The sequence below is a fragment of the Nonomuraea sp. ATR24 genome, assembly GCF_041950485.1.
Classification (GTDB): Bacteria; Actinomycetota; Actinomycetes; order Streptosporangiales; family Streptosporangiaceae; genus Nonomuraea; species Nonomuraea ceibae.
Genome location: NZ_JBGNUU010000038.1, coordinates 1 through 42937 on the forward strand (window position 1 = coordinate 1; position 42937 = coordinate 42937).

A 42937-nucleotide genomic window follows, 5' to 3' on the forward strand; every position below is an offset into this window, starting at 1 on the left:
GGGTGGGGCTACCAGGACTTGAACCTGGGACCTCTTCCTTATCAGAGAAGTCAGCCAAACTCTCCTACCTGCGCGATCACTAAAGGCGCTGGTAGACGCCAATTCTGAAGAATTCTCACCTATTCTCAGCGATTTTCAGTGTCTCCCAATCAAGATCGCGTCTCCCATAAATCTCCCAAGGGAGATCGCGTACTCCGCCGGCGCCCGACATGCGTCTATCCCTCGTCCGTCCGTACGTCCCTGGAGCCCTCATGCGCCCCCAGCACCTCATCGCGGCCACGGCCGCCGCCCTCCTCGCCACGGCATGCAGCGCCGCCCCGGCGGCGCCGGTGGCCGCTGGCTCGCCGACGATCGCTTCGTCGACCGTTGCCCCGGCTCCGTCCCCCAGTGCTGCCTCCGCCGGCATCGACCCGGCGTGCTCCGACACGAACATCGACGACGTGCTCTACGGAGTCAACCGTGCCAGCGACGACGGCGCCTTCGACATCCCGCCCCGGGCCGAGCTCAAGCAGGACAAGGTCGAGTTCTGGCACTACCTGCTCCGCGAGATGGAAGCGGAGGCTGGGCCCAAGCTAGCGAAGGCCTCGGCCGACGCCCGGGGCATGATGGCCAAGTGGATGGCGGCTGAGCCCGGCAGCGAAGAACGCGATCTCTACCGAATGGGAATCGAGATCTCGTCCGGCACGCTGGCGCTCGTCTGCCGTCTGCACAAGAAGTATCCGTTCGCCAGCGACGGTGTCTGAGCGTCGGCGGAATACCTAGCAGGCCAGCTCCGTCACGGCACCGGCTCGTCCCACCTCGACACGCCATACACCAACTGGTAGCGGTCGACCGGAACAACGATGTCGGCCGTCTCGACAGGCCGCGTGTCGGCATAGTGCGTGCGCTCGACCAGGAGCACGATATCCCCGGGCGCCACGCCGAGCTGCCGCGCTTCTTCGCTGGTCGCCTGCCTGGCCGAGACGACCTCGGGTACGTGTGTCACCTCCACACCGATCTGCCGCATGCGCTCGACGACGCCCTTACCTCCGTGCGGGCCGTCCTCTGGAAACGCGATCACGGTGGATCGGGTGAGCTCCAGCGGCTCCCACGAGATCTCGATGAAGACCGGCTCGTCGTTCGCCTCCCGCAGGTACGTGGTCTGCATGAGGTCCGGCCGCTGCCCTTCAGGGAGCGGATCCAGGCCGAGGCGCTCCCGTACGGCTGCAGGGCCGGCGACCGTTCTGGACTCGTAGCCCACCGAGCCGATCACCCGGCCGTCTGCGTCCAGGCGCGGCAGGCCGCCCCGGCCGGCGTTGCTGTGCCACTGGCGAACGATGCGCTGGATCGCCGGACGTCTCCTCACATACGTGCCAGCGCCCGCCTTGGCCGTGGCCAGCCCTTCGGAGACCAGCGTGCGCAGGACCTTGCGCGCAACGCCGTTCGAGATCCCGTGCACCTTCATGAGGTCGGGGATGGACGGCAGTTGATCGCCTTCTTTCAACTGCCCGGCGCGGATCCGCCCCGCCAGCTCGTCAGCGATCGGACGGTATCGGCTGCTTTCAGAATCCACGCCGACAGCTTGACAGTTGGATATCTAGGTTTCAAGCTAGGGGGACCTGATAACAGCCTGGACATCCAGCCTTAGGCGGTCCCCCGATGTATCAGCAATCGCTGCCCGGCGCTCCGGCGTCGATCGAAAGCGCCCAGGCGTGGGTGCGAGCCATCACGCCCGGGCACCTTGCCCCCATCGCCGACCAGGCGTCGCGTACCGTCGCCGCGCTGACGGCGAACGCCGTGGCGACGATCACCTCGAACGGCGTCATCACCTTCACCGCCACACCCAGCAGGACGGGACTGCTCGTCACCCTCGCTTACCCCTGGGACCCCAGCCGGGCCGACACGACCCCATCCCTGATCGACGCATCCGACGTCGAGTCGGTCGTGATCCGGCGTTCCAAGGGCAGTTGGCAGGTCGATGCAGAGGTTGAGTTTCGCCTGCCGCAGCTGGTGGCTGCGTCATGACTGCGCAGGGAGAGCCCGGGCCCAGCGATGTCGCCGGCGATGTGGATCCGGGCCCTGTCGACCTGGCCGATCCGGGCGTCACCTGCAAGTGGTGCGATGCGGAGATCGTCCGTATCTCGCGCGGCGTCTGGCGAACGACGGATCATCCCATGTCCAAGGTCGACCGGGTCCGATGCGAGAAGTCGCCCGACCGCCGCCACCGTCCGCCGCTCGGGCGGCCGCTCTCGCACGAGGTGGCCGTCTGGGTAGTTCCGGGCCGTGGCGGCGTGTCGATGCCGGCCCCCGACCTGGGCTGGTGCTCCAGAGCGCTGCCCGCTCCCGGCGGGGCCGCGCACTCCTGAGCAGCTCGGCCGCCGCAGAGCAGTCCGGGCAGCGTCGGCCGAGCCTGAACGTCCGGCACCCCCTCCGCCGGACACGGCCCCGCCCCAACCCAACCACCGGACCCGGGGGGCGGGGCCGCCCATCCCCGATCGAGAGGACAGACCGTGTCGCCCTGGGACACCATGACCGCCACGGTGACCGCGCGCATCCTGGAGGCCAGCATGGTGCTGCGCCTGGAGATCCCTGACCGGGTCACGCTCACCGACGACCAGGCAGCCGCGTGCGAGGAGATCCGCTACTTCCTGGTCCGTGCGCTGGACGCCGTCATCCAGGCACGTATCCAGTCCGGGGGCGCGAGCATGGTCGTCGAGCAGGCCCGCGCCCAGCTGATCGGCATGATGCAGGAGGCACGCAGCATCATCGCGAGCTCCCCGATGCCGATCCCCAAGGCTCTCGCCGCCCGGATGCAGGAAGCCTCCGACCTGCTGGAGGTAGCCACAGACCTGCTCTCCGACCCCAGCTCTCCCACCCACTGGTGCGTCCGCTGCAAGGCCACCGATCAGCCGATGACGATCGTCGGCCGCGACCAGGCCGGCGCACGAATCTGGGCCTGCAACCCCTGCCTCATCTCCGTGCTGCAGGAGCCGCACGCCAGCGACTTCGACTGAGACTTCGGCCGCCGGCGCTGCGGCGGCCGAACCACACGGGGTGATCATGGAGAGGAGGGCTCTCCGTGGTCTCCCGAGGCGGGCGGGTGGCACCGCGGGGCCCCACATCCACCCAGCCCCGACGCCATCCGCCCGCCACCACCCCCTTCAACGACTCTGGAGTCCCCCATGTACGACGACGCTCTGCCGTTCACCGGAGCTGGCCTCACCATCGCCGGCGTCTCGCTGGGCTTACCGACGGTCCTGGCCGTCGCCGCCGGCCTGGTGCTCACCGCCATCTGGGTCTACCGGCTGGCCACCCGGAGTCGGCGCCGTGCACGGCAGTAGGTCCGGCCTGGGCAGGTGGCTCGTCGCCGGCATCGGCGCGGTGGCGGCGGCGGCCAGCTGGATCGCCTTCTACCGGCTGACGTTCGGCCAGGCCGACGTCGACCCCGCGCTGCTCGTCTACATGCTGACCACCGGCGTGCTCGTCGTCGTGCTCGTGATCACGGCGGTGCCGCGGCGCTTCACGCACCTGCCGATCGCGTCCGGCCGCGTGGTCGCGATCGTGCCCTCGTACAACGAGGACCCCGCCGCCCTCCGCGCGACGATCGAGGCGCTACTGGCCGGCACCGTGGTGCCCGACGAGATCCGCGTCGTCGACGACGGCAGCGATCAACGGGTCGAGTGGTGGTCGCACCGGCGGATCCGCTGGCACTACCAGCGCAACGCGGGCAAAAGGGAAGCGCAGGCCCGCGTGCTCTACGAGCTCCGCCACCAGCGCGACCAGGGCGCACCGGCCGCCGACTTCATCCTCACCGTGGACTCCGACAGCGTGGTCGACCGGCGCGCCCTGCAGCACCTGCTGCGCGCGATGTCGGACCCGCGCGTCCAGGCCGCGACCGGACTGCCGCTCGTGCGCAACCGCGGCCGGTCGTGGCTGACCGCGCTGACCGACCTGGAGATGACCAGCGCATGCCTGACCCTGCGCGCGGCCCGCTCCCGGATGGGCGTCGTCGCGCCGTGCTCCGGCGCCCTGTCCCTCTACCGCGCCGACCTCGTGCTCGACAACCTCGACGACTACGTCACGTCGGGCACCGCTGGCGACGACCGCCGGCTCACCCACTACGCGCTGCAGCGCGGCCAGGCCGTCGCCGTCGACGAGGCCCTCGTGCACACCGACATGCCGCACACCCTGCGCGGCATGTACCGGCAGCGCGTCCGCTGGTATCGCTCCTACTGGCTGTACGCCCTCTGGGAGGTCGCCAACCTGCCGCGCCTGCCGATGCTGTGGCGCGCCTACGCGCTCGTCATGTCGGCGCTCACCCCGATCGCACTCGCGTGGATCACGATCGTCGCGCCCCTCGCCGGCCAGGGCCTGCAGTGGCACGGCCTGGTCTACTGGCTCGGCCTCACCTACTCGATCGGCCTGCGCTACGCGATCAGCCGGCCCGGCATGCCCGCCTGGCAGCGCGTCGCGGTGTGGCTGCTGCTCACCCCGCCCTGGATGCTCGTGCAGCTGCTGCTGATGCGGCCGGCGATGTGGCAGGCGCTCTTCCAGGCGCGCACCACCGCCTGGTCGACGCGCGGCCCGGCAGCCACCGCGACCCCCTCGGCCCCCGCGCCGTCGGCCGCCGCCGCCTGACGCGCCCCCTCACGAAACAGGGCCCTCCCCGGCACAGTCATGCCCTGGGAGAGCCCTGCCTGCCCGACCCCCCTTCCCCAGAGGATCGAACGTATGTCCGACTCTAGCGTGGCCACCGCCGACCAGGCGCGCGGGCTCTGGTGGTCCATCATCCTGATCACGGGTGCCGCCAGCTTGGGCCTGAACATCACGCACGCCGTCGTCTACGAAGGCTCGCACGGCGCGGCGATCACGCTGTCCACCACGGGCCGCGTGGTCCTGGCCGTGATAGCCAGCATCATGCCGGTCCTGATGGCCGCGCTCCTGTGCCACGCCTTCGTCGTGGACGCGCCCGGGCCCGTCCGCCTCGCGGTAGGAGTGATCTTCCTGCTGGGCATGGCCATGTCGCTGACCGCTCAGGTCGAGCTCCTCACGCCGATCATCGGAGGGGCGCGCGCGCTCGGCACAGCCGTCGTGATCGACGCGCCGGCGCTCATCTCACTGATCATGATCGAGCGCGGCAATCGCGCCCGTAAGGAAGCGCGGCGGCGCGCGGAAGCGCGCGCGCAAGCCAAGCGGCAAGCGGACGAGCAAGCGCGCCGCGAGCGCCTGGCGGCCGAGAGGCAAGCGGCCGAGCAAGCGGCAGCCGAGCGGCTGGCGCGCGCGCAGCAAGCGGCGGAGCAAGCGGCGGCCGAGCGGGCCGAGATCGAGCGGCAAGCGGCGGCCGAGCTCGCAGACGCCGAACGGCAAGCGGCCGCGCGCGCAGAGTCTGAGCACCTGACGGCGGCCGAGCTGGCCGAGGCCGAGCGCCTGGCGCTGGCGCGCGCCGACGCAGAACGCGCGGCGGCCCAGCAGACGGCGGAGGCCGAACGGGAGCGCGCGGAGCGGTTGAGGGCGGCGCAGCAGCTGGCGGCCGAGCAGCGCGCCGCCGAGCGCGAGCGGGCACAGCGCGAGGAGGCGGAGCGCGCGGCCGAGGCCAGGCGCTTGCAGGCCGAGCAGGCCGCGCGCGCGGAGGCCCAGCGCGCGCGCAGGGAGCGCGCCGAGCTGGCAGCGCGCGGCGACCTGTCCCCCGACCGCAAGCGGGAGATCATCCGAGCCGCGTGGGAGGCTAACCCCGGCATCACGGGAACGGACGCGGCCGCCGCGGTGGTGGCCGAGGGCGGCTCGATGTCGGACGCGCGGGCGCGCGCGGTGCTCGCCGACATCCGCCGGCAGGCATCCGCCGATCTTGCGAAGGTTCACCCACTGCGCTCGGGTGCTGCAGTCTGATCGCGGGGTATACGACTGTTCCCCTGACACGCACCCGTCCCCGTCGTAACGTCGAAGCATGGCCAAGGACGACGACGACGAGGAGCTGCCGCCCGTCTGCGGCACCTGCATGGGTGCTCAAGGCGAATGGATGGAGCTGAACGGCAAGAAGAACCAGGAGCGCAAGTGGGTGCCGTGCTCCACCTGCCGTGGGTCCGGCCGCGCGTGACCGACCCGATCACCTGCCCGGAGTGCGGAGGGCAGCGCGGCGAGCGGCTCGGCACGCTGTTCCTGGCCTGCCGGTTCTGCGGCGGCCGCGGGGTCGTCGGCGGCGCGCACGAGCCCGCCGAGCAGTCCGCCGAGCCACCGCCTGGCGGGCCGCCGCCGGCGTGGCAGCACCGGGTCTGGCAGGATCCGTGGATCGCCGCGGCGATCGGCTGCCGCTACTGCCTCGGCTCCCGGCAGGTCACGCACGTGGATGACGAGAAGGGCACGCTCGTCACCGTTCCCTGCAGCTGTGCCACCACGGAGCCATAGCCCAACGCGAAACGGCCCCCGCCCGGTCCCGAGGGACCGAGCGGGGGCTTTCGTGCGTGGCGGCGCCACTTGTCCTCGAACGAGCGAGGAGTCAGGCCTGCACGCTGGCCAGCTTGTGGGGCCCTGGCGCCCAGCCGTGGTACGGCGCCAGGGGTGGTGCCATCAGGTGGCGGGGGAACAGGGACCCGCTTACGGTTGCGGGGACCGGCCAGCACTGCGGCCACGGGCCGGGGCTGATCTACCCATCCCTGAACGTCCCCCCTGTGTGGGAGTCCTTCGGCGTACGCCTGATCCGGATCTTACACAGTGGTGCTGCAGGACGCTGCCGGCGCTGACACTGTGTCGGATCTACCGCTGCCCGATGGGCAGGTCGGGGCGGGGCTCGTGCTTGGCCACGTACCCGGACACGTACGTGACGAGGCCGGGCAGCAGCGGGATCGCGAGGGTCTCCAGCCAGTCGGGCAGGAACTCGATCAGGTCCAGGTTGCCGTTGACGGCCTGGAGCGGGGCCAGGATCGCGAGCAGGCCGAGGTAGGCGCCGACCGTGCTGGCCTTCACCTTGGCCTCGACCTTGGGCCGGCCGTACTCGATGGGCATGTTGTGCTGCATGGCTCCTCCTCCGAGGACACCGCCCTCATCTGAGGGCGAAGATTTGGAACCGCCGCAGGTAGCGGTGGCCGCCGCCTGCGGCGGGTGATGGGTGGCCCGTGCCGTCCGGGTCAGGTACAGGCGGGCCAAGTCGTCGACCACGTCAGGCGGTCCAGTAGTAGATGAGGCCGAGGCCGTGCCGGACACCGCCGCCGTACTGCTCGTTGGCGTCGCTGGTTCGCTGGATCTGGAAGTCGATCGGCAGCCCCGTACGGGCGCGTCCCAGCTCGGAGATCGCAGCGCACATCATCGACCACCGCGCATGCGTCCGCCCCGGCGTACGGAACTCGGGGAACATGGCGTCGAACTCGTCGTCGGGCAGCATGAGACGGACGTCCACGTCCCGCCACGTCTTGCCGCGTGCCGCCGACCCCACCAGGTAGGGAGTGTGGCCGAAGGCCTCCGTGAGCTGCCGTCCGAAGGCGTCAAGGTGCAGCAGGGCGGGCATGCCCACGCCAGCGGCGCTCATGAGACCCGCAGCAGCGCGGCCCAGGTGCGGTCGTCGACCCGGCCGGTCACCGGCAGGCCGGCGCTCTTCTGCAGGCGGCGCACGCCGGCGGCGTGGATCGGCGCGAACTCGGTGTCGGCGACGCCCACCAGGTCGACGGCCTCCACCATGTCGCGGGCCATGAGCAGGTAGTGCAGCGTCTTGACGTCCCAACGGATCGGGTCGCCCTCGCGGCGGCCGTCGCCGAGCGTCAGGGCGGGCAGCTTCTTCACGATCTCCTCCGTCGCAGTCAGCGCGGGCTTGGCAGGGGCGGGCGGCTTGGCCGGCGCCGGGTCGGAATAGTCGGGGTAGCCGTAGCCGGCGATGTTGCTCCGCCGTATCAGCCGCTGGACGCGGTTGCCCACGTTGCCGCCGATGGTGACGATCGAGCCGTCCTTGCGCACGGCCTCGACGATCTCGACGTGGTCCACCGCATCGCCGCCGGGGAAGTTGAAGTACACCAGCGCGCCCACCTTCGGCCGGGTGCCCCAGCGGCCGCGGTCCTTGAACCAGGCCACGGCGTACGGGGTGTAGGCCATGCGCGGGAACGCCGACTCTGGGATGCCGGCGCGGTCGGCGCACCAGCCGGTGAACATCTGGCACCACGGCGCGAGGTCGAAGCCGGGCGCGTGCTTGACACGCTGGTACCAGGTGCCGTACTTCGACGAGCCGTCGGCCCGCTCGCGGGTGCCGAGCTCGTGGCGGGCGATGGCCAGCAGCCGGTCACGCGTCCTGGTCATCGTCCACCTCGCTCTCGTACGTGACGGCGGGGTCCTGGGACACGTCCTGGTCCCCGTCGCCCGGGGTGGGCTCGGCGCCGCCCTGCGGGGCTGGCTGCATCGGCTCGGACATGAGGGGTCCTCCCTACTTGATGAGTGCGATGACGACGGTGGCGATCAGCGCCAGGATCGCGACGACCACGCTGACGATGCCGATGATCTGCCGTGACCGCTCAGCCAGCTGCGGCCGCGTCACCGCCTCGCGGTCGAGTGTGTCCAGCCGGGTCTCCAGCGCGGCGTAGCGCGCTTCGCTGGCCGAGCTGATCTCGCTGATGCGCGCGGCGAGCTCGTCGACGCGCCGCTCGGCGTGGTCGGCCCGCTGCACGAGCAGCGCGAGCTGGCCCTTGATGTCGGCGATGCCGACGGCCGTGATCTCGCTGAGCTTGGCGAGTGCCAGGTGGAGATCCGCAGGCGTATGGTCGGTCACGCGCACCTCCCTGGTGTACGGTCGCCGGGAAGTGGTGGCCGCCCGCGCATCCCTAGGGGCGCATCCTCAGACCCCGCCCGGGCGGCCACCGGCTCAGGTGAGGGCGTTGTACAGCGCCGTGTACGACGCCTGCAGCGACTCCAGCGTGTTGATGATCGTCTGGATGTGGGCCTGGTCATAGGTGGCGGGCGGGTTGAACAGCGACCAGGTCACCGCCGGGATGCCGGACAGGCCGCCCACCGCGCCCTCACCGGACGGGCCCCGCCAGCGGACGGTGCCCGCGAAGTCGGCGTACAGGTAGGCGCCGTTGTCCGGGGCGGCCGGGGTGGTCGTGGCCGGCAGCAGGAACGCCCCGGACGCCTGGCCGACGGTCAAGCCCGGCCCGCCACGCTGGCCCGCCTCCAGCTTCTGCACCCGCCTGATCAGGTCCTGCAGCATGTGCTCCAGACCGGAGCCGTACACGTCTGCCACAGCTACACCCCCACGCTTTCGAGCACGAGCGTTGCCTCTTCCTTGCCGCGGCCCTTCTGCGGCGGCCGGATGCTGATGCCGATGATGCGTTCGCCGATGTCGAGGCCCGCGCCGCCGTCCTCGTGCTCGTACCACACGTTCGACATCACCTGGCGGGCCATGTCGCCGAGGCTGTTCATGGACAGTGACGGGCTTTTGCCGAGGAACACGGTCAGGGTGCGCACCCACAGGGCGCCGCCGGAGCGGGCCGCCCAGTAGGCGGCGTATGCGTCGAGCGTGCCCGCGTCGGTGGACTGGTGCGGGTGGTCCACCAAGGCGTCGATGCGCGGCCAGCCGGCCGCCCGGTGCGGGGTGGTGACCATCGCCGAGTAGACGGGGGTGCGGGTCTCGGTGGCGTCGGTTTCGGGGGTGCCGCCGCGCACCTCGAAGTCGGTGCCGCCCTGGAGGGCGTCGATGTCGAGGGACCATTCGGCGGTCTCGCCGCCGTTGGGCGACTGCGAGAACAGGTGCACCGTGTCGGAGCCGAGCTTGGGGTAGGCCCACGTCCACGTGGATTGGACGCCGGCGCCGCCGATCGTCTCGGTCAGCGTGTATTCGAAGCCGCCGTCGGTGCGGGCGTATTCGGCGGCGGCTCGACCGTAGCTGGTGCCGTTGTCCTTGGTCGCGGTCAGCGGCCGGTCCACGCCGGAGGCGCCCGGCTGGAACAGGATGCCGGAGAACGCGCCCGGCCGGGACTGGGCGTGCTGGAGCAGGCCGCGCACGTTGATGACCTGGTCGCCGGCGAGTTCGAGGGTGTCGCGGACGCGGACGCTGTACCAGTAGGCGTCCAGCGTGGACCCCCGCAGTTCGACGCTGATCTTGCCGTCGCGTCCGCAGGTGAGGCGGGCGCCGGTCAGCCAGTAGCGGCCCCACAGCTCGCCGTCGCGCCATATGCGGATCTCGACCCGGCCCGGCCCCGTCGTCAGGTCGGATTTGAGGCGGGGGATGACGCGGCGCACCGCGGCGGCGACGCGCCGATTCGGGATCGGCAGCCTGCCGGAGAAGCGGCCCGGCTCCAGAATCCGCTTGTCGTAGGTGACGTCGTCGGGGTAGATGTCGTCGATGTAGGTGCCGGTCATAAAGTCGTGGGCGGTGTACCGGTAGAGCGCGATCCCCTTACCCTGCGTGAAGCTCGGGGTGGGGGGCGGCGGCGGCACATAGTCGCCGGGGGTGACGACGAGCGTCCACGCCTGCCAGTCGAAGACGTGGCTGCTGCTGGTCATGTTGAGGACGGGCAGGTCGGCGTCCGTCAGGCTGGTGCGGGCGCCGATGTACATGGACAGGTCGCCGAGCAGGTCCTGGCCCTCGACCGGGAACAGTCCGTCGTCCCAGACGAGGTCGATCGCGCTGTCACGGCCGAGCGCGACCCGCACTTCGACGCCGCCGGCCACGCCGGGGCTCGCGTCGGGGCACGGAACCTCGTCCGGCGTGACCTCGCCCGCGTCGGTGGCGAGCAGCAGTTGGGAGAGGGTGGCGCCGCGCAGGTGCAGGACGCCGACGAGCGCGGCCTGGCTGCCGTCGTAGTCGATCGCGTACGTGGTCGGGTTGTCCGGGCCGGCCTGGGTGGCGAAGACCGTGGTGTTGATCTGGTTGAACGGGGCGCTGCTGGCGCCGACCTGCGTCCACGGGTTGCCGCCGCTGATTTGCAGGTCGGTGAGGGCGGCGGTGGAGGTGACGAACGCGATCAGGGTGTCGCCGGCGGCGACGCCGGGCGGGGCCGGGAACTGGTCGTGGCCAGGGGTGACAGCGTGGAAGCGGACGCGGCGCGGGCTCGCCGACATGGCCACCTCCCTTCAGGTTGGTGGCCGGTGACCTGTCGTCGAGTGGCCGGGCGTCTAACTGAGGGCGTGCCGCCAGAGCGCTTCCATGACCGTCCCGCCCGCCTCGGCCGTGAAGTAGAGCCGGTTGCTTCCGGCGCCGAGAACGAAGTCCTTCACGCTGGTGGAGCCGTCGATGAGGGTGGACAGCTTGTTGGCGTCGCCGATGGTGACGTTGCCGTTCTTCACGTCGATGACCAGCGTCTCCCCGGCGGCCACGGTCAGGTTGAAGCCGATCACGCGGTCGGTGGTCAGGTTCTCGATCTGCGGTGTGGTGACGGGGCCGGGGATACGGAACTCGGCCGGCGAGCTGTCGTTGCCGTCGTTGAGAATCGCCGTCTCGACGTTGATCGGGATCGTCGCCGAATGCCGGATCACCGAGTACAGGCGCGGATCGGAGGCGGTCCATTGGAGGGCGCCGCGCATCAGGCCGAGCCGGGCCTGACGGTTGACGGGGCCGGGCTGCCGGTTGGTGAGATGGGCCTGGACGAGGTAGGGCTGGTCGTCGTCGAAGTCCCAGATGACCAGGTAGCCCTCCTCTTCCGACTGGGGGACGCCGGTCGCCATGATCAGGTCGCGGACGAGCTGGCCGACTTGGTCGCGCGGCGCCTTCAACAGGGTGGCCCAGTTGATGATGCGTTCCCCGGCGTACGGCTGGCCCGGGTAGGAGCCGTGCCCGAGCGGCTGGTCGACGTTCCCGGAGATGATCGGCGGGCTGTCGCGCCACCCTTGCAGCTCCTGCCACGAGTACGGGGTGCCGGAACCGAGCAGGGTGCCGCGCCATTCGACCTGTCCCGGCCGGGTGATCTGGTCTCCAGGCAGCACCGGCACGGTGACGGCCGGGGCGGGCATGGCGGTGTCGACGGCGACCGTGGGCAGGGTGACGCTGACGCTCGCCGACACCGACGGCGGCGGCATGGCCACGGTCGCGGCGACGGCGGCCAGGGTGCGGGCCGCCGCCACGCTGGCGGCCGGGGCCGGGAGGGCGACGACGACCGTGACCGTGGGCGGGACTACCGTCTCGGTCTCCTCGGTGGTGACCGTCGGCGGCGGCAGCGCCGCAGCGACGGCGATGGTGGACGGGTGCGCGTGCACCCCCGCCGACACGGCCGGGCCCGGGACCGTCGCCGCCGCGGTGACGGTGGCAGGGGTGCGTGAGGCTGACGCGGTGGCGGCCGGGGCCGGGACCGCCGCGGCGACCGCGACGGTTTCGGCGGTGACTTCGGCGCCGAGGCTGGTGGGCAGGATCTCCAGCGCCGCCCACGCCCAGTCCGCCCCCCCGGTGCCGGGCGCGTCGGCGGAGAACGTCACATTGGTGCCGGCGGTGGGCGTGTTGGTCGCCTTGCGGATGGCGATGCCGGACGTGCCGAAGCTGGTGATATTCCACGGGAATCCGGTGTCGCCGTCCTGGACGGTCGGGTTGCCGAGCCCGTTGCCGTCGATCGCGCCGAAGAACCCTCGGCTGCCGTCGTCGGAGCTGACGTAGCCGGTGACGTTGATCGGGTTGGTGGTGGCGGTGCCGGTGTTTGTCTGGCCGATGTAGGCGGTCGGGTGCTGGCCGGTGGCGGCGTCGACCTTGATGGCCATCGTCTCCCACTCGCCGCTCGCGTTGGCGGTGACGGTCATGCTGCCGGAGCCGGTGACGGGGGCGGTCCAGATTTCGACCCGCTGGACGATGTTGTCGACGATCTGGGCCCGCCGCGTCCACGTGAGGCCACCGCCGGAGACGGTGAACGCGGTGTCGGACAGTCCCATCACGGTGGCGACGAGTACCGCCCCGGCTGGGCGGGTGAACGATGCGGTGGTGACGGTGTCGGACTGCTGGGTTGCGAGCGCCGGGCTGCTGGCGTCGATGTCGATGGCCACCGCCCACCCCCTTCAGAACGCGGTACGGGAACAGGCAGGGACGGGGGGCGCGCGGCGGTTACGGGGTCAAGTCGAAGGTGACCAGCCCGTTGCTGTGCGGGGTGATGAGCAGGGTGCCGTCGGCGGTGTTGACCGGCGTGACCAGGTCGATGCCGAACATGAGCGGATCACCGGCGACGGCGGCGGCGTACTGCTTGACCATCCGCACCCCCGACAGGGTGGAGCCGTCCCACTGCACCGCGTTCGAGGAGTACTTCATGACGCCGGCGCCCGGCCGGGAGAACGCCGTCCCCAGCACCAGCTTGCCGCCCGCCGTGTAGCCGGTGCCGGCGATCTCGTTCGTGGTCGTGTAGACGGTGTCGGCGTTGTAGTCGGCGGCGGCGGCGCCGGTCGCGTCGTACAGCGCCCACTGATGGTCTTCGGCATCCCACGCGAGGGCGAGCCCGGTCGCGTCGAGGATGTCCTCCAGCGAGGGCAGGAACACACCAGAAGCCATGGTCCTACTTCTCCTTCCGGCGGTTGACGGTCGTCTTGGCGGCGATCGGCGCCACGGTCACATCGGCGCTGCCCGGCGGCAGATCAGGCGGCACCGGATGGCCGGACACGACGGCGCCGAGCGCCTCCAGCCCGGCCCGGAAGGCGGTCGCCTCCCGACCCAGCGCCTCCAGCTCGGCGCGGGCGGCGGCGAGCGCACCCTCCAGGCGGGCCCGCTCCTCAAGGTCCTCGCCCGCGTCCTTGCCATCGGCCAGGATCGGGGCGGCCAGCCGCTGCTCCAGGCGCGGGATGGTGATGGTCTGGAGTTTGACGATGGCCGCCTCACGGCGCAGCCAGGTGCGCACGTCCTCCAGCCGGTTGGCCGCCTCCACCTTGGCCTGCTTGGCGGCCACGATGCGGGCCCGGTCCCCGGAGGCGACCGCCTCGCTGAAACGCTCCTTGGCGTCCTGGTGGTTGTCCTCGAACGGCTTCAGCGCCTCCAGCAGGCCCAGTTCGGCCTGGAGCGCGGCGATGCCGCGCCGGATGATTCTCTTGGCCATCTCTACTCTCGCTCCTCGGTGATGCCGACCCACGGGTTGACGCGGAGGTGGGGCAGGATGACGTGCGCGTCCTGCCCCGACCACCGCATCCGCACCCGCTGGTATTCGTCTCGGATGACCTTGACCCAGTGGCCGGTCACCACATCCCGGTACTCGGTGACCTGCGGTTTGACCCGGTGCGACCAGCCCTGAGGCCGGGCCGCGACCGACCGCAGCCGGGCCAGGTCCGCCTCGCTGTATCCCTGCACGGCCACGGCTGTGCCGCCTTCCTGTCGTAGAACTGGGGGCTAGAAGGGGCGGGCCATCACGTTGAACGCCACGTTCTTGCCGATCTTGGGGATGTCGGCGTCCTCGCGGATCACCGCGGTGCCGATGTGGACCGTCACTCCGCCGTTGCCTCGGGTGGCGTTGCTATTGCTGAGGTCGAGCGGCGGAGGCTCTTGCGACATCGGCGGGCCGCCGATCTTCGCGCCCTGACTGCCCAGGCCGGTGTCGCCCTTGGACCCTGGCGGGGGCGGGAGCTTCGAGCCCTGGCTGGCCAGGCCGGTGCCGCCCTTGGGCGACTTCTTCCCCCCAGGCTTCGACGATCCGCCCGACAGGGCCGCATCGGCCGCTTGGGCCAGCACAGCGGTCAGATCATTCACCGACAGCGACAGGTCACCGATGCTGCCCGTCATCGACTCCGACATGTCGGAGACGGACACGGACACGACCGATCCCCAGGACTCCATGCTGCCGCCAAGCTCACCGCTGACCGCCCGCACCGTGTCGGCCACCAGGTGGGAGCCGGTCGTCCACCCTTCGACCAGCTGCCCGCCCACCTCCCCGACCTGGCCGATGGTGGAGGTGAGGCTGCCAGTGTGGCCGAGCGTGGATTCGAGGCCGCGCAGCACGCCGTCCATGCCGCTCACCAGCTCGGTGCTGGCGGCATCAACCGTCTCGCCCACGCGGGTGATGCGCGTAGCGGCCTCGCGCGAATACAGCTCCATGCCGAAGTCGTCGGCGACCCGGCCGAGGATGTCGACCGCCCGCGAGCGGTAGCGGCTCGCGTACGGGATGAACGCCTCGCGCCCCGCCTCGCCGTACACGGTGTTGGAGTGGGGCAGGAACGTCGCCTCGCTGGCGACATCCGGTGGCGGCGCCATCGACGAGCCGCCCATGACACCGCCGGCCGCCATGTACTTGACGCGGCCGTCGCCCGATTGGATGCCGCCGCGCGCGTACTTGGAGGCCTTCGCCAGTGCAGCCGCTTTGCCGGTCTTCGACGAGTAGATCGTCGTCACGTGGACGGTCTTGTCCTGGAGCGAGTCCAGCGCCGCCTTGGCCCGCTTCACGCTCTCCTGGAGCTGGGCTATCTCCGCCTTCAGCGCGGACTTGCGCTCCTTGGTCAGCTCCGGGTCCTTGAGCTCCTTGCGCGCATCGGCCAGCCGGGACTGCAGGGCGGTGATGTCCGTGACGACGTTCGACTTGTACTCGGCGATGAGGGCGGGGTCGCCGAGCTGTCGCAGCGCCTCGCCCTTGGCCGCCACCAGCTTGTCGATCTCGGCGTTGATCTGTGCCCGGCGTTCCTTGGTCAGGTTCGGGTCGTCGAGCAGCGTCATCGCCACGTCGAGTTTCTGCTGGATGTCGACGATGTCGGCCTTCAGCCGGACGACGCGGGCCGCCTCGTCAGCGGCCTGTTTGAACTCCCGCAGCTTGGCGATCCCAGCGTCGGCACCTGCGACGATCTTCTTGCCGAGGCCTTCCATGCCGGGGACGTGCGTCAACGCCTGGCCGATGTTGCGCACCACGGTCAGCACGCCGGTGCCGACATCGGTGACGACGCCGACCACGCCGGCCATGCGCTCGGTGATGACCGCTCCCGAGGTGACGACCGCGTTTCCCAGCGTCCCGAAGAACTCGATCACTCGGCCGAGCCCGTCGACCGCGAGGGGGATCACGTCCAGCAGCCCGTTGAGCACGGCGCCGATGGTGGATCGGTTCTCGCTGACGATCCGGCCGAGGTCGGTGAACTCTTCTCCGAGGTCGGACAGCAGGCCCTTGATGTCGAGGCCCTGGAGCACGTCTCCGAAGCCGCCCATCAGCGATGGGATCGAATCGCCAAGATTTTTTAGCCCGTCTCCGGCGTCGCGGAGGAACTGCTCCAGCGGTACGCGCGCTTCCTCGAAGCCTTCGCGCAGGTTGGGACCGATGTCCTTGCCGACCTCGCGGGCCTGGACTCGCGCCTCGTCCAGCACCGACAGCAGCGGCTGGGAGGCGTCCTGCATCTCCAGGGTCAGATCGCGGGCGAGCTCCTGGAACTGCGACTGCAGCTCTTTGGCCTGCTTGTTCGCGGCCTCGACGCGCTTCTTCTCGGCCGCCGACCACGACTTGTCGATCTCCTGGACGTAGAACAGGGACTGCACGCCGAGGGTGGTGAGCTTGGCACCGATCCCGGCGACGATCGCGCCGCCCATCGCGGCGCCGACCGCCGGCCCCACCACCGCCGCGACGCCGCCGAGTGCGCCGATCAGGACAGGCCCGCCGGTTGTCCGGACCGCCGCCGCGAGAGCACCGCCGACCGATTCGGCGAACCCTCCCAGCTTGGAGGCCATGCCGCGCGTGTCGAGATCCACGTCCACGCTGGGCGCGACCCGCCGGCCGTCGATCTGGTCCAGCTCGCTGTCGATCGTCTGCAGCGCGGCGAGCGCGCCGGCGATCTCGGCGTCCACCTCGATGTCGATCTCGCCGTACTTCAGCAGCTCGGCGGCCTGATCTCCGACGTCGGACAGGGCGTCCGACGCGCTGCGGGCCATGCTGGTGAAGGCCTTGGAGACGGTGGATTCCATGCGCGCCGTCGACTTGGCGGCCGATGATTCGAGCCGGTTCAGGCCCTTCTCGGTCTGGTCGACGCCGCGTTGGAATCCCTTGTCGTCGGCGTCGATGAGAGCGACCAGCTGGCCCACTGTGAGCGGCATGACATCACCGCCCTTCGGGAGCTAGGCCGTGCTGATGAAGTCGGCGGCTCGTTCGCCGCTCAGATCCAGCGGTTCGCGTGCGACCACGGTTCGGTACAGGGAGCCGGTGGACAGGCCTTCGAGGAGGGTCCAGAACTCACGCCAGGTCAGGCTCGCGATCGCTTTCGGCTTGAGCTTGTACTCGCGGCGGAAGTCCGCCTCGATGAGCGGCCAGTACCGGCGGATTCTTCGCTCGTCGGCGTCGAGCTCTCCGAGTCCTCCGGACCCTCCGGGGCTTTTCCCAGGGCCGTCGCCTCCCGGTCCGCCGCTTCTCGAGCCTCGATCCGCTCATACGCTTCGCGGAAGCTGATCGGCCGGCCGCGGCCGCACGCGACCCCCCACGTCAGCACGGTCTTGAACTCGCGGCTGCCCATCCCGGCCGCCACCCACGTGTCGAGCACGTCGGTGCCGAACAGTTCCCCGAGCAGCATCCGGAAGGTCTGCTCGTCGTTGCCGTTGCTGGCCCGGGCCAGCCTCTCGTCGAACGAGATCGGCAGATCGGCCGGCCGGCGCACCCGCGTGCCGCGGATCGTGACCGTCGGGGACACGCGCAGGACCTCGTCCCAGAACGCGTCCCACGATTCGCCCTCGGCCTCCTGGGGGTCGTCGACGTCGTCGTGCACGTCGGCATGGGCATCGTCGGCGACGTCGTCGTGCGCCTCGTCGTGCACGTCGTCGTTCGGGGTCTCCTGCATCAGGTCACCGGGGCGGTGCTCGACAGGCCGCTCTTGGTGATCGTGGCTGCCCAGCCGCTCTTGGCGTTGGTGTCGCCGCCGTTCTCGCCGAGGGAGAAGGTGCACTTCCAGATCCGCCACACGGTCTGCGTGGGGTGGCGGAACCGGATCCGGCCGAGGCTGGCCGCCCCGACCTTGTCCTCGCCGGCCATCTCCTCCACGCGGGCGCGGCCCGGCTGCAGTTCGCCGGTCGTGTCGTCGCGCAGCTCCTGGCCGGCCAGGCTCATCGAGGCGCCGCGCTGCATGACCTCCTGCTCGTAGGCGCCCTCGCTCTCGAAGTCGGTGGTGTCGGCCGTCTCCTCGTTCTCGCCCCGGTTGAAGGTGGCGCTCGCGAGGTTCTCGATGGCCAGCCAGCTGTCCGGGGTGGAGTCTTCGACCTGGACGATGATGTCGCGCGCGTTGATCCGCCGCTGGGTCATGGTGGGCGCCTCCTCAGTTAGACGCGGTGTGGGGTTGGGCGCTGCAGGTCGCAGCGGAAGTTCACCGACCAGTTCGGCCGGTCGTTGCCGTCGCGGTCCATCCAGATCGGGCCGGCCTGGGCGCCGACCATCAGCTCCAGCCAGGTGCCGCCCGGCAGCGTGCGGTTGCTCAGGCCGTGCAGATGGTCGTAGACGGCCTGGGCGTCGTTCTCGACGGTGGTGAGGTCGTCGGTGGGGCCGCGCAGCCGGAACTGCAGCCGGATCTCGTCCCAGGGGTTCTTGGAGTCGGACGGGGGCCCGGGGTAGCGGGCGATCGCCATGCACCTGTCGGGTGCTGCCGGCAGCGTGTTGAGGTAGATGGTGCCGTCCAGGCCGTAGGTGCCCAGGCCGAGCTCGGCCGCCAGGAGGCCGAACTCCTCCAGCAGCGTCACCCCAGCTCCTGGTTGATCGCGGCGCCGATGATGCGCAGCAGCTCGTCCTGCTCCGCCAGGAAGGGGCCCTCCAGGTACTTGGCGCTCTTGCCCGGGTCGTGGCCGAGGTCGAGGTTCTCGTGCTGCCAGATGGCGTACGGGCCGTCGAAGCTGACGGCGCCCTGCAGCGTGGCCGGGTCCGAGACGGCCAGGCCGCTCTCCACCAGGTCGTAGTACTCGATCGGGGTGTAGACCAGCGCCTCGTCCAGCAGATGCTCGACCGCCCGCTGCAGGCCTCGGCCGGCGGCCTCGTGCGCGCGCGCCTTGATCGCGGCGCCGTTGAAGGTCATCTTCGCCCCGCTCATGTCAGCGTCACCTCCAGGTGGTCCCGGCCGCTGCGGATCGCGCTGTCGCGCCGGTTGGCGGTTATGACCAGCGCGGTGCGCCCCGACGGCAGTGTGATCTTCGACTTGGGCGGGATCTCCTCCGGCCCCTGGTCGCAGTAGAAGGTGGCCTCCGAGACGACCTCGTCGCCGGCGGCGTCGCGGACCAGCTGCCGTTTGTCCTCGGCGTAGCCGCGGCGGGAGAACGGTGCCCCGTAGACGCTGCCGGTCGGGCCCGCGCCGAGGTACGGCTGGACGGTGACGGTGTGGCGCTTCAGGTGTTCCGGCAGCGCCATCGGCTACTCCGGGGTGCCGCCCGGCTCGGCCGAGCCGGGCGGTTCGGCCACGCGCCAGCCGCCGGTCTCCTCGAGGGCGGCCACGCCGAGGCGGGTGTCCTCGTAGGTGCCGTTGAGAACGTGGACCCGCTCGACGACCTGGCCGTGCTCGTCGACGCGCTCGTAGCGGCCCATCAGTCGAGCACCGCCGTGGTGACCGCGCTCGGCGTGGTGCCGGCGTAGTCGATGTGGACGGTGCCGTCGGCCTGCCGGAACTCCGGCCCGAACGGCCCGTACAGCCGGTGCTCGCCGGCGGGGATGGAGCCGCCGCCGTCGGCCACGGCGCGCTGGCCGCGCCCGACCGTCGCGGGGGTGGGGAAGGTGACGGTGAGCGCGGCGTCGTCTCCGTTCAGGATCCACACCTTGCGGGTGGCGGTCCACACGAAGCTGTTGCCGTCGGTGAGCTCGGCCGGGCTGTCCACGGCGGCCAGGTTGATGCCGTCCTCGCTGGAGGCGACAGCGGTCAAGGCAGTGCGTGCCATCGTCAGATCTCCTCGATGTTGGACTGCTGCAGCATGGCCTTCGCCTGGTCGACCGCTCGGCCCAGCGACTCGGGGTCGACGTGCGACTCCAGGCGGACCCTGACGGTCAGCGCCGGAGCGTCCTCGATGTCGGCGGCCAGCTGAATGTCTTCGACGAGAGACGGCGCGGCGGCCGCCACCAGGTGCACCACATCGGCCGGAAAGAACTTCGCCTCCAGCAGCTCGTCGCGGTAGGCGGCCAGGCGCTGTGCCGTGGTCAGTTCGGGCATGGGGTTCCTCGGGTGTCAGGTACGGGCTCGGTAGAAGCCGAGCGTGGCCAGGTCGCTGGTCGAGAGGTTCATGCCGGGCACGTGCCACTTCACCGACCAGTCGCCGAGCCGCTCGGACTCCGCGCCGGCGAAGTTGGACCAGCCGGCCTGGGCCAGCCGCAGGCACATCCCCTTGATGTCGTCCGGGATCGGGTCCCAGCCGGCGGTGTAGGTGACCTCGACCGCGCGTTCGATGCACGGCCAGCACGAGCGCAGGCGGCGCAGCTTGCCGTAGCGCGACCACCGGTAGTCGGTGTCGGCCACCAGGTCCTCGGCCGCCTCGTCGAGGTCGTCGATCACGCTCACCGACGCGACCGCGGTGACCGGCCAGCGGGGCAGCAGCAGCACGGGGGTGCCGGTGCCGTCCAGCTCGGCCGTGGACTCGCTCAGCGTCAGCGACTGGCCGAGCTCGCGGTCCATGTCGCCGGTGGCGATCGCCAGCAGCAGGTTGGCCTTCGTGGTCTCGGCCTCGCTGAACGGGTCGTCGCCGCGCCCCAGGAGCACGGCGAGCTCGTCCGCGGTCGCGTAGGCCATCAGCTGGCCGGCGGCGTCTCGGTCTTGCCCTTGCCGTCAGGGCCAGGCGGCTGCTCTTCCTTCTTCTCGGTCTTGCCCTTGTCGTCAGGGCCGGGCGGCGGCTGCTCTTCCTTCTTCTCCGTCTTGGCCCCGGCGCGGCCGCGGGTCCTGGCGGGGGCCGCCGGCCGGGTGGCCACGCCGTCCTCGTCGACCGCCCGCGCCACGCCGGCGGCGATCAGCGCCTTGGCCTTGTCCGGCGGGAAGTTGGCCCGCTGGCCCGGCGCCACGCTGAGCTCGCTGTCGGCGTACAGCTTGATCATCTCGACTTTCACCACGGTCTCCTCAGGTGGTGCCGGGCCTGGACGGAGTGGGGTTCGGTGCCGCCCAGGCCCGGGGCTTCGGTTAGGACAGCGGCTTCTTGCGGCCGCGGGAGCGCAGCACGGTGGCCGCGCACGGCAGGGTCGGCGTGGTGCCGGCCTTCGCGGTGATCGACACCCGGATGTAGCGCTTGATGCCCTTGTAGCCGATCTTGTGGATCTGGTCGTCGTTGGCGGCGGTGATGACAGGCTCGGTGCCGTCGAGGTCGTCGGCCGCCACGGCGGTGAACGTGCTGTTGTCGTCGGACTCCTGCACCTTGAACGTCAGCGACGCACCGGCGCCGGTGATGGCGCCGGCCTCGATGACGACCACCGCGGCGTCGTAGCCCGCCAGGTCGACACCGGCCCCGTTGACGGGGACGGCGGGGTCGGCCTGGCTGGCGGCCGCCAGCGTGCGGACGACGCCGATGTTGTTCTTCAGGTCCAGCCTGGACATGATCGATCAGCCTTCCTTCTGGCTCGGATGGGAGAGATGGCCGATCACGCGCCCACTTCGGCCTGCAGACGGATGAACGGCTCCTCCAGGACCGGCATGGCGTCGATCTCCTGCCGGCCGATGAAGCCGATCTGGTTCTTCTCGGCGTACAGCTCGACCAGCCGCTGCACCTCGAACGCGAGGGTGTCGACGATCCAGTAGTAGCTGAAGTCGCCGAGCATGCCGATGTACGCCTCGTCGGTGATGGCGTTGGGCACCCACTCCGACAGCACGTAGGGGATGTCGAGGATGGTGTCGGGCCGGTCGCCTGCCAGGCCGGCCTGCCAGATGTAGACGTTGTTGGCGTCCTTCAGCTTGCGCACCTCGGCCAGCACTTCGCGGTGGAACAGCCAGCGCGCCCGGGCGTGATAGCCCGCCTTGAGTGCGTACTTCGCGTCGATCAGGCCGTCGGCGGCCGCGCCGGCGGTGTTGTCCAGCCCACCGGAGCCGTTGATCTTGATGTCGCGGTCACGGTCGGTGGAGATGCCCTGGGCCGAGGCGGTGAACAGGCCGAGCGGCTTCTGGTTGCCGTCGCCGGTCATGAACGCCTTCTCCGTGGTGACGCCGAACTTGTAGGTGAGGCGGTCGCGAACGATCGTCTCGGGGTTCAGCGTGGCCCGGCGCAGCAGCGTGCGGGAGATCTTGACGCGCTTGGCCAGCGGGTGCGGCCGCAGCTCGCGGCCGCCGAACCGGAGCGCGTCGTCCTGGCTGCCGGTGCCGATCTCGGACGTCCAGTCGGCGTCGTTGAGGTCGGTGTCCAGCGTGGGCACGCCGAGGGACTCGCCCTGGGTCAGAGTCATGACGGTGGCCAGACCGCGCAGCGGCACCGCGTCGTCCAGGCCCTTGATGAGCTGCTCGACCCACTGCTGCGGGGCGACGAGGTAGCCGCCCTCGGGGTCGGTCCCCATGCCGAGGGCGCGGGCCTGGTCGCCGTTGAGGCCGGCCCGGCCGTCGCGCAGGAAGGTGCGCCAGGCGGTAGCGGCCCGCTCGGCCTGGTCGCCGCCGGCGCCGGGCGCCGGGTCGGGCTTGGGCGGGTTGCCGTCGGCGACGCGCTTCTCCAGCGCGCGGGCCTGCTCCTCCCGCTCGATGGTGGTCTCCAGCCGGTCGGCCTGCTCCATGAGCCGGTCGAACTCGGCCTCCTCCTCGCCGGTCATGGACCGGGACGCCGCCTGGGCGACGTCGAGGATGCCGCGCGCCTGCTTGGCCAGCTTGGCGCGCTCCTGCTTCATGGCGTTGATGTCCACGCCTGCCTCCTGGTTCGTGATGCGGACAGCCGCCAGCGCAGGACCGGCCGGGCCCCGGGGGCGGAGATCGTGACGTCTTACAGGGATGCTTCGAGCGCGCGCAGCCGGCGCGCTCTCTCGGCCGCCGACGCCGGCGGCGCGGGCGGGACGCGCGGCGCGGCCGGTGCCGGCAGCAGCGCCTCCAGCGAGGTGATGGCCTGCCGCACGGCGCGCTCGTCGACGGGCTCGGTGCGGCCGCCGAGCGTCAGCGCCCGGGCCAGCGCCAGCGACCGGTCAGGGTCGGCGACCGCACCCGGATCCATCGGGAGCGGAACCACCGAGATCTCGTACAGCTCCCACCGCTCCGGCACGCCGGTGTCCCAGTCGATGCCGTAGGCACCGAACCCGATGGAGACGGCGTTGAGGAAGCGGCCGCGTATCTTCCGGTCGACGGACCGGGCGAAGTCGTCCTCCAGGTCGAACAGGATGTCGGCGCGCAGCGCGTCTCCGTCGACGCGCACGTTGTCCGCACGGCCGATCGGCAGCGACTCGCGCCCCCAGTAGTCGTGCCCGTACATGACGACCGGGTTGGCCTGATAGCGCTCCAGGTCGGCGCCGGACATCTGCAGGTCCAGGCCGTCCGCCTTCAGTCCGGCGGTCGCCGCGACGAACGGGATCGGCCCGTCGCCGGCCGCGCGCTCGAGGTCGGCGTAGCCGCGCAGGTGCAGCCGCTTCATGGAGCTTCCCCCTTCTCGCCCTGCTTCTCGTCGGAGACCGATGTGTGCACGTGGATGGACAGGGCCACCACGTGCTTGGTGGCGCCGTGGTGGCAGGAGACCGCCGCCTTGTCGTCGACGCCTTCAGCGTCCAGGGTGCGGACGAAGGCCCTCAGCGCCCCTGCGCTCATGCTCCCCTGATGCGGGGGATCGCTCCGGATGTACAGCGACGTCGTCTGGGAGCGTCTGACCTCAGCCATCGTGGAGCACCTCCTCGATCGGGACGGTCTCCATTCGCGTGGCCGCGTCGCGCAGGGCCTGGGCGATGCCGCGGCGAAGGGCCTCCATATCCAAGGAGAGCCCGAGAACGCCCTCACCCGGCGTAGCAGTGACGGGCACTTCCGCCTCGCCGATCTCCATCTCGGGACCGTCCCCGGCCCGCAGGTAGAGCGGCACTTTGGCGACGGTGAAGGTCATACGGGACTCACCTGGCAATCACATCCGGGGTGCAGCGGCGGGTGGTGGATGGCCCGGCCGGGCTTCATCTTCGAGTCCCCCTCGGTGAGGGTGCTGCCGGCGGGGATGAACGGGGTGTCGATCGGGACGGTGGCGCCGTCCAGCGATGCGCAGAACGGGCAGTCCTCCGCCCCGAACGTGGTCCATCGGAGCTCGGCCACGCCGGCCTCGCGCCACACCTCGCGGGCGGCCGCGCTGGGCAGTTGGACCGCCTGCCAGCGGGCGATCCGTTCGGGCCGGGTGGCCACCCAGTCGGCCAGCCGGCCGCGCACGGCGGCCGCCGTGTCGCCGCCGAGCTGCACCAGCGCGGTCAGCTGGCCGAGCTGTGAGGCCATCCGGTAGCCGACGTGCGCGGCGACGTAGGCCGCCACCCACGTGCTGAGGTCGACGGGCTCCTCGTGGGCGACCTCGGCGGCGGCCTCCTCGGCGATCGCGGCGGCGAGCTCGGCCAGGATCGGCATCCAGGCGTCGATCGTCTCCTGCCGGATCTCGCCCTCGTACAGCGCCTCCAGCTCGGCGAGGAAGGTCGACGTCGACCCGCCGGCGTCGAGCGCGTCGGCGAGCCGGCCCACCGTGACCTGCTCGCGCTCGGCGAGCTCGCGGTCGGCGGCCAGCAGCTGCTCGGCGTACACCGCGGCGATCGCGCGCCGGGCCTCGATGCTGCGACTGCCTCGCCGGCGCAGCCCTCGCGGGTCGTCGTCCGGGTCGTCGTCGGGCGGGTCGTCGTCGGGCGGGTCGTCGTCGGGCGGCGGCGCCGGCGGCTCCGGGGCGGGCGGCGGCATCGCCGCCTCCTTCGGGGTCGGCGCGGGCTTCATGTTGAGCGGCACCAGGTACACCTCACCACGCCCGTCCGGGAGCGGGTTCATGTTCTCCATCTCGGCGACGTCGTCGGCCGACAGCCAGCCCCAGTTACGGCCGAGCGCGTACGCCTCGTACCTGGTCTTGATGTCGCCGCGCAGGAGCGCGTCGACCAGGTGCTCGGCGAAGAACGTGCCGCGCTCCGCCGAGGTGAGCAGCCGGGTGAAGATGGCCTGCTCCCAGCGCACGAGCCAGATGCGCAGCGCCGATGCGACGTAGTCGATCTGCTGGTGCTCGATGTTGGAGAACGTCGCGCGCTCCAGGTCGCCGATCTTGTGCGGCGGCAGCCGCAGCCAGCGCGCCATCTCGGTCACCTGGAACTTGCGGGTCTCCAGGAACTGCGCGTCCTCCGGCGGAATGCCGATCGCTTCCCACTCCAGGCCCTCTTCCAGGATGGCCACCCGGTGCGCCTGGTCGAGGCCCTGGTGCATGTTCTCCCAGTCGATCTTCAGCCGCTTGTTCGCGTCCGGCGAGAGCCTGCCCGGGGTCTTGAGCACACCGCCCGGGCGCGCATTGTTGGAGAACAACTTGCTGCCGTAGGTCTCGGCCGCCACGCCCAGGCCGAGGGACTGCCGTGCCATGCCAACCACCGAGTAACCGGTGATGCCGTCGCCGCCGAGGCCCTTGACGTGCAGGACCTCGTCGGGGTGCAGCATGGCGCGGATGCCGTTGACCTCGTCGGTGTAGCGGTACATGAGCGTCATCCGGCCGGGCCCGGTGCGGGTGATCTCCGGCTTGCACCGATCCGGGCGCAGCGGCCAGAGCTCGGTCACCTCGCCGGCGCCGTTGCGCACGATGTAGCCGTAGCCGTCGCCCCAGGTGAGCGCGTGTCCCTGCAGCGTCTCGCGCAGCCCGACCGAGGTCATGTACGGGTTGGGCTGGTCGTGCAGCAGCGGGTAGAGCGGGTGCTCGCTGGCGCGGCGCTTGCCCCGGGCCAGCCGTTCGTAGGTGATGAGCGGCAGCGAGGCGACGTCCTCGGCGATCACGCGGACGCCGGCGAAGAACGGCGCGTAGTGCAGCGCCGTCTCCTCCGAGACCCACACGCCGGCGCTGGTGGCCGAACCGCCGGCGAACCATTCCTCGACCCACTTCTCCGGGGTCGCGATGCCCGACGGGGCCATGAGCGCGGCGCGCACGTGGGAGCGGATGAGCCCCATGTCAGCGGCTCCTCTGCTCGGCGGCCGCGGTGCGGCGGACGGCGGCGACCTCGACGGCGACGACGAGCGCCAGGAGCAGGCCGCCGTGCGCGACCAGCGCGACGCCGATGCCGTACACCAGGGCCAGGCCGACGGTGATGGCCAGGATGGCCCACCCGACCAGGACGTCGACCGCATCGACCGCGCCGAGGACTCGGCGGAGCTGCTGCACCACGGTGCACCCCCTCACAGCACGGTCAGGCCGCGCGTCTCGTACACCGATTCGGTCTCGCCGCCGCGGCGGCGGCCGTCGATCCCGTACAGCAGCGTGACCATGCCGTCGATGCGCTTGCCCACCTTGTCGCGGTTGGGCTTGACCGGCCGCAGCCGCTCCGGGTCGTCGGCCGGGCTCTTGGCTTCCAGCGAGTCGGCCATCCAGCGGGCGACCGGGTTGGCGCCGTGCAGCAGCTCGCCGTCGTGCCGCTTCAGCAGCCGGGCCAGCTCCTTCATCGGGTCGGTCATCCGCTCGTAGGTGGTGTTCGACTCGAACATGGTCAGGTTGGTGCGCTTGACGATCTCCTGCCGGACCGGCTCGCCGCACCACTTGTCGTAGGTGACGTCGATGATCCGGAACAGCTGGTGGTCGGCCTCGACGTCGTCGTAGATGCGGTCGTAGTCGATCGTGTCGCCGTCGGTCAGGGTCACCCAGCCGTCGCTCACCCACTCCGAGAACAGGCCGCCGGTGTGCTCGTCGAGCACCGGCGCGACCGACTCGGGGCACCAGAACCGCCACCAGGTCCAGCCGTTGTCGAAGTGCAGACACCAGCTCGACAGGTCCAGCTTCGAGCTGAGGTCGAGGCCGCCCCAGCACTTGCGCCCCTCGATCTTCGGCAGGATCCACTCGGGGGTAGGGGCGACCTCGCCGATGCAGGCATCCCACAGGTCCATCGAGATGTAGCGGGTGACCTGCTGCACGCGCACATTCAGCTGGAACTGCAGGAAAGCGTTCTCCTTGAGCGAGCTCTCCCGCGCCTCGAGGGCCTGGCGCCGCATCGCCTCGCGGCTCTTGAAGTCGTCCAGCGCCGGGTTCGGCCACTTCCAGTTGCGCTCGTCGTACAGGTCCAGGCTGACCGGCAGGTCAGGGTGGCCGGCGAACAGGCGCTGCAGCCGCTCCAGCGCCTCCCGGGTCCGCGGGAACTTGCGCACGAACGCGAAGGTGTGCGGGCTACGGGCCGGGTCCTCCTGGACGCGCTCGGCGTCGTCGATCATCACCGCGCCGAACGAGGCCGAGTCGTTCGTCTCGGTCGTGATCGAGAACATCAGCTCCTGCTCGCGGGCGCCCGCCGCGGTGGTCATCGCCTGCCACAGCGACGCGTCCGGCTGGCTGAGGACCTCGTCCAGGCCGAAGCTGTGCGGGTTGTGGCCGAGCTCCTTGACGGCGTCGGCCGTGATGACCTCGTAGTGGCTGTTGCTCTTCTCGTCGACCAGGCGCTGCTGGTCCTTGAGGAACTTCAGCCGCCTGGACAGCGCCGGCGACAGCTGCACCATGCGCACGGCCGGCTCGAACACCTTGCGCGCCTGGATCTTGTCGGCGGCCGCCGAGTACACCTCGGCGAACTCCTCGTCGTCGCCGACGAGCATGTAGAGCTGAATCGCCGCGGCGATCTCGCTCTTGCCGTTCTTGCGGGCGACAACGATGTGCGCGACGCGGTAGCGGCGGACGTAGCGTTCCCACTCGGCCGACCAGACGACCTCGCCGAACAGCGGCCGGGCGATCTCGTGCTCCTGCCAGAACTTCAGCAGGAAGGGCTTGCGCCGGTGCGGGCCCTTGGTGAAGACGAGCAGCTGGGCGCAGAAGAACACGAACCGGTCGGCGCGCGGCTCGCAGTAGTGCGCGCCGCGCTTCGAGCAGGTCTTGCCGCGCAGCGTGTACCCGCACACCGGGCCCCGGCGGTCGGCCGGCCGCCACCTGCGGTCGTGGTTCGGCGGCCGCCGCTCAGGTGAGGAGGTCCTCCGTCGGGTCACGGTGACCGCCCCCTCCGATGCGCAGCTGCGAGCGGTCCGACGGCGTCAGCCCGAACCTCGCGCCGTACCGCTGGACCTGGGCGTCGGCCTCGTTGAGCACGAGCGTCCAGGGGTTCTTCTGCAGCCGGTGGCCGAGCACGTTGCCGAGCGGGTCCACGATCGGCACCCGGTGCACCTCGCCGTGGGCCGCCAGCTCCTTGACGGCCCGGCGCCGGCGGTCGGCGGCGTCGCAGAAGATGGCGAACGCCTCGACGTCCCACGGCGTCAGGACGCCCTTGGCCTGGAGGTCGGGGGCCAGCTGGCGCCAGAGCGCGCGGGCCTTGGCGGGCAGCCAGGTCGGGATCTTGATGTCGGCGGCCGCCGGCACCGGCTCGGCGTCGTTGATCCTGTCCTTGCGGTCGCCGTGCAGCAGCCGAAGATTCGTCGGTTTCGGCGCAGGGCCACGCTTACCCACAGTAACCACCCCCCAAGATCATCTCCGGAAAACGCCTCCCGAAACCTGTCACGCTCTCTCCGGGCTCCCCCCCGCGCGTTCGGCGGTCCCCCGGCCAGGGATTCGACCCGCCCCTCCCCCGCAAGATCATCCGCGATCGTCACGCTGGGTGACGTCTGGCGAGGCCTGATCAGGCTGGTCATCATGGGGTGATGGACACCGTGACGACCATCGACGTGCCCGACTACCAGGGGCCGGCCACTCTGCGGTGCAGCGCCGAGGGCAACGACTACGACGTGAGCGTGAGCATCGTGCACTGGCGCGAGCTGTCCTACCTTGACCACTGCCTCGACGAGACGCCCTCGGTCATGCACTGCTGGCGTGCGGACGTCGAGGGTGGCGTGCCGTGGCCACCGTACGGTGAGTGCGTGCTAAGCCTGCCTGGTGGCGGCCAGGGGCGGGGCGTGCTCGGCAACGTGGCGTGGACGAGCGAGCAGCCCAAGACGTGGCGGGCCAAGCTCACGGGCGCCGGCCCGTGCCCGATCGCTGGCTAGCTCAGCGGGACCGCCACTCCTCGCGGTACTCGCGATGATCGGCATACGGCAGGGTCAGGTCGGCGAGGATCCGGCGGGCGAGATTCGACGCCTGCCACATCAACTTGTCCCCCTGACCAGCCAAGAACTTCTCGCACTGGGAGATCATCCGGCGCTTGACCTCGATGTCACCCAGCACATGAGCAGGGTCATGGCGGGCGATGTGCTCTGCCGCCTCAGCTGTGTGGGCGTCGATGTCGTTGGACGTACCGAGCACCCAGTGGTTCTTGCCACCAAGGTCCGCGCCCGTGTCCCAGTGCGCGGGCGGGGCGCAGCCCTTCACCACGGGGACGGCACGCGCGATGCGCTCGTCCTCGTCGAGGCGAGCACGCAGGAACGCGACGAGGTCATCCATGCCCGTCATGGTCCCATCAACGTGGTGTGCGCGGGTTGCCGAAGCCACCGTCGTGCCGGGCGGTCTTGCGCGAGTGGCACGGGCGGCACAGGGCCTGGAGGTTCCACTCCTCGTTGTTGGTGTTGTCCCCGTCGATGTGGTCGACGTGCTCGGACGGTGCGCTGCACGCCAGCGTCTCGCACACCGGGCGCTGCAGGCGGATGCGCTTGGACAGCTCGCGCCAGTCCTGGGTGTAGCCGAGCTGGACGGAGGAGGGGCGCGGGCCCTGGGTGCTGCGGCGTGGCGGGTGCGGGTGCTCGGCGCATCGGCCGTCGTGCACGGCCCGCTGGCCACAGCCTGCCGCTGTGCAGCGCCGTGGTGCTCGCTGGGGCATGGCCGGCCTCTCCGTGGGCAAGGGCGGCAGAGGAACTTCGCCCTGGACCTCTGCCGCCCTCTGGACCCCCATGCTCCCCGTGGGCCTCGCCAGTCCCTCGGGGTCCTGTGCATGCGAAAGCCCGGCCGCTGGGGCCGGGCTTGGGCACACGTCTCCTGGCGCACAATTAGGCCAGGTAAAGCTGGGGGCGTCAAGAGGCCGAGGGAAAGCGCTTGCCGCGTGTTGCCGGGGAGCGGCCCCGGCGAGGTCGCCAGCCCTGCGGGGAGGGCCCCGTCTCCGGGGCCCGGTGGCTATCGGCGGGGCCTGTCGCAGCCGTTGTTCTCGACGGCGAACTCGACCGCGTCTTCGGTGATCTCCTTGGCGTCCCAGAGGTCGATCAGGAGGTCGTTCTTGCCCTCCTGGCGGCCGGCCTCAAGCAGGGCCTCGACCAGGTCTTCCACTCGGTCCCGGCTGCCCTGGGCGGCGGCCTTCATGATCCGGTCGGTGATCTGGGCCATCTGCTTGTCGGTCATCTCGTCTCCCTAGTGACTGTTCCCCTTGCCGATGACCAAAGACTATCGTATCTGGCTCATCCGTCAAGCCATATATGGCTTGACGGCTACCTTGTAACCCAGTCGTGACTAAGCCGCTTGCGGCTCGATCGGGCCGCCATATCCGGTACTCTCGTGTGCGTGACTGAGAGACATGACATCGTGGGCTACGCCGAGATCATCGAGCGCGCACAGGAGGACTTCGGCGCCGGCTTCCCGGTCAGCACCGTCCGCAACTGGGAGAAGTACCGGCGCGCCTGGGTAGCCAAGGGCTCGCCGGCGCGGAGCGGGTTGCGCCCCAGGGAGATCCCCATGCCGGGCCCTGAGACGACCGTGAACGGGACGCCGGCCTGGTCCTGGACGAAGGTTCGGGAGTGGCTCATCGCCAGCGAGCGGGTCACCCCGCCCGCGGGCGAGTAGCAGCCCGGACAGCGCTTTCCTACCCGGCCGCCGGGCGCGGGCCGAGCATGGCGTGCAGCAGCCCGCGGCGGTGGGCGATCACTGCTGCGTGCGCGCGCAGTATGGCGGGCTGGTCGTACTCGGGGACGGGGCGGCCGGGGCCTTGCCCGCGGCGCTGGCCCTGGACCGGGATCTGGAAGAGCAGCAGCAGCGCGCGCACCTCGGCCTCGTCCATCTCCGGGGCGAGCTGGTCGACGGCCTCGCGGACCGTCCAGCCGGCGCTCATGCCAGGTCCCTGCGGTAGGTGGTGCGGCCGTCGGCCCACGTGATCATGCCGTCCCCCGTGAGGTTGGAGCTATCGAGTCGGCCGCGCGGGCGGCGGCCGTCATGGTCCCTGCAGTCCCTATTGATGCACCAAATGTCGGCATTGTCCTGGATGACACGCAGGCCGAAGGTGGCGCAGTACGGGCACAGGGTACGCAGCGGCCGGGGCCGCTCCTCCAGGTCGACGCCGGCCACCTGACGCGCCGAGCGCACCCACCGGGCGACGATCCTCGCGGCCTCGCGGCCGGCGGCCTCGGGGACGGCGTGCACGAGCTCGGTGATGGCGTGCAGCGCGCGGATGGTGTTGGCGTCGCTGCCGCCGCGGCGGCGGCCGGGGTGGCCGGCCACCGCCAGGCGGAGGCTGGCCTCCAGGCGGCGGGCCTCCTCGCTGATGGTGTAGAGCGCGGGGCCGGCCTCGGCGTGCCACGGTGCGGGCGAGCCGTGCGCCTTGTGGTGGGACATGGTGCCCGTGGCCGGGTCGGCCACGGGCTCCGGGAGGAGGTCGTAGAGCGTCTCCAGGAGCGGCATGAGCTCCTCGATGAGGACGGCGACCTCCAGTGCTGCAGCGGTCAAGTACTGCTCCTGGGGGCACGGCGGAGAATGTCGAGCTCGGCACGCTGACGGGCGAGTTTCCGGACGGCGCCCGCGTAGAGCCAGGCGCTGACGGCCGCCACCCATGCCCACGTGGCCAGGTCTCCGTCGCCGAACACCCAGTGCCAGGCGGCGTTGACGCCCGCGTACACGGCAACCGTGGTCGGCAGGAGCCCGACCAGGCAGCCGGGCGCGAGAGTGGCGTTGGGGGTCATGGCTGCCCCGCGTAGTAGGCCCGCGAGCGTGCGTGAGCCTCGTCGGCACCAGGCAGCCAGGAGTCGAAGGTGTGCCCGCACGCGTACCTGACCGTCAGCCGCTTGGGCGCCGGCGCGAAGCCCCGCCAGGCGACATTCTCGGCCAGGGTTCCGTCCAGCGGGCACATACGCCAGCACTCCTCCGACTGGGTGTGCTGGCGGCCGCAGGACGCGCAGCTCGGTTCCGCCTCGCTCTCGGCGAGCACGGCGATCACGGCGTCCGCGACGGCCTGGCGGACGATGAGCGGCAGCCAGTGGCCATGCTCGTCGAGCGTGCTGGCGACGGCGTTGTGGGCCAGGCCCCGGAGTCGCTGCTCAGGAGCCACGGCGCGGTCCCCTCTTCCTCTTCGGCTTCTTCTGGACGCGCGGCGCGGGCGGCGGGATGGGCCCGTCGCAACCCCGCTCCCACCGGTCCCCGATCCGCCGCCACCAGCAGGTGCCGGCCGCCCGGGCCTGATCGGCCGTCCAGCGTCGGCCCTCCATCAGGTGGCCGTCGACGTAAGCCGCGGGGGCCTGGTCGGACAGGGCCACGGTGCGGTGGCAGTGCTGGCACTGGCCGCCCTGCAAGAGCCGGCGGGCGAGCGCCTCGGCCGCCTCGGCCGGGCCGGGGTGGTCGGACTCGGTGATGCGGGCGCCCCGGTACTGCGCCTGCGCGTACCAGCCGGCGTGCTCGACCGGGACGTTGTCGTGCAGGTAGCCGATCTCCAGGCGCCGCGCGCCGGTCCGCTGGACGAGGTCGGCCGCGGCTCGTACGGCGTCGCCGTCGAACAGGTCGCGGTGGCTCAACATCCCTCCCTGTCGGTCATGGCGGTGTCGGGCACGTACTCGCCCCGGCGGGCCGCCCCCTCGATGTGGCGGTCGCAGACGCGCTCCCAACGCCGGAGCCCGCTGAACCAGCGCCAGCCGGTCGACAGGTCGATCCCGTACGTGCACAGCCGGGCCGGCTGCGGCATCGGCGGCAGAGGACGCTCACGCCGAGCCATGACGGCCTCCGATCCCGAGCTCGCGCTCCAGCAGAGCGATGCGCAGGTCACGCTCCCGGATCTGGGCCGGGCTCAGCTGCCGGACCAGCCCCTCGTTCGCCTCGACCAGCTTGATGTTCACGCCCGCCATAGCCCGGTTTGCCATGCACAGGCCCGCCAGGCCCGCGTTCGCGATCAGCGGCAGCCACTGGCCGGCCGCGATGTTGATCACCATCAGGATCATCACGACGATCGTCAGGCCGAGCATGATGGCCCGTGCCTTCCGGAGGCCAGCAGCGTGCCTCGCGGCCTCACTCATCGGAGCTCCCTGCGTACGCGAGCAGCCGCTCCTCGAACCCGTCGTCGTCCTCGGCGTCGCGGTAGTAGCCGTGGTTGAGGGTCGCCTGCGAGTGGTCACCCGCTATGCACAGCTGGACGGCGGCCACGACTTCGGCCGGTGAGGGCAGCAGGTCGTCGCAGATCCACCAGATGCTGCGGATCCCGCCCCCGTCGTCCTCGGCGCTGGTGCCGTAGAACCAGCCCTGCTCCTCGTGCCACGCAACATGGCGCTGGTCGCCGTCGGCCTCGCGTTCGGCGAGGGTGATGCAGCCGTCGCGTGGGTCGTTGGCGTCAGCGAACCAGTCCCCGACGGTGAGGCCGGCGGCGTTGAACGCGTCGGCGACGGCCTTGAGGTACGGCTCGTGCGCCCGGTGGAAGCTGAGCTCAGCCATGCTGGTTTACCGCCTTGTCGAGTTCGCTGATGATCCGGCCGTACAGGTCGGCGTACGCGCTGGCGAGTGCGGCACTCGCGCCGTCGGCGCTCTCTCGGGTCTGGAGCTCGTACTGCCGGCGGCGCTCCCACTCGCGGCGGAGTGCGGCGATGGGCTCGGGGCGGATGCCGTAGCGGGCCTGCTCGTGCGCGGCGGCGAGCTGCAGCATGGTGCCGACGTCGGCGTGGGTCTGGAAGTCGTGGAGGAGGTTGGTGGCGCACGCGCCGTTCTCGTAGGAGGCGCCGGGGCAGCGTGTGCCGAGGTAGGGGCAGGCCAGGACCAGGAAGGGGTGCTCATCCTCGTCGGCATACAGCTGGTAGACAGCGAGCTGGCCCAATTGCCGAGGCAGGTCGCTGACGCGGCGCGTGCGTTCGAGGCTCGGGATGGGGTCGTCGTGCATGACGGCCAGGCGCACGATGGTCTCCAGCTTGATGCTGCTGGACCTGGGCGGATGGGGCCCGGAGGTCAGCAGGTTGGTGGCGCACGCGCTTTCAGGGCGGGCGTCGGTGTGCTGGCCGGGGCACTCCAGCACCAGGTGCGGCTCGGCACCGGCGTCCAGCCGGGTGGCGTACAGGCGGTAGGCGGACAGGGCCTCGCCGAGCTGCAGCAGCTCAGCGGTCGGTGTGGTCATGTGATCTTCCGGGGGTAGCGGCGCCGGGCGGGCCGGCGCCGGGTTCGGGGCGGGGAGCCGCCGCTCCTGGGCAGGCCGGGGATGGCCTGCTGGATGTGGCGGCGGGGGCAGGTGGCGATGTGGGGGCGGTAGCGGTGCTCCCACGGGTCCGGCGGCCGCGCGTCGGCGCCGTCCAGGCTGCGCGAGCGCCAGGTGCCCGGGCCGGTCCGGTAGACCGCCTGGTTGCCGAGCTCGTGCGGCTCGGCGTCGACGGCCATCCTTCGACCGTGTTCGGTCACGGTCCACAGCACGGCGGCGCCGCAGTCGGCGGGGCAGGGCTCCAGGTCGTTGCGGTTCGGGATCACCGGGCCTCCAGGGCTCATCCCGTGGGCGGACTGGTCAATGTCGTTGTCGGTTCCCTTCCATGATCGCTGCCCGGTGTGGCATGCGGTACGTCATTTGCGCCGATCAAGCCCGGTGTGCGGGCCTCGGCGATCGCCTCGGCCACCCGCACCAGCAGCCCCCGGCTCGGCGGCACCCCGAGATGGGCCGCGTTCCACAGAGCGATCGCGTCCTCCACGGTCATCGCGAGGTAGCCGACCCTGCCCAGCACGCGCTGCAGGTCCTCCGACAGCAGCCGCGCATGGTCGACCTGGCCGGGCGCGATCTCCCGGCCGGGGGCGACGGAGTCGGCGAGCGCGGCCGCCAGCTCGGTGACGGGCGGCGGCATGGGCCGCCCGGTCAGCCGCTCCCGCCGGCACTCCAGGCACATGCCCGGGTCGGCCCGGCCGTGGCTGCACCGGGGCACGACGGCAGTCACGCGGATCTCCTGGTGGTGAGCAGCTGGTGGGCGCGGATGACGAGCTGGCTGCGGGGCACGTGCTCGCCGAGCTCGCGCCGGGCGGCCGTGATCCAGACCTGGCCGAGGTCGGGGAGCGCGAACAGCGCCGCCGACGCCGCGGCGTAGGCCTCGGCCGGTTCGATGTGACGCAGCGACGCGAGCGGCAGCACCCTCGGCGGCGATGAATCACTCTCGGCCGAAGGCTCGCGGCGGCCGGGCGGCTCACCTTCCACCTCAGCGCCGTACGGAGGGTCATGTGCGTCTGGGAGGTCTATGGGAGGTGCATGTGTAGGTGGCCGGGTGCTGCACCCGGTGATCTGAGGGGCAGCACCCGGTGATCCGGGGGGCAGCACCCGGTGATCCGGCCCCTCGGGCTCCGCTTCGGAGTCCTCCGCCTCCTCGGAATCGGAGTTATCCACAGGCTCATCAGCGGGTGCAGCACCCGGTGATCCGGCGGCGTCAGCGTCGGCCTTCTTCGCGCGGGGAGCCTTGACCGGTGGCGGCTCGACGCCCTCCGGGACGATCAGCTCCCGCTCGTCCGGGTCCAGCATGGCCACCCGCTCGGCCAGATCGTCGGGGATCTCCAGCCGGTACTCGTCGGCCTTCCTGGCCCCGCGGCCGGCCTTGGAGCCCTCGAAGACACGGCGGAACAGGCCGACCTCACGCAGCCGCTTGAGGCACCGGCGGATGGTGTAGACGTCCTTACGGCAGACGCGCGCCAGCCGCTCCTCGCCGGGGCGGATCCTGGTGCCGTCCGGGTTGCTGTAGGTGCACGCCATCATCGCGACGTGCTGCACGGTGTCGGTGGCGACTCGCTTCTTGCCGGTGCCGAACCCGAGCTCGCACCGGCGCAGGATGCGCACCCAGCTCCAGAAGATGGGCTCTCCCGCTGCGACCGCTGTCATGTCCTCTCCTCTCCAGATGTGTCGGGGGCGGCCTCGTGCGGGGCCGTATGTCGGTCGAGCCAGGCGGCGGCCGCCTGGCGGGTGCGCACGCTCGCACGCCCGTGAGCCATCTGCTGCAAGGTCCACTCGGCGACGTCCATCTCGACGGCCACCTGCCAGCTCGGCATGCCGAGCTGGCGCCGCCGCTCCTTGATGAGGGCGTGCAGCGCCTGGATCTCGGCCGGGGTCATGTCATCAGGGCCAGGGCGGCCGACCACAGCGCGATGACCATGAGGCCGAGCGCGAACGCGAACGCGATCATCGCGGCGACGTGCTCGTCTTCCAGCCACCGGCGCTCGCCCCAGGCACCGAAGACGCCGGCCGTGAGGAAGATCAGGACGGGCACGAGGGCGGCCAGCACGTCAGCCACTCTCGGCCGACCGTGCGCCCTGGGCGACGAGGTCGGCGTGCAGTCGGCGCAGCGCGTCGAGGCCGCCCGGCGACTGGGCGATCCCCACGCACACGACGTAGGCGGGGAAGCCGCGGCCGAGCAGGCGCCGGTGCTCCTCGTCGGCGCCCTCGATCTGGACGATCAGCGACAAGATCCAGTCCGACGGCCGGTCGTGGTCGGCGTTGTACTCCCGGTCGACCACGTGCCGGACGTGGGCGACGACCTCGGCGTTGAGGATGGACAGGCCGGGCGGGGTGTCGGAGAGCCGGTGGACAAGGTCGTAGGCGGCGTCAGGCGGCAGCGTCGCCACGCCGGCCAGGACGTCGCCGAGGTACAGCTGCACGATCTCGGTGTCGAACTGGTTGCCGTGCCGCGAGGGCAGCAGCGCGGCGCGGACGGTGCGGGCCGGGCGCGTGGGCGCGGCGGGCATATACGTACTCATGATGATCACTTGATTTCGGGGGTCGTGACGGCCGCCGGATGCGGCCGCCGGGTCGTACTCGAAGGGATTGCGCACGCCGTAGGGCGAGCGCGGCAGGGAGGGCCTGCCGCGTCCGGTGTCCCCGCCTGCCGGGGAAGGGGCCTGCGGGGACGGGCGCGGGGGTGGGCGCGGGGGCGGACTAGGTCCAGCGGGTCAGGTGCTGCAGTTCCGGGTCACCGGCGAGCAGCGCCTCGTACCACGCCTCCTTGAGGCGCTCCCAGAGGCGGCGCACGCCGCCCCCGGGGGGCCGGGCGGGTGGGGTGGGGCGGTGGCGTCCGCGCGTCACGGCGCGGCCGCCGGCCGGGGAGGGTCCGGCACCACCGCCTTCGGGTGGCCGGCCGCGACGGCCGCGCCGAGCTTCATCAGGTCCGTCGCGGACAGCGGCCGCGGCACCGGGCCATCGGCCGGGGCGGGCACGTACGGGCGGATCCTCCCGTACGGGGAGGGCGGCTCCTGCTGGGCGTGCTGGGCCTGCCTGCCGTCGATCTCGTCCATGCGGGCCAGCTGCGCGGCCGCGGAGTTGAGGAGGGCGAGCATGTCGGCCCGGTCCAGCCACATCGTCCGGCCGCCGACCAGGATCGCGCCGGCGAGCTGGCTGTTGCGTCGTTCGATCGGGCCGGGCTGCGGCGGGCCGATCCGCTCGATGGTCTCCAGGGTGCTCACTTCGCCCTCCGGCGCGGATTGATGGACATGGACGCCTTGCGGTCGTAGAAGGCCGCCTTGTAGAAGATCGACGCCCGGCGGTTGCCGTGCCCGTCGACCAGGTAGCTGCCGCGCGGGTCTTCCTCCGGGCAGCGCTTCCAGCCGGGCGGCAGCTTCGCGTACCGGAACAGCGGGTCGCCGGGCACGACGTCGCCGAGCTCGAACCCGAGCTCGATCAGGTCCGCGTCGGTGCAGCCGTGCACCTCGGTCGGGATGACGTCGGAGGCGAGGAACTGCTGCTGCCCCTCGTCCTCCAGGGCCTCGACCCCGCCGAGCAGGAAGAACACCTGGTCGGCCGGGTCATGCAGGTTGAATATCGATGGACTCTTCACCGGGCCGCTCCCTCGTGGTCGGAGGCCGCGTGGTGCGCGGCCATCTCGCTCAGGCCGTCGCGCATCGCGGCGAGCTGCTCGAACGGGTCGTGGGGCGGCTGCTGGGCGGCCCACCGCCACACCCGCCGGTAGGTGGTGCCGTGGCGGGGCGGCGGCTCGGCCCGCCACCGCTCCAGGTGCGGGCCGAACTTGTCCCGCTCGGCCACACTCAGCCGGACGTCGGCCGCGCCGGCGTCGCTCATCAGCCTGTTCACGCGCGCGAGCGGCGTGTCCCAGACGATCAGCCGCCTGCCGGCCAGCGCGCGCACCGATGGGACCGCGTGGACCGGGTCGACGACCTGCAGCCGCTGGCCGTCCACCTGCCACGGCGCCTGCCGGGTGGTGCTCTCGCCCAGGGCCAGGCTGGCCACGGTCAGGCCGTGCGGCGTGGTGGCGTGCAGCAGCGCGGGCCACGTGGGCGTGCTGATCACGAGGAGCGCCGCCGGGTCGCCGAGCACGCCGTGCGCCCACTCGGCGGCCAGCGCGCGGTCGGCCGCCCGGTGGGCCTGCCACCACGCGTCGGCGGCCGGGGCGGCGCAGTCGGTGCAGTAGCGGCTGCGGCCGTCCAGGCCGAGCGGGTACGGGTGCTCACGCCGGGCACCGCACCCGGAGCACGTCCGGGCCTGCACCACCCGCGTGATCTGGTGGTCCGCCCGCGGGGCGAAGGGCTCGGCGTCGGCCACCGCGTACAGGGGGAAGGTCGTGTTGCCGCGGCGGCCGCGCGTGTCCTTGAAGGTCGCGACCGGCGGCTGTCCGGCGGCCAGGTGGTGGCGCCGGTAGCGCAGCCCCTGCTCGGTGGCCAGCTGGTGGGGGATCTGGCCGGGCCGGTAGAGCGGCCGCCCGATCGGGCAGCGCGGCCAGGTCGCCGGCACCGGCGTGATCGTCCACTCGGCCGGCGCGAGGGTGATCACGGTGTCGTCGTCGAGGTGCAGCCGCAGCGGGCCGCCGGGCTCGGCCGGGGGCAGGAGCACCCCGGCCGAGGGCGGCTCACCGCTCGCTCCGTCCCGCCACGTCGCGGTCACGCGCAGGCCGATCGCCGGGTGCTGGGCAGTCACGAGCCACCCGCCGTGGTCCGGCGAGCGGCCTCCGCTTCCCGGATACGTCGCCGGTGGGCAACGGTGCCGGCGCGCTTCTCAGCGGCGAGCGCGGCCACGGTTCTGGCGCGGCCGAGCTCGGCACACAGGGACTCCTTGACCTCGGTGATCAGCAGGGCGATGGGCTCGTCTGAGGTGATGGCGACGGGCGAGTACACGGTGAAGGCCGTCAAGATCCGCATGATCGCGTCGACCTGCGACTCAGCCAGCGCGATCCGGGTCTGGCCGGTGGGCGACACGTTCCACAGCTCGCGGGCCTCGGCGGCCAGGCCGTCGCGGCCCGGCCGGTCGATCTCCTCCGTCCAGATGCGGGGGGTCATCGGGGCACCCGGGCGGGCACGATGCTGACGGTGCGGATGGCGCGCTCGCCGATCTCCAGCCAGGTGGTGACCAGGCCGCGCACGTTCGGGTCGAGGCGGCGGGTCCAGTCGAAGTCCTGGACGGCGGACGCCAGGTCGTCCGGCTGTTCGGCGTCGAGCGGGTGGGTAGTCTGGATCATGAGAGCTCGATTCACGTTCTGTCAGGGGTCTCCCGGGTGTCGCCCCGGGAGACCTTTGGTCTTGTCGGGGGCGGCCGGTAGGGTGGCCGGCTTGCCTGGTGCAGGTTGGGCGGCCCCGCGGGTCAGGAGACGGCGGCGGCGTAGCGACTACCGGGCCTCGGCACGAGCGCCGCGACGGTGCGCTCGGGTTGCTGGCGGGTGTCGTCCTTGCGGGGAGCCCGTGGCGGGGCCTTCGCCTCCTCGCCCTGGGTTGTCGCGCAGTGGGCTACGGCGCCAACGATCTGGAGGATGGTCCACCTGACCTTGCCGCCGATCAGGGTGTGCTCGACGCCCTCGCGGGCAAGCTTGTCGAACGTCGCGGCGGTGATCTTGTCGTCCTCGCCACCCGTCACGAGGTCCGCCGCCTGCTGGCTGGTGAAGAGCCTGTAGCCGGGCACGTCGTCGGGCGGCGTGATCATCGGGAGATCAGCTCCTCGGCCATCAGGTCTTCGGGCAGGCAGTCCAGCACCGTTGCGAGGCGGAACAGAGCCTGCGGCGTAGGGCTGCGCTTCCCGTGCTCGAGGAGAGACACGTGGGAGGCGCTGAGATCGGCGGCCTCGGCGAGGTCGGCCTGTTCCATGCCGGCGGCGATCCGGCGTCGCCGTAATTCAAGGGGGTTGTGTATGAGGGGGCGCTGACGCTCACTTCGGGTCATGCAGAGCAAAGTAGTGCGAAGACTAGTCAAGTACAAGATGCAAAGCGATATTTGCTTGTGCTGCGTCGTCTCTGCTTGAGCAGCAACGTCTCTACCAGCACTATTAGCTGTACTTTGCTGTACTTGACTGGAGGCAACTACCCATGGCGAGGGAACTGCCCGAACCGAGCCCCGAGGGAAAGCTCATCCGCCGCGTACGCGAGAGCATCCGCCCCCGGCTGTCAGTGCCGGCAGCCGCCGCCCGAGCGGGCATCAGCGATGTGACGTGGGGAAACATCGAGCGCGGTTACAAGTCCGGCGGCCGCGGGAAGCCCCCTATCCCAGTGAAGGGATCGGCACAGCTCATCGCCCACATGGCCTACGAGCTCGGCCTGGGCCCGGCAGACCTGGCGGGAGTCGGCAGGCCCGATGCGGCCGGCGTCCTACGCGAGATGCAGGGACCTGATCTGGAGGTAGAGACGATCGAGCACGACCGGACCCGCGTGTTCATCCCGGTGGACGCCGACACTCCAGAGGAGGATCGCGAACTGATCAGGAGGTGGGGGCGGGAGTGGGCCGAGAGCCTACGCAGGGCCCGACAGCAGGGCCCTGACCAGCAGTCAAGCTAACTTAACGGTGACATAACCCTAACCATATGTTCGTAAATGTGTTCGTTTGTCGCGTTCCACGAACCATTACGTAGTGACTTCCGCCACTTTGAGGTGGGAGTGTGCCGATTCCGGCGCAAACGGGAATTCTGCGCCGGGAAGAGCATCCGAAAGGCGCATGCCCATGAAAGTCCGATTTACTGCGGTCCCTCCACAAGAACTCCCCCCTGGCAGGACCGCGGCCTGCGCACATATCGACGGCGAGGCCGTATGGGGACTGGACGAGACCGAGATCCGCACTCACGCCGACTCTGAGTTGACGGACTTACTGGAAACGCTTACCACGCGCGCCAACGAGGCCGCCGCTATCCTTCCCTCCATACCTCGGCCGGCTCCCTGCCCCGCGGCGTGGGCGGAGTTCCGCATCGAGGCCACCGACATCCCGATCCGCGACATCTCCTGGACGTGGACGGGGCGCGGCTTCGTCGTCCGTATGCCTCCGCTGTTCACGTCGCGGCTGCGGGCGGACGTCGAGGCCGGCTGTGCCGAGCAGCTGCGCTGGTTTGACCCGCCAGAGCAGCACACAGGCCCCATCCCTTGAAGGGAGATGTCATGGCGTACACCGAGGTCCGCGGCGGTGTCATCCGCGTGCGGTACAAGCTCGCCACCGGCAAGTACTCCGGCGGCGTCAGCGAGAACCCGGAGACGGGCGAGCCCTGGACCAGCGAGGACGAGGCTCGTCAGTGGGGCCGCGACGAGGAAGTCCTGATCCGACGCGGCATCCGCAAGGCCGCCGAGGAGAAGGCGCTGCCTCCGACCTTCGCGGCGTTCGCGCAGAACTGGTACGCCGGCCTGCGACTGCAGCCGACCACCATGCGCAAGTACCGCAGCCTCTTGCAGTCCCACCTGCTGCCCCGGTTCGGGGAGCGCCTCCTACAGCTGGAGGACTGGCCCAGCGAGGAAATCGACCCGTGGGAGATGGACATGATCCGGGTCGGGTACGAGCGGAGCACCGCGGCCGGCGCCCGGAACCTGCTGGAGAACATCCTCAATGCGGCGGTCCCCCGGTACATGGCGTTCAATCCGGTCGTACGGCGACGCGGCACCGGCATGAAGGGACTGGCTCGGGTGGCGGCAGCAGAGAAGGCGGCGAAGGTCTGGCCGAGCCCGTTGCAGGCGCTGATGGTGGCCGAGCGGTGCGCGCTGCTCGCCGACCACGACGACGTGTTCCTGCAGATGGTGACGAAGGCCTGGATGGGGCTGCGCTGGTCGGAAGTCCTCGCGCTGCAGCCCGGCAAGCTGCTGCCCGCCGGGCAGCTGCTCGACATCGGCGAAAAGTTGTATGAGCTGTCCGGCTTCTACCTCAATCACCCCAAGGACGGCAGCGTCCGCATCCTGGACGTGCCCCCGTTCCTGTGGTCGATGCTCGTCGACCAGGCCGCGGCCGCCGCCGAATGCTCCTGCCGGCCACGGGCCGGGCGAAACCTTCCGCGCGTCGACGGCGAAGAGGTCGTCGAGTGGTGCGAAGGTAGGCGCTACCTCTTCCTGACTCCGGAAGGGGCGCACTACCAGCGGGGCAACTTCTCCAGCCGGATCATGCGGCCGGCCGCCGATGGATTCTTCCCGGCGCGCACGGGCGCCCGGGCCCGGGAGGCGCGGCCGGTGCTCGCCGACGCCGCAGTGTACGGGCCGAAGCCAGCGCGCGGCCGCCGCCAGGCCCTCGAACGCGAACAGCACTGGCCGGGCCGGCCGGTGATGTGGCAGTGGCCGCGGGCGGTGCCAGGCGAGGTGTTCGTGCCGCCGACGGGGCGCGGCATCCCCGACTGGGACAACTGGCCAGAGAGGGAGCGGCCGCACCTGGTGACGTGGCTGCCGATGCTGCCCGGCCTCACCCCGCACGGGCTACGGCACGGGCACCAGACCTGGATGGACGACGCCGGCATCAAGAAGGCGCTGAAGGTCGAGCGGATGGGGCACGAGGACCGGTCGATGTCCGGGGTGTACGGGCACCCGACCGAGTCCATGCGCGTCGAGCTCCTCGAGCTGCTGCAGGCGCTGTGGGAGAACGCGGTCGCCGAGCGCTTCGCGGTCTACCCGTACAGCGCGATACCGCTGCTCGATCGGGAGCTGGCGAAGTGGCGGGAGGGGAGAGCCGACAAGGTCATCTCCCAAATTTCTCCCACACAACGAAAAAGAGCCGCTTCCTAGTTCGAAAGCGACTCTTATCTGCTGGTCAAGGGGGTGGGGCTACCAGGACTTGAACCTGGGACCTCTTCCTTATCAG

70 protein-coding genes and 1 tRNA gene are annotated in these 42937 nt (G+C 71.0%); 13 read left to right on the forward strand and 58 right to left on the reverse strand.

Features of this window, described 5'->3' with window-relative positions:
• Positions 1–3 precede the first annotated feature (3 nt).
• A tRNA-OTHER gene (locus ACBI99_RS44590) sits at positions 4–68 on the reverse strand.
• A 183-nt stretch (positions 69–251) separates the two neighbouring features.
• Between ACBI99_RS44590 and ACBI99_RS44595 the strand changes: the two genes are divergently transcribed.
• On the forward strand, positions 252–743 hold the full coding sequence (locus tag ACBI99_RS44595) for a hypothetical protein (RefSeq protein ID WP_375075275.1): 492 nt from the start codon (positions 252–254) through the stop codon (positions 741–743).
• A gap of 32 nt (positions 744–775) precedes the next feature.
• Here the strand turns inward: ACBI99_RS44595 and ACBI99_RS44600 are convergent, their stop codons facing one another.
• Entirely contained in the window at positions 776–1552 is a 777-nt protein-coding gene (locus tag ACBI99_RS44600) for a GntR family transcriptional regulator (RefSeq protein ID WP_375075276.1), read from the reverse strand.
• Positions 1553–1638: 86 nt separating this feature from the next.
• On the opposite strand from ACBI99_RS44600, the gene ACBI99_RS44605 reads away from it, so the two are divergent.
• The 8 genes from ACBI99_RS44605 (at position 1639) to ACBI99_RS44640 (ending at position 6381) form a co-directional block, all read left to right on the forward strand.
• Positions 1639–2004, forward strand: a complete 366-nt coding sequence (locus tag ACBI99_RS44605; RefSeq protein ID WP_375075277.1) for a hypothetical protein — start codon at positions 1639–1641, stop codon at positions 2002–2004.
• 149 nt (positions 2005–2153) lie between these two features.
• Positions 2154–2345, forward strand: coding sequence for a hypothetical protein (locus ACBI99_RS44610; RefSeq protein ID WP_375075278.1), 192 nt, complete (start codon positions 2154–2156; stop codon positions 2343–2345).
• A gap of 144 nt (positions 2346–2489) precedes the next feature.
• Entirely contained in the window at positions 2490–2993 is a 504-nt protein-coding gene (locus tag ACBI99_RS44615; RefSeq protein WP_375075279.1) for a hypothetical protein, read from the forward strand.
• A 168-nt stretch (positions 2994–3161) separates the two neighbouring features.
• Positions 3162–3320 carry a hypothetical protein gene (locus ACBI99_RS44620; protein ID WP_375075280.1) on the forward strand — a complete coding sequence of 53 codons (159 nt, stop codon included), beginning with the start codon at positions 3162–3164 and terminating at the stop codon, positions 3318–3320.
• A complete protein-coding gene (locus ACBI99_RS44625) occupies positions 3307–4617 on the forward strand; it encodes a glycosyltransferase (RefSeq protein ID WP_375075281.1) in 1311 nt (436 codons plus the stop codon). The genes ACBI99_RS44620 and ACBI99_RS44625 overlap by 14 nt, the downstream gene beginning before the upstream one ends.
• Before the next feature lie 93 nt (positions 4618–4710).
• Positions 4711–5865 carry a hypothetical protein gene (locus ACBI99_RS44630; protein WP_375075282.1) on the forward strand — a complete coding sequence of 385 codons (1155 nt, stop codon included), beginning with the start codon at positions 4711–4713 and terminating at the stop codon, positions 5863–5865.
• Between the two features lie 58 nt (positions 5866–5923).
• Entirely contained in the window at positions 5924–6073 is a 150-nt protein-coding gene (locus ACBI99_RS44635) for a hypothetical protein (RefSeq protein WP_375075283.1), read from the forward strand.
• Positions 6031–6381: a hypothetical protein gene (locus ACBI99_RS44640; RefSeq protein ID WP_375075284.1), complete on the forward strand. Its 351-nt coding sequence runs from the start codon at positions 6031–6033 to the stop codon at positions 6379–6381. The genes ACBI99_RS44635 and ACBI99_RS44640 overlap by 43 nt, the downstream gene beginning before the upstream one ends.
• Before the next feature lie 348 nt (positions 6382–6729).
• On the opposite strand, the gene ACBI99_RS44645 is transcribed toward ACBI99_RS44640, so the two are convergent.
• The 31 genes from ACBI99_RS44645 to ACBI99_RS44795 form a co-directional block, all read right to left on the reverse strand.
• Positions 6730–6990 carry a hypothetical protein gene (locus ACBI99_RS44645; RefSeq protein WP_375075285.1) on the reverse strand — a complete coding sequence of 87 codons (261 nt, stop codon included), beginning with the start codon at positions 6988–6990 and terminating at the stop codon, positions 6730–6732.
• A gap of 142 nt (positions 6991–7132) precedes the next feature.
• Positions 7133–7498 (reverse strand): hypothetical protein, encoded by a 366-nt coding sequence (locus ACBI99_RS44650; RefSeq protein WP_375075286.1) that lies wholly within the window; start codon positions 7496–7498, stop codon positions 7133–7135.
• Positions 7495–8256, reverse strand: a complete 762-nt coding sequence (locus tag ACBI99_RS44655) for a CHAP domain-containing protein (RefSeq protein ID WP_375075287.1) — start codon at positions 8254–8256, stop codon at positions 7495–7497. The genes ACBI99_RS44650 and ACBI99_RS44655 overlap by 4 nt, the downstream gene beginning before the upstream one ends.
• Positions 8240–8368, reverse strand: a complete 129-nt coding sequence (locus ACBI99_RS44660) for a hypothetical protein (protein WP_375075288.1) — start codon at positions 8366–8368, stop codon at positions 8240–8242. Before ACBI99_RS44660 ends, ACBI99_RS44655 begins: the two co-directional genes overlap by 17 nt.
• Positions 8369–8380: 12 nt before the next feature.
• The gene (locus ACBI99_RS44665; RefSeq protein WP_375075289.1) at positions 8381–8722 is read right to left on the reverse strand and encodes a hypothetical protein; all 342 of its coding nucleotides are present in this window, start codon (positions 8720–8722) and stop codon (positions 8381–8383) included.
• 93 nt (positions 8723–8815) lie between these two features.
• The gene (locus tag ACBI99_RS44670) at positions 8816–9193 is read right to left on the reverse strand and encodes a hypothetical protein (RefSeq protein WP_375075290.1); all 378 of its coding nucleotides are present in this window, start codon (positions 9191–9193) and stop codon (positions 8816–8818) included.
• Between the two features lie 2 nt (positions 9194–9195).
• Positions 9196–11013 (reverse strand): hypothetical protein, encoded by a 1818-nt coding sequence (locus tag ACBI99_RS44675; protein WP_375075291.1) that lies wholly within the window; start codon positions 11011–11013, stop codon positions 9196–9198.
• A 54-nt stretch (positions 11014–11067) separates the two neighbouring features.
• Positions 11068–12915, reverse strand: a complete 1848-nt coding sequence (locus ACBI99_RS44680; protein ID WP_375075292.1) for a hypothetical protein — start codon at positions 12913–12915, stop codon at positions 11068–11070.
• A 58-nt stretch (positions 12916–12973) separates the two neighbouring features.
• Positions 12974–13411, reverse strand: coding sequence for a hypothetical protein (locus tag ACBI99_RS44685; RefSeq protein ID WP_375075293.1), 438 nt, complete (start codon positions 13409–13411; stop codon positions 12974–12976).
• A gap of 4 nt (positions 13412–13415) precedes the next feature.
• A complete protein-coding gene (locus tag ACBI99_RS44690) occupies positions 13416–13949 on the reverse strand; it encodes a hypothetical protein (RefSeq protein WP_375075294.1) in 534 nt (177 codons plus the stop codon).
• A gap of 2 nt (positions 13950–13951) precedes the next feature.
• The gene (locus ACBI99_RS44695; protein ID WP_375075295.1) at positions 13952–14203 is read right to left on the reverse strand and encodes a hypothetical protein; all 252 of its coding nucleotides are present in this window, start codon (positions 14201–14203) and stop codon (positions 13952–13954) included.
• A gap of 33 nt (positions 14204–14236) precedes the next feature.
• Positions 14237–16894: a hypothetical protein gene (locus ACBI99_RS44700; protein ID WP_375075296.1), complete on the reverse strand. Its 2658-nt coding sequence runs from the start codon at positions 16892–16894 to the stop codon at positions 14237–14239.
• Between the two features lie 158 nt (positions 16895–17052).
• Positions 17053–17640, reverse strand: coding sequence for a hypothetical protein (locus tag ACBI99_RS44705; RefSeq protein ID WP_375075297.1), 588 nt, complete (start codon positions 17638–17640; stop codon positions 17053–17055).
• Positions 17640–18098 (reverse strand): phage tail tube protein, encoded by a 459-nt coding sequence (locus tag ACBI99_RS44710; RefSeq protein ID WP_375075298.1) that lies wholly within the window; start codon positions 18096–18098, stop codon positions 17640–17642. Before ACBI99_RS44710 ends, ACBI99_RS44705 begins: the two co-directional genes overlap by 1 nt.
• A gap of 17 nt (positions 18099–18115) precedes the next feature.
• The gene (locus ACBI99_RS44715) at positions 18116–18529 is read right to left on the reverse strand and encodes a minor capsid protein (protein WP_375075299.1); all 414 of its coding nucleotides are present in this window, start codon (positions 18527–18529) and stop codon (positions 18116–18118) included.
• Positions 18526–18873: a hypothetical protein gene (locus tag ACBI99_RS44720; RefSeq protein WP_375075300.1), complete on the reverse strand. Its 348-nt coding sequence runs from the start codon at positions 18871–18873 to the stop codon at positions 18526–18528. The genes ACBI99_RS44715 and ACBI99_RS44720 overlap by 4 nt, the downstream gene beginning before the upstream one ends.
• Positions 18870–19187 carry a hypothetical protein gene (locus tag ACBI99_RS44725; RefSeq protein WP_375075301.1) on the reverse strand — a complete coding sequence of 106 codons (318 nt, stop codon included), beginning with the start codon at positions 19185–19187 and terminating at the stop codon, positions 18870–18872. The genes ACBI99_RS44720 and ACBI99_RS44725 overlap by 4 nt, the downstream gene beginning before the upstream one ends.
• 3 nt (positions 19188–19190) lie before the next feature.
• The gene (locus ACBI99_RS44730) at positions 19191–19361 is read right to left on the reverse strand and encodes a hypothetical protein (protein WP_375075302.1); all 171 of its coding nucleotides are present in this window, start codon (positions 19359–19361) and stop codon (positions 19191–19193) included.
• On the reverse strand, positions 19361–19708 hold the full coding sequence (locus ACBI99_RS44735; RefSeq protein WP_375075303.1) for a hypothetical protein: 348 nt from the start codon (positions 19706–19708) through the stop codon (positions 19361–19363). The genes ACBI99_RS44730 and ACBI99_RS44735 overlap by 1 nt, the downstream gene beginning before the upstream one ends.
• A 2-nt stretch (positions 19709–19710) precedes the next feature.
• Entirely contained in the window at positions 19711–19977 is a 267-nt protein-coding gene (locus ACBI99_RS44740) for a hypothetical protein (RefSeq protein ID WP_375075304.1), read from the reverse strand.
• Positions 19978–19992: 15 nt separating this feature from the next.
• On the reverse strand, positions 19993–20550 hold the full coding sequence (locus ACBI99_RS44745; RefSeq protein ID WP_375075305.1) for a hypothetical protein: 558 nt from the start codon (positions 20548–20550) through the stop codon (positions 19993–19995).
• Complete coding sequence (locus tag ACBI99_RS44750; RefSeq protein ID WP_375075306.1) at positions 20550–20861, reverse strand: hypothetical protein; 312 nt, start codon at positions 20859–20861, stop codon at positions 20550–20552. Before ACBI99_RS44750 ends, ACBI99_RS44745 begins: the two co-directional genes overlap by 1 nt.
• 70 nt (positions 20862–20931) lie before the next feature.
• The gene (locus ACBI99_RS44755) at positions 20932–21342 is read right to left on the reverse strand and encodes a hypothetical protein (protein WP_375075307.1); all 411 of its coding nucleotides are present in this window, start codon (positions 21340–21342) and stop codon (positions 20932–20934) included.
• Positions 21343–21386: 44 nt separating this feature from the next.
• Complete coding sequence (locus ACBI99_RS44760) at positions 21387–22625, reverse strand: phage major capsid protein (protein ID WP_375075308.1); 1239 nt, start codon at positions 22623–22625, stop codon at positions 21387–21389.
• A gap of 77 nt (positions 22626–22702) precedes the next feature.
• A complete protein-coding gene (locus ACBI99_RS44765; protein ID WP_375075309.1) occupies positions 22703–23341 on the reverse strand; it encodes an HK97 family phage prohead protease in 639 nt (212 codons plus the stop codon).
• Positions 23338–23511, reverse strand: a complete 174-nt coding sequence (locus tag ACBI99_RS44770) for a hypothetical protein (RefSeq protein ID WP_375075310.1) — start codon at positions 23509–23511, stop codon at positions 23338–23340. The genes ACBI99_RS44765 and ACBI99_RS44770 overlap by 4 nt, the downstream gene beginning before the upstream one ends.
• Before the next feature lie 61 nt (positions 23512–23572).
• Positions 23573–23797: a hypothetical protein gene (locus tag ACBI99_RS44775; RefSeq protein WP_375075311.1), complete on the reverse strand. Its 225-nt coding sequence runs from the start codon at positions 23795–23797 to the stop codon at positions 23573–23575.
• Positions 23794–25851: a phage portal protein gene (locus tag ACBI99_RS44780; protein ID WP_375075312.1), complete on the reverse strand. Its 2058-nt coding sequence runs from the start codon at positions 25849–25851 to the stop codon at positions 23794–23796. The genes ACBI99_RS44775 and ACBI99_RS44780 overlap by 4 nt, the downstream gene beginning before the upstream one ends.
• A gap of 1 nt (position 25852) precedes the next feature.
• Positions 25853–26065: a hypothetical protein gene (locus ACBI99_RS44785; RefSeq protein WP_375075313.1), complete on the reverse strand. Its 213-nt coding sequence runs from the start codon at positions 26063–26065 to the stop codon at positions 25853–25855.
• 11 nt (positions 26066–26076) lie between these two features.
• Complete coding sequence (locus ACBI99_RS44790) at positions 26077–27855, reverse strand: terminase large subunit (RefSeq protein ID WP_375075314.1); 1779 nt, start codon at positions 27853–27855, stop codon at positions 26077–26079.
• Positions 27827–28309, reverse strand: coding sequence for a phage terminase small subunit P27 family (locus ACBI99_RS44795; RefSeq protein WP_375075315.1), 483 nt, complete (start codon positions 28307–28309; stop codon positions 27827–27829). Before ACBI99_RS44795 ends, ACBI99_RS44790 begins: the two co-directional genes overlap by 29 nt.
• A 191-nt stretch (positions 28310–28500) precedes the next feature.
• Between ACBI99_RS44795 and ACBI99_RS44800 the strand changes: the two genes are divergently transcribed.
• Positions 28501–28842, forward strand: a complete 342-nt coding sequence (locus ACBI99_RS44800) for a hypothetical protein (RefSeq protein ID WP_375075316.1) — start codon at positions 28501–28503, stop codon at positions 28840–28842.
• Between the two features lies 1 nt (position 28843).
• Here the strand turns inward: ACBI99_RS44800 and ACBI99_RS44805 are convergent, their stop codons facing one another.
• The 3 genes from ACBI99_RS44805 to ACBI99_RS44815 form a co-directional block, all read right to left on the reverse strand.
• A complete protein-coding gene (locus ACBI99_RS44805) occupies positions 28844–29236 on the reverse strand; it encodes a DUF6221 family protein (protein ID WP_375075317.1) in 393 nt (130 codons plus the stop codon).
• A 16-nt stretch (positions 29237–29252) separates the two neighbouring features.
• Positions 29253–29555, reverse strand: a complete 303-nt coding sequence (locus tag ACBI99_RS44810) for an HNH endonuclease (protein WP_375075318.1) — start codon at positions 29553–29555, stop codon at positions 29253–29255.
• Positions 29556–29899: 344 nt separating this feature from the next.
• Entirely contained in the window at positions 29900–30121 is a 222-nt protein-coding gene (locus ACBI99_RS44815) for a hypothetical protein (protein ID WP_375075319.1), read from the reverse strand.
• 159 nt (positions 30122–30280) lie between these two features.
• Here ACBI99_RS44815 and ACBI99_RS44820 point away from each other — a divergent pair, with 159 nt between their 5' ends.
• Positions 30281–30559 carry a hypothetical protein gene (locus ACBI99_RS44820; RefSeq protein WP_375075320.1) on the forward strand — a complete coding sequence of 93 codons (279 nt, stop codon included), beginning with the start codon at positions 30281–30283 and terminating at the stop codon, positions 30557–30559.
• 19 nt (positions 30560–30578) lie between these two features.
• Here the strand turns inward: ACBI99_RS44820 and ACBI99_RS44825 are convergent, their stop codons facing one another.
• The 22 genes from ACBI99_RS44825 to ACBI99_RS44930 form a co-directional block, all read right to left on the reverse strand.
• Positions 30579–30824 (reverse strand): hypothetical protein, encoded by a 246-nt coding sequence (locus tag ACBI99_RS44825; RefSeq protein WP_375075321.1) that lies wholly within the window; start codon positions 30822–30824, stop codon positions 30579–30581.
• A complete protein-coding gene (locus ACBI99_RS44830) occupies positions 30821–31435 on the reverse strand; it encodes a hypothetical protein (RefSeq protein WP_375075322.1) in 615 nt (204 codons plus the stop codon). The genes ACBI99_RS44825 and ACBI99_RS44830 overlap by 4 nt, the downstream gene beginning before the upstream one ends.
• Complete coding sequence (locus tag ACBI99_RS44835) at positions 31432–31668, reverse strand: hypothetical protein (protein WP_375075323.1); 237 nt, start codon at positions 31666–31668, stop codon at positions 31432–31434. The genes ACBI99_RS44830 and ACBI99_RS44835 overlap by 4 nt, the downstream gene beginning before the upstream one ends.
• Entirely contained in the window at positions 31665–32033 is a 369-nt protein-coding gene (locus ACBI99_RS44840) for a hypothetical protein (RefSeq protein ID WP_375075324.1), read from the reverse strand. Before ACBI99_RS44840 ends, ACBI99_RS44835 begins: the two co-directional genes overlap by 4 nt.
• Entirely contained in the window at positions 32023–32496 is a 474-nt protein-coding gene (locus tag ACBI99_RS44845) for a hypothetical protein (protein WP_375075325.1), read from the reverse strand. Before ACBI99_RS44845 ends, ACBI99_RS44840 begins: the two co-directional genes overlap by 11 nt.
• A complete protein-coding gene (locus ACBI99_RS44850) occupies positions 32490–32690 on the reverse strand; it encodes a hypothetical protein (protein WP_375075326.1) in 201 nt (66 codons plus the stop codon). Before ACBI99_RS44850 ends, ACBI99_RS44845 begins: the two co-directional genes overlap by 7 nt.
• Positions 32677–32988: a hypothetical protein gene (locus ACBI99_RS44855; RefSeq protein ID WP_375075327.1), complete on the reverse strand. Its 312-nt coding sequence runs from the start codon at positions 32986–32988 to the stop codon at positions 32677–32679. Before ACBI99_RS44855 ends, ACBI99_RS44850 begins: the two co-directional genes overlap by 14 nt.
• Complete coding sequence (locus tag ACBI99_RS44860) at positions 32981–33400, reverse strand: DUF6292 family protein (RefSeq protein ID WP_375075328.1); 420 nt, start codon at positions 33398–33400, stop codon at positions 32981–32983. Before ACBI99_RS44860 ends, ACBI99_RS44855 begins: the two co-directional genes overlap by 8 nt.
• Entirely contained in the window at positions 33393–34070 is a 678-nt protein-coding gene (locus ACBI99_RS44865; RefSeq protein WP_375075329.1) for a hypothetical protein, read from the reverse strand. Before ACBI99_RS44865 ends, ACBI99_RS44860 begins: the two co-directional genes overlap by 8 nt.
• A complete protein-coding gene (locus tag ACBI99_RS44870) occupies positions 34067–34414 on the reverse strand; it encodes a hypothetical protein (RefSeq protein WP_375075330.1) in 348 nt (115 codons plus the stop codon). The genes ACBI99_RS44865 and ACBI99_RS44870 overlap by 4 nt, the downstream gene beginning before the upstream one ends.
• A 14-nt stretch (positions 34415–34428) precedes the next feature.
• A complete protein-coding gene (locus ACBI99_RS44875) occupies positions 34429–34869 on the reverse strand; it encodes a hypothetical protein (protein WP_375075331.1) in 441 nt (146 codons plus the stop codon).
• The gene (locus tag ACBI99_RS44880) at positions 34866–35795 is read right to left on the reverse strand and encodes a hypothetical protein (RefSeq protein ID WP_375075332.1); all 930 of its coding nucleotides are present in this window, start codon (positions 35793–35795) and stop codon (positions 34866–34868) included. Before ACBI99_RS44880 ends, ACBI99_RS44875 begins: the two co-directional genes overlap by 4 nt.
• The gene (locus ACBI99_RS44885) at positions 35792–36025 is read right to left on the reverse strand and encodes a hypothetical protein (protein WP_375075333.1); all 234 of its coding nucleotides are present in this window, start codon (positions 36023–36025) and stop codon (positions 35792–35794) included. Before ACBI99_RS44885 ends, ACBI99_RS44880 begins: the two co-directional genes overlap by 4 nt.
• Positions 36022–36204: a hypothetical protein gene (locus ACBI99_RS44890; protein WP_375075334.1), complete on the reverse strand. Its 183-nt coding sequence runs from the start codon at positions 36202–36204 to the stop codon at positions 36022–36024. Before ACBI99_RS44890 ends, ACBI99_RS44885 begins: the two co-directional genes overlap by 4 nt.
• Complete coding sequence (locus ACBI99_RS44895; RefSeq protein WP_375075335.1) at positions 36197–36667, reverse strand: hypothetical protein; 471 nt, start codon at positions 36665–36667, stop codon at positions 36197–36199. Before ACBI99_RS44895 ends, ACBI99_RS44890 begins: the two co-directional genes overlap by 8 nt.
• Before the next feature lie 321 nt (positions 36668–36988).
• Positions 36989–37369: a hypothetical protein gene (locus ACBI99_RS44900; RefSeq protein ID WP_375075336.1), complete on the reverse strand. Its 381-nt coding sequence runs from the start codon at positions 37367–37369 to the stop codon at positions 36989–36991.
• Positions 37366–37740: a hypothetical protein gene (locus ACBI99_RS44905; protein WP_375075337.1), complete on the reverse strand. Its 375-nt coding sequence runs from the start codon at positions 37738–37740 to the stop codon at positions 37366–37368. Before ACBI99_RS44905 ends, ACBI99_RS44900 begins: the two co-directional genes overlap by 4 nt.
• Positions 37737–38834 (reverse strand): hypothetical protein, encoded by a 1098-nt coding sequence (locus tag ACBI99_RS44910; RefSeq protein ID WP_375075338.1) that lies wholly within the window; start codon positions 38832–38834, stop codon positions 37737–37739. The genes ACBI99_RS44905 and ACBI99_RS44910 overlap by 4 nt, the downstream gene beginning before the upstream one ends.
• Positions 38831–39193 carry a hypothetical protein gene (locus tag ACBI99_RS44915; RefSeq protein WP_375075339.1) on the reverse strand — a complete coding sequence of 121 codons (363 nt, stop codon included), beginning with the start codon at positions 39191–39193 and terminating at the stop codon, positions 38831–38833. Before ACBI99_RS44915 ends, ACBI99_RS44910 begins: the two co-directional genes overlap by 4 nt.
• On the reverse strand, positions 39190–39372 hold the full coding sequence (locus ACBI99_RS44920) for a hypothetical protein (RefSeq protein WP_375075340.1): 183 nt from the start codon (positions 39370–39372) through the stop codon (positions 39190–39192). Before ACBI99_RS44920 ends, ACBI99_RS44915 begins: the two co-directional genes overlap by 4 nt.
• 122 nt (positions 39373–39494) lie before the next feature.
• A complete protein-coding gene (locus ACBI99_RS44925) occupies positions 39495–39830 on the reverse strand; it encodes a hypothetical protein (protein WP_375075341.1) in 336 nt (111 codons plus the stop codon).
• Positions 39827–40066 carry a helix-turn-helix domain-containing protein gene (locus tag ACBI99_RS44930; protein ID WP_375075342.1) on the reverse strand — a complete coding sequence of 80 codons (240 nt, stop codon included), beginning with the start codon at positions 40064–40066 and terminating at the stop codon, positions 39827–39829. Before ACBI99_RS44930 ends, ACBI99_RS44925 begins: the two co-directional genes overlap by 4 nt.
• A 143-nt stretch (positions 40067–40209) precedes the next feature.
• Between ACBI99_RS44930 and ACBI99_RS44935 the strand changes: the two genes are divergently transcribed.
• Positions 40210–40674: a hypothetical protein gene (locus ACBI99_RS44935; RefSeq protein ID WP_375075343.1), complete on the forward strand. Its 465-nt coding sequence runs from the start codon at positions 40210–40212 to the stop codon at positions 40672–40674.
• Positions 40675–41265: 591 nt separating this feature from the next.
• Positions 41266–42861 carry a hypothetical protein gene (locus tag ACBI99_RS44940; RefSeq protein ID WP_375075344.1) on the forward strand — a complete coding sequence of 532 codons (1596 nt, stop codon included), beginning with the start codon at positions 41266–41268 and terminating at the stop codon, positions 42859–42861.
• Positions 42862–42937: the final 76 nt, after the last annotated feature.

Excerpts from the sequence above, each read along its gene's own strand:
- ACBI99_RS44595 (WP_375075275.1), top strand. The coding sequence starts at position 252 with ATGCGCCCCCAGCACCTCATCGCGGCCACGGCCGCCGCCCTCCTCGCC.
- ACBI99_RS44605 (WP_375075277.1), top strand. The coding sequence starts at position 1,639 with ATGTATCAGCAATCGCTGCCCGGCGCTCCGGCGTCGATCGAAAGCGCC.
- ACBI99_RS44610 (WP_375075278.1), top strand. The coding sequence starts at position 2,154 with ATGTCCAAGGTCGACCGGGTCCGATGCGAGAAGTCGCCCGACCGCCGC.
- ACBI99_RS44620 (WP_375075280.1), top strand. The coding sequence starts at position 3,162 with ATGTACGACGACGCTCTGCCGTTCACCGGAGCTGGCCTCACCATCGCC.
- ACBI99_RS44630 (WP_375075282.1), top strand. The coding sequence starts at position 4,711 with ATGTCCGACTCTAGCGTGGCCACCGCCGACCAGGCGCGCGGGCTCTGG.
- ACBI99_RS44635 (WP_375075283.1), top strand. The coding sequence starts at position 5,924 with ATGGCCAAGGACGACGACGACGAGGAGCTGCCGCCCGTCTGCGGCACC.
- ACBI99_RS44645 (WP_375075285.1), bottom strand. The coding sequence starts at position 6,990 with ATGCAGCACAACATGCCCATCGAGTACGGCCGGCCCAAGGTCGAGGCC.
- ACBI99_RS44650 (WP_375075286.1), bottom strand. The coding sequence starts at position 7,498 with ATGAGCGCCGCTGGCGTGGGCATGCCCGCCCTGCTGCACCTTGACGCC.
- ACBI99_RS44655 (WP_375075287.1), bottom strand. The coding sequence starts at position 8,256 with ATGACCAGGACGCGTGACCGGCTGCTGGCCATCGCCCGCCACGAGCTC.
- ACBI99_RS44660 (WP_375075288.1), bottom strand. The coding sequence starts at position 8,368 with ATGTCCGAGCCGATGCAGCCAGCCCCGCAGGGCGGCGCCGAGCCCACC.
- ACBI99_RS44675 (WP_375075291.1), bottom strand. The coding sequence starts at position 11,013 with ATGTCGGCGAGCCCGCGCCGCGTCCGCTTCCACGCTGTCACCCCTGGC.
- ACBI99_RS44685 (WP_375075293.1), bottom strand. The coding sequence starts at position 13,411 with ATGGCTTCTGGTGTGTTCCTGCCCTCGCTGGAGGACATCCTCGACGCG.
- ACBI99_RS44690 (WP_375075294.1), bottom strand. The coding sequence starts at position 13,949 with ATGGCCAAGAGAATCATCCGGCGCGGCATCGCCGCGCTCCAGGCCGAA.
- ACBI99_RS44705 (WP_375075297.1), bottom strand. The coding sequence starts at position 17,640 with ATGCAGGAGACCCCGAACGACGACGTGCACGACGAGGCGCACGACGAC.
- ACBI99_RS44710 (WP_375075298.1), bottom strand. The coding sequence starts at position 18,098 with ATGACCCAGCGGCGGATCAACGCGCGCGACATCATCGTCCAGGTCGAA.
- ACBI99_RS44720 (WP_375075300.1), bottom strand. The coding sequence starts at position 18,873 with ATGAGCGGGGCGAAGATGACCTTCAACGGCGCCGCGATCAAGGCGCGC.
- ACBI99_RS44725 (WP_375075301.1), bottom strand. The coding sequence starts at position 19,187 with ATGGCGCTGCCGGAACACCTGAAGCGCCACACCGTCACCGTCCAGCCG.
- ACBI99_RS44730 (WP_375075302.1), bottom strand. The coding sequence starts at position 19,361 with ATGGGCCGCTACGAGCGCGTCGACGAGCACGGCCAGGTCGTCGAGCGG.
- ACBI99_RS44735 (WP_375075303.1), bottom strand. The coding sequence starts at position 19,708 with ATGGCACGCACTGCCTTGACCGCTGTCGCCTCCAGCGAGGACGGCATC.
- ACBI99_RS44740 (WP_375075304.1), bottom strand. The coding sequence starts at position 19,977 with ATGCCCGAACTGACCACGGCACAGCGCCTGGCCGCCTACCGCGACGAG.
- ACBI99_RS44745 (WP_375075305.1), bottom strand. The coding sequence starts at position 20,550 with ATGGCCTACGCGACCGCGGACGAGCTCGCCGTGCTCCTGGGGCGCGGC.
- ACBI99_RS44755 (WP_375075307.1), bottom strand. The coding sequence starts at position 21,342 with ATGTCCAGGCTGGACCTGAAGAACAACATCGGCGTCGTCCGCACGCTG.
- ACBI99_RS44765 (WP_375075309.1), bottom strand. The coding sequence starts at position 23,341 with ATGAAGCGGCTGCACCTGCGCGGCTACGCCGACCTCGAGCGCGCGGCC.
- ACBI99_RS44770 (WP_375075310.1), bottom strand. The coding sequence starts at position 23,511 with ATGAGCGCAGGGGCGCTGAGGGCCTTCGTCCGCACCCTGGACGCTGAA.
- ACBI99_RS44775 (WP_375075311.1), bottom strand. The coding sequence starts at position 23,797 with ATGACCTTCACCGTCGCCAAAGTGCCGCTCTACCTGCGGGCCGGGGAC.
- ACBI99_RS44780 (WP_375075312.1), bottom strand. The coding sequence starts at position 25,851 with ATGGGGCTCATCCGCTCCCACGTGCGCGCCGCGCTCATGGCCCCGTCG.
- ACBI99_RS44800 (WP_375075316.1), top strand. The coding sequence starts at position 28,501 with ATGGACACCGTGACGACCATCGACGTGCCCGACTACCAGGGGCCGGCC.
- ACBI99_RS44805 (WP_375075317.1), bottom strand. The coding sequence starts at position 29,236 with ATGGATGACCTCGTCGCGTTCCTGCGTGCTCGCCTCGACGAGGACGAG.
- ACBI99_RS44815 (WP_375075319.1), bottom strand. The coding sequence starts at position 30,121 with ATGACCGACAAGCAGATGGCCCAGATCACCGACCGGATCATGAAGGCC.
- ACBI99_RS44825 (WP_375075321.1), bottom strand. The coding sequence starts at position 30,824 with ATGAGCGCCGGCTGGACGGTCCGCGAGGCCGTCGACCAGCTCGCCCCG.
- ACBI99_RS44835 (WP_375075323.1), bottom strand. The coding sequence starts at position 31,668 with ATGACCCCCAACGCCACTCTCGCGCCCGGCTGCCTGGTCGGGCTCCTG.
- ACBI99_RS44845 (WP_375075325.1), bottom strand. The coding sequence starts at position 32,496 with ATGTTGAGCCACCGCGACCTGTTCGACGGCGACGCCGTACGAGCCGCG.
- ACBI99_RS44850 (WP_375075326.1), bottom strand. The coding sequence starts at position 32,690 with ATGGCTCGGCGTGAGCGTCCTCTGCCGCCGATGCCGCAGCCGGCCCGG.
- ACBI99_RS44855 (WP_375075327.1), bottom strand. The coding sequence starts at position 32,988 with ATGAGTGAGGCCGCGAGGCACGCTGCTGGCCTCCGGAAGGCACGGGCC.
- ACBI99_RS44860 (WP_375075328.1), bottom strand. The coding sequence starts at position 33,400 with ATGGCTGAGCTCAGCTTCCACCGGGCGCACGAGCCGTACCTCAAGGCC.
- ACBI99_RS44865 (WP_375075329.1), bottom strand. The coding sequence starts at position 34,070 with ATGACCACACCGACCGCTGAGCTGCTGCAGCTCGGCGAGGCCCTGTCC.
- ACBI99_RS44880 (WP_375075332.1), bottom strand. The coding sequence starts at position 35,795 with ATGACAGCGGTCGCAGCGGGAGAGCCCATCTTCTGGAGCTGGGTGCGC.
- ACBI99_RS44885 (WP_375075333.1), bottom strand. The coding sequence starts at position 36,025 with ATGACCCCGGCCGAGATCCAGGCGCTGCACGCCCTCATCAAGGAGCGG.
- ACBI99_RS44895 (WP_375075335.1), bottom strand. The coding sequence starts at position 36,667 with ATGAGTACGTATATGCCCGCCGCGCCCACGCGCCCGGCCCGCACCGTC.
- ACBI99_RS44915 (WP_375075339.1), bottom strand. The coding sequence starts at position 39,193 with ATGACCCCCCGCATCTGGACGGAGGAGATCGACCGGCCGGGCCGCGAC.
- ACBI99_RS44920 (WP_375075340.1), bottom strand. The coding sequence starts at position 39,372 with ATGATCCAGACTACCCACCCGCTCGACGCCGAACAGCCGGACGACCTG.
- ACBI99_RS44925 (WP_375075341.1), bottom strand. The coding sequence starts at position 39,830 with ATGATCACGCCGCCCGACGACGTGCCCGGCTACAGGCTCTTCACCAGC.
- ACBI99_RS44930 (WP_375075342.1), bottom strand. The coding sequence starts at position 40,066 with ATGACCCGAAGTGAGCGTCAGCGCCCCCTCATACACAACCCCCTTGAA.
- ACBI99_RS44935 (WP_375075343.1), top strand. The coding sequence starts at position 40,210 with ATGGCGAGGGAACTGCCCGAACCGAGCCCCGAGGGAAAGCTCATCCGC.
- ACBI99_RS44940 (WP_375075344.1), top strand. The coding sequence starts at position 41,266 with ATGGCGTACACCGAGGTCCGCGGCGGTGTCATCCGCGTGCGGTACAAG.